The organism is Streptomyces sp. Edi2, assembly GCF_040253635.1.
Classification (GTDB): Bacteria; Actinomycetota; Actinomycetes; order Streptomycetales; family Streptomycetaceae; genus Streptomyces.
Genome location: NZ_JBEJGX010000003.1, coordinates 3264956 through 3319965 on the forward strand (window position 1 = coordinate 3264956; position 55010 = coordinate 3319965).

A 55010-nucleotide genomic window follows, 5' to 3' on the forward strand; every position below is an offset into this window, starting at 1 on the left:
CCCCGCGGGACCGCGATGCCAGTGCAGGAATTTGTCACAGCGCGATAAACCTTACGAAAGCCTGAACACGTTCGGAGATGCTTTTACACATCCGGATAACGGCCCTGCGTATCCGACCGGTTACAGAATGTTTAGTGTTACCGGGGGTCACCCGAACAAAAGCCCCGGGCAAATTACGCCCCCGGGAGATTTCATCGAAATTCGCATCCCGCACCCGCGCCCTGACACCGGGAGGTCCGATGTCCGCACCGCGTATGCAGAGCCGCCGCGCCGCACACCGAGCCCGGCCTTCGCCCCTCGTGCCTCGCCCCCGGCGTCCCCCGAACGAACCCGGGCCGCCGGCCCGCCGACCGGCCGGCGGCTTCGCCGGAACCGCCGTGCTCCGCCCGGCGCTTCCGGCCGCACTGCTGCTCTTCCTCGCCGTCATGCTGCGCTCCGGCGCGATGGACGGCCTGCTGAACTTCCTCGACTTCGGCGCCGGGGTGCTCGCGCTGGTCTCCCTGTCGGTCACCGTGCTGTGGGGCCTGGCCGCCACCGACCGGATGGTGCTGAACTCCGGCCACCGGCTGCTCGCCCAGGCCGTGCACCGCGGCACCGGCGTCGCCGGCCTCGGCTTCCTCGGCCTGCACATCTGGGTCAAGGTCACCGAGGGCCACACCGATGCGATGGCCGCCGCGGTGCCCTTCACCGATGGCGCCCGCCCCGGCCTCATCGGCCTCGGCACCCTCGCCGCCTACGTGTTCGTCGCCGTCGCGGTGACCGGCGCGGTGCGCGGCGCCTTCACGGGCATCACGGCCTCCCGGTGGTGGCGGGGGCTGCACATGAGCGCGTACGCCGCCTGGGGGCTGGCCCTGGTGCACGGCCTCAGGGCGGGCCGCCCCGCAGCCGGCTATGCCCTCGCCGGCTACGCCATCTGCCTTGTCGCGGTGGCCGTACGACTCGCGCTGCGGATGCGCGACTCACGCAGGAACACAGGAGAACTCCCATGACCGCCCCCGCCCCCACCCGCCCGCTCCCGGTCGTCCCCGGCCCCGCGGAGCCCGTGCCGACCCTGGCGTCCTTCGGCCCGCCCCGCCTGCTGGCGGGGCTCGACGAGATGCCGCGCATGGGCCGGGTGGCGCATCTGTCCCGGCACGGCGGCCTGCCCCAGCTCAGCTCCACGGAGCTGGTGGCGCTGGCCGAGGACATCGACCTGCGCGGCCGGGGAGGTGCGGGCTTCCCCTTCGCCCGCAAGCTCACCGCCGTCATGGACGGGATGCGCAAGGCCGACGGCAAGGGCGCGGTGGTCGTCAACGGCAGTGAGGGCGAGCCCAGTTGCCTCAAGGACACCGCGCTGCTGCTGCACGCCCCGCATCTGATGCTCGACGGCGCCCTGCTGGCCGCCGACGCGCTCGGCGCCCAGGAGGTCGCGATCGGCGTGACCCGCATGGACGTGCTGAAGTCCGTGCAGAGCGCCATCGACGAACGCGGCCCGGTGCGGCCGACGTTACGGGTCACCCTGCTGACCGAACGGTTCGTCACCGGCGAGGGCTCCGCGATGACGAACGGGCTGGGCGGCGGCGCCGGCCTGCCCTCGGGCCGCAAGATCCGCTCCAGCGAGCGGGGGCTGAACGGTGTGCCGACGCTGCTGTCGAACACCGAGACCTACGCCCAGCTCGCCGTGGCCGCCCGGCTCGGAGCGCTCGGCTACCGCACCACGGGCCTGCCCACGGAGCCCGGCACGCTGCTGCTGACGGTCGCCGGCAGCCGGGTGGTGGAGGTGCCCTACGGGGTCTCGCTGGCCCGGGTCCTGGCGCTGTGCGGCATGGACCAGGGGCAGGGCGTGCTGATCGGGGGCTACCACGGCACCTTCATCTCGCCCACCGACGCGCTGACCGCGTGTCTGTCGAAGGAGTCGCTGGCCGAGTACAACGCGGTGCTCGGTGCGGGAGCGGTGCTGCCGCTGCCCTACGACACCTGCCCGGCCGGCGAGACGGTACGCGTCGCGCAGTGGATGGGTGCCGAGTCGGCCGGCCAGTGCGGCCCCTGCGTGCTGGGGCTGCCCGCGCTCGCCGAGCAGCTCGACCGCGCCGTGCGGGGCGGCGGGGCCGCCGCCCTGGAAGCCGTCCAGGCGCGGATGCGGGCGGTCGAGAAGCGCGGCGCCTGCAGCCATCCGGACGGTACCGCGCGCTTTGTCGCCTCGGCTCTGGCCGCCTTCCCCGAGGAGTTCGAGCGGCATGCGCAGGGGTTCGGATGCGGCCGCCCGGTGACCGGTGCCCTGCCGGTCACCGGGAGCCGGCCGCTGCCGTCCACCGTCCCCCAGCCGGCCCCCGCCCCCTCCCGGGCGGTCGCGCCGCCGCAGGAGAGGCTGCTGGTCGACTGGACGCTGTGCCGCGGCCACGGCCTGTGCGCGGATGTGGTGCCCGGCATCATCAAGCTGGGCCCGGACGGCTATCCGGAGAAGGCCAGCATGCCGCTGCCGGCGCGGATGCGGCGCCGGGCGCAGCTCGCGGTGCGCCGCTGTCCGGCACTCGCCCTGCGGGTGCAGGGCGGCAGCTGAGGTGCGGGTGCGGGGCGCCAACCGGCGTGCCGGGCAAGGTTTTTGCCCGCGGAGAAAATTCTTCGGCCCCGTTGAACGCCCGGCACCCCCAGGCGCGTATTCCCCCGGCGACGGCACCCCGCCGGGGCCCCGGGCCGCAGCGCCGCCCGGGCCACCGTCCCAGCCCTCACCTCGGCAAGCGACACACTCACCAACCGACCAAGGAGACATCATGAGCACTCGACGTCGTGCGGGTCTCGCGGCCGCGGCGGTCGCCACCCTGGCCCTGACCGCCGCCTGCGGCAGCAGCGCCAACCAGAGCGCCGGCACCGCCACCACCGACAACGTCCAGCCCGCCGGGCAGGGCACCAGCGACTACGGCTACGGGTCCTCCGGCGGCGCGGGAGGCCAGGCGGGCGGCGACAGCGGCGGCAAGGCCCCGCAGGCCGCGCCCAGCGCCGGCGAGCTGGCCCTGCACCAGGACACCGAGCTCGGCCCGGTCGTCACCGACGCCAAGGGCATGACCCTCTACCGCTTCGACAAGGACACCGCGGACCCGTCCAAGTCCAACTGCTCCGGCTCCTGCGCCACGACCTGGCCGGTGGTCCCCGCCGACGGCGCCACCGCCCCGGCCGGTATCGACAAGAGCAAGCTGGGCTCGGTCACCCGCGCCGACGGCACCAAGCAGCTCACCATCGGCGGCTGGCCCGCCTACCGCTACGCCAAGGACACCAAGCCCGGCGACACCAAGGGCCAGGGCGTGGGCGGCACCTGGAACGCGCTGGCCGCCGACGGCAAGAAGGCCGGCGCCCAGAAGCCCGGCGACGTCTCGGTGTTCGACCACCCGCAGCTCGGCTCGATCCTCGTCGACAACATGGGCCGCACCCTCTACCGCTTCAACAAGGACAGCGCCTGGCCGATGAAGTTCGGCTGCAACGACGCCTGCCTGGACACCTGGAAGCCCGCCAAGCCGGCCGACCGCTCCAAGCTCAACGGCATCGCCCCCAAGCTCATCTCCACCGTCACCCGCCCCGACGGCACCCGCCAGCTGGCCGTCGACTGCTGGCCGGTCTACTGGTTCACCGGCGACAAGCAGCCCGGTGACATCAACGGCCAGGGCAAGATGGGCCTGTGGTTCGCGGTCTCCAAGGAGGGCAAGAAGATCACGACGACGCCGTAGGGCCGGCCGCCCCGTCCCGCGGCAGGGCACCGTCCCGGGGGAACTCGTCGTCCAGCGCCAAGACCTCGGCGTCCGGCCTGGCATCCGCATCGCGCGGCCCCAGCCAGGTGACCCCGAGCGCCACCGCCACATTCACGGCGAGCGCGACGATCCCCGCGTTCATCCCCCAGACCGGGTCGTGTCCCCCGAAGACCAGGACACAGACGAGAGCGAAGCCCGCCACCAGGCCGCTCACCGCGGCGCGAAGCGTCAGCCGCCGCCACACCAGCCCCAGCAGCAGCATCGGCACGAGCTGTGCCATGCCCTCGTACGAGATCAAGGACAGCCGGACGAGGGTGTCGGGGGCGGTGTAGGTCAGCAGCAGCGCCAGCGCCCCGGCCACCACCACGACCACCTGCGACCACAGCTTCTGCCGCCCGTCCGCCGTCCGCCGTCCGCCGTCTCCGGAAACCTCCCCGTCCCCGGCCCCGGCCCCGGTGTCACGGTTCGCGCGCGCCCCCAGCACGCTCCTCCCCCACATCGTGCCGATGACCAGCATGAAAACGGCCATCGGCACGATGGAGGAGAGGGCGGCGGCCACCCCGGTCAGCCCCACGGCCCAGGCCGGAAGGGAGTCCACCACCAGCTTGAACAGCGCGAGATTGGAGTCCGCGCCCACCAGCCCGGGCACCACGAACAGCGCCGCCATACCCAGCAGCATCGGCACGAACAACAGCACGTTGTAGAAGGGGAGATAGAGCGCGTTACGGCGCAGCACATCGGCGTTGCGGGCGCCCAGATAGCCCGCCACGGTCGTCGGGAAGATCACCACCGTCAGGGAGTTGACGACGGTGGTGGTGATGAACCAGACCGGGCCCAGTCCGCCCGACGCATGGCCCGGGAAGGTCAGCCACTGCGGCTTCTCGGCGACGATCCGGTCCAGGAACGGCCCGTAGCCGCCGAAGTAGTGCAGCGGCACATAGACCGCGAGGAAGCCGAGGGTGCCGATGACGAGGACATCCTTGAGCACCGACACCCAGGCGCTGCCGCGCAGACCGCTGATCACGACGAAGGCGGTGGTGACGGCGAAGGCTATGAAATAGGCCCAGTTGAGGCTGATGGCGCCGTAGGAAATGGTGGAGACGACCACGCCCATGCCGGTGATCTGCAGCTGGATGTACGGCAGCAGGCAGACGGTGGCCAGGACCGCGACGGCGGCGCCGAGCCAGGGCGCCCGGTAGCGGTGCGCGACCATGTCGGTGATGCCGACCAGCTGGTGGCGGCGGGCGTAGGCCCACAGCATCGGCCCGACCACGTACCCGAGCGCATAGCCGCAGGACATATAGGCCAGGACGTAGAGCACCGGGGCGCCGTAGTTGTAGCCCCAGCCGGCCGCGCCGAGGTAGCTGAAGCTCGTATAGCTCTCGCCCGCCATCAGCACCCAGATGAAGACGGTCCCCAGGCTCCGGCCGCCCACCGACCATTCGGCCAGTCCCCCGCCGGAGCCCCGCCCGCGCACCGCGAGCAGGCCGAGGGCGACGGTGAGCACCATGAAACCGCCGAAGACCGCGGTGGATACGGTGGCGTTCATCCCCGGCCCCGCTTGAGGTCGCCGCGCCGTGCCAGCCCCACCGCGAGCGGTGTCGCCAGCGTCGCCACCAGCATCCAGAAGAACAGGAACGGCAGGCCGAGCACCGTCGGCGTCACCCGGTTCACCAGCGGCAGCACCGCCAGGAACAGCACATACGGCAGCAGCAGCCACAGCAGCGCCGGGCGCCTTCTCGAACCCGGGGATCGCCCGCCGGAGGTCTCGTTTCGCACGGGGGGAGAGCCTAGGCCACCCACCGCCGCCCTCACCGTGACTGTGTCGACCGCAACACGCCCCAGACCACCAGCCGGTAGGTGGAGGTGTACTCCGGCGTACAGGTCGTCAGGGTCAGATAGGAGCCGGGCGCCGTGAAGCGGTAGGCGGGGTGCACGCTGCTGTACGGGAGCGCCGCGAGGACCGTGCCGTCGCCGGGGGTGGTCCGCGGCAGGGTGCGCCGGACCACGTAGGTGTAGCGGGCCCCGTCGGTGTCGAGAAGGACGGTGTCGCCGGCGCGCAGCCGGTCGAGACGGCGGAACGGCTCGCCGTGGGTATTGCGGTGGCCGGCCAGCGCGACATTGCCTCTCTCGCCGGGCTGGGCGCTGTGCGGATAGTGGCCGACATAGCCCTTGTTGAGGACCGCGGCCTTGCCGACGCCCTGGGCGACGGGGGCGGTCAGGCCGATCCGGGGGATGCGCAGGACGGCGTACGCGGCGTTGCGCGGCGGCGCCGGGGGCCGTCCTGCGGTGCGGCGGGCGGGAGTCCGGGGCGTCGGGCCGCCGTGCGCGGTCCGCGCCGCCGCCTCGTCGTCGTCACCGGGCGCCGGGGGCACGGCAGATGGCGGCCGGGTGTGCCACGTCCGCTCCAGCCGGTCCACCTGGTCGTGGGCCGCGTGCTGCGCCTGACGGTTCGTCCACCACAGCTGGTGGACGACGAGCAGCAGCAGTACGGCGCCGAGCGTCACGGCCAGCTCCGCACCCGTCCACAGCGCCCGCGCGGCACGGGAGCGACGGGTGCGCCGCCCCTGTACGACTACCGGTCTCCGCTCCCGCACGCGGGCACCGTAAGCCCTGCGGGCCGAAGCCACCAGAGGCGGCGCACGCCCCGGCCCCCGGGCGGGCGGTCAGCCGCCGAAGGCCTGCGAGACGGCGTAGATGGCGAGGCCGGCCAGTGCGCCGACGACGGTGCCGTTGATCCGGATGAACTGCAGGTCACGGCCGATGTGCGCCTCGATCTTCCGCGAGGTGTGCTCGGCGTCCCAGCCGGCGACGGTGTCGGTGATCAGGGAGGTGATCTCGCGCTGATACGTCGTCACCACATAGACGGCCGCGTTCTCCAGCCAGCCGTCCACCTTGTCCTGCAGCCGCTTCTCGTCCGCCAGCCGCCGGCCCAGGGACAGCAGCGCCGCCCGCACTCGCAGCCGCAGCTCGCTGCGCTCGTCCTCGGCCGCGGCGACGATCATGGCGCGCACCGAGCCCCAGGCCGAGGTGATCAGGTCCTGCACCTCGCCGCGCCCCAGCACCTCGGACTTCAGCCGCTCGACCTTGGCCCGGGTGTCCGGGTCGGACTGCAGATCGGCCGCGAAGTCCCGCAGGAAGCGGTCGATCGCCCCGCGCGCCGGATGCTCGGGCATGTCCCGCATCTCGGTGACGAAGCGCATCAGCTCCTTGTAGACCCGGTCGCCCACCCTGCGGTCGACGAACCGCGGGGTCCATCCGGGTGCGCCGCCGGAGACCGCGCTCATCACGGAGTCCCCGTGCTCGACCAGCCAGTCATGGGCGCGGGCGACGAGCAGGTCCACCACCCGCCGGTGGCCGCCCTCGGCGACGACCTTCTCCAGCATCGTGCCGATCCCGGGCGCGATCTCGTGGGCGTCGGCGCGGCGGGTGATCGCCTCGCCGACCACCGCCTGCACATCGGAGTCGCGCAGGACGGTCAGCGCGCCGCGCAGCGCGGTGGAGAGCTCGGCGGTCACCCGGTCGGCGTTCTGCGGCTCGGCGAGCCAGCCGCCGACCCGGCGGCCGATGCCGACGGAGCGCAGCCGGCGGCGGACGACCTCGCCGGAGAGGAAGTTCTCGCCGACGAAATCCCCCAGACTCTGACCCAATTGGTCCTTTTTGGTGGGAATGATGGCGGTGTGCGGGATCGGCAGCCCCATCGGCCGCTTGAACAGCGCGGTGACCGCGAACCAGTCGGCCAGCGCACCGACCATCCCGGCTTCCGCGGCCGCCGCGACATACCCGGTCCAGCCGCCCGCCCCGGAGGCCCCGGCCCACTTCGCCAGGACGTAGACCAGGGCGACGGCCAGCAGCAGGCCGGTGGCCGTCGCCTTCATCCGGCGTACGGCGCGCCGGCGCTCCTCGTCGGCGGCGCCGTACGCGAAGCCGCCGCCCGGTGCCCTCCGGCCCGCCGGCGCCGCTCCCGGCTCCGGCACCCGTTCCGCTCCCGGCGCCGTACCGGCATCTGTGCGTTCCATCCGTTCCACCGCTCCCACCGTGCCCCCCGCCATCCTCCGGACCGCCCCGCTGCGCACACACAACCGCCGCTACGGACCTATATCCCACTGTGACCTACTCCTGGAACGCACCACGAGTTCCCCGCGTCCATGCCAGGGAGGCATCGAGCGGGGCGACGGGCGGCACCCCGGAGGTCCGTGGGATCATGATGGACCGATCGGACCGCAACGGTGCCGCTGATCATCCGCTGCCCTTGCCCGCCCGGAGCGTGCTGCTCCGCTTTACCCAGGAGACCCCTCCCGCATGACGAAAAGTGTGGGTTACTCCCTGCTCGCCGGTCTGGCGGCAGTGGTGGTGCTGATCTCGACCGCCATATTCGTCGGCTTCGGCGGCGACGGCGGGGGGCTGGACGGTTCCTCGCACAAGCCGCGCGACCCGGCCGCGCCGGCGGTCTCCGGGCAATGGGTCGGCACCTGGTCGGCGGCCGCGGCGGCGGCCGAGCCCGGCACGCTCAACGGCTACGCGGGGATGTCGATACGCAACGTCGTGCACACCAGCGTCGGCGGGGCGGGCGTGCGCATCCAGCTCTCCAACCTCTACGGCACCCGCCCGCTGGTGGTGAGCCATGCCACCCTGGCGCTGGCCGCGGCCCCCAGCAACCCCACGGCCGCGAGCGGCACCATGCGGCGGCTCTCCTTCAACGGCAAGCCCGCGGTGACCATCCCGGCGGGCGGCGCGGTCACCAGCGACCCGACCCGGCTGAAGGTGCCGGGCGACGCGGACCTGCTGGTCACCACGTACTCCCCGTCCCCCTCGGGGCCCGCCACCTACCACCCGTACGCCCGGCAGACCTCCTACCTGGCGCGCGGCGACCGGGCCGAGGACGCCACCGGCGCGGCCTACACCGAGCAGAGCCCGTACTGGCGCTATCTGACCGGTGTGGACGTATGGAGCACCCAGGCCCGCGGCTCGGTCGTGGCGATCGGCGACTCGATCACCGACGGCATCACCTCCACCGCCGGCGCCAACCACCGCTGGACGGACTTCCTCGCGGCGAGGCTGCGCAACGAGCCGGGCGCGCCCCGCTACGGCGTCCTCAACCAGGGCATCAGCGGCAACCGCCTGCTGGTCAACGGCTCCCGGTTCTCCCCGAACAACGGGCCCAGCGTGCTGTCCCGCCTGGAACGCGATGGGCTGTCGCGGACCGGGGTGAAGGCGGTGATCGTCGAGATCGGGCTGAACGACCTGTTCAAGACCCCGCGCCAGCTCGACCCGCAGAAGGTCGTGGCGGGGATGCGGGAGATCGTCCGGCAGGCGCACGCCCGCGGGCTGCGCGTCACCGGCAGCACCCTTACCCCGTTCGGGGGGCACCGCGGTTACTCCAACCTGCTGAATTCGGTGCGCCAACAGGTCAACCGCATCATCCGCTCCGGCACCGTCTACGACGAGGTCGTGGACTTCGACAAGGCGCTGCGCGACCCGGCGGCCCCGGTGCGGCTGCGGCCCTCCTACGACTCCGGTGACCATCTCCACCCGAGCGACGAGGGCTTCCGGGCGATGGCGAACGCGGTGAACCTCGCTCACCTCAAGCTGGCCGCGCCCGCCGCGCTCTGACGCGAACGGAGCAGGGGCCGCCGACTCAGCCCAACTCCTTGCGCGGGTGACCGTCGAGGCGGCGCTCCTCCTTCATGCGCCGCTGCTCCTCCTTCAGACGGCGCTGCTCCTCCTTCATGCGCCGCCTCTCGGCCCTCGGCAGCTTGCGCTCGACGCCGACGCCGCCCATCATCGCCAGGCCCTTGATGATCACGCGGGGCGCACCGGGCTCACCCGGCACTCCGTCCTCGCGCGAGCCGAAGCCGCCCATGAGGCCCAGGCCGCGCATCTCGACCTCGACGCCCGGCGGCACCATGATGTTCACCCCGCCCATGAGCACCCAGCAGGAGATGACGATCTCGGGACCGGCGAAGCGCGCCTCGCGCAGATCGATCTCGCCGCCGCCCATGAGGCAGGCCGCCGTGAAGCGGCGCCCGATCGTCCACCGGCCCTTGCGCTGGAAGCCGCCCATGCAGGCCAGGCCGGCCGATGAGCCCTCCGTGCCGTCCACGATCCGCTCCGCCCACGGCGTGGGCGCCGTGCTCTCCTTGCGCAGCGACAGCGGGGCCGGGGCGGTCGCGGCCACCGGCAGATCGGCGGTGAGGCGTTCCAACTCCCCGTAGGTGCGGGCCTTGTAGGCCGCGTCCAGCCGCTCGTCGAACTCCTCCATCGCCAGCCGCCCTTCGGCGACGGCATCCCGCAGGATCTCCGAGACCCGTTCACGGTCGGCATCGGAAGCGCGCAATTCCGGGAGGTCTTCAGTCATACGGACACATTAGAGGGCGCGGCTCGCGTTGCCCTCGCTCTGCCCGGTTTCCGGTCGCTTCCGGCCGCTCGCGTACAACTCGGCGATCAAGGTCTCGATGTCCGGCTCCCGCACCGACAGATCCACCAGCGGATAGCGCGCGGCGACGGCGGCGACCAGCGGGGCCGCGCTCTGCGACGCCGGGAACGCCAGCCACTGCCGGGGCCCGTCCACCTTGACCGTACGGGCGCCCGGTACGCCCTCGATCGGGGGCAGTTGCCGCTCCAGGTCCACCACCAGCGTCCGCTCGCCCTCACCGGCCGCCCGCAGCCCGTCGAGGCCGCCGTCGTAGACCAGCCGGCCGTGGTCGATGACCATCACCCGGCGGCACAACTGCTCGATGTCGGTGAGGTCATGGGTGGTCAGCAGGACCGTGGTGCCCCGCTCGGCGTTCACCTCGCGCAGGAACCCGCGCACCTTCGCCTTGCTGACCACGTCGAGGCCGATGGTCGGCTCGTCGAGATACAGCACCTCGGGGTCGTGCAGCAGCGCGGCCGCGAGGTCGCCGCGCATCCGCTGTCCCAGCGACAGCTGCCGTACCGGTACGGCCAGCAGCGGGCCCAGGTCCAGCAGCTCGGTACAGCGGGCCAGGTTGGCGCGGTAGACGGCGTCCGGGACCCGGTACATCCGCCGCACCAGCTCGTAGGAGTCCTGCAGCGGCAGGTCCCACCACAGGGTGGTGCGCTGCCCGAAGACCACCCCGATCCGGCGGGCGAGCCGGGTCCGCCCGCGGTCGTGGCCCGCGCGCAGACCGGACCCCGGGGACGGGTCGATGCCCGCGATCCGCAGCCGGCCGCCGCTGGGCACCAGAATGCCCGTCAGCATCTTGATCGTGGTGGACTTCCCGGCGCCGTTCGGGCCGATGAAGCCGACCATCTCGCCGCGCGGCACCCCGAAGGAGATGCCGTCCACGGCCCGGACCTCCTGGCGCACCCGCCGCAGCCGGCCCGCCTTGCGCCGCACCGAGAAGACCTTCTCCAGGCCGTCCACCTCGATCAGCGGCGCCGCCCCGGCGGTTTCCCTCACCACGTGTCCTCCTCTGCCGTCCCGTTCCCGCACATGAGGCCCGGTCAGCTTCCCGTGCTCCGGTACGCCCGGAGCCCCAGCCGCCACGCCAGCCCGGCCCCCGTACACATCAGCGCCGCCACCACGGGCCCCATGAAGTCCACCCAGCCCGGCAACCCCAGCGGATCGGGGCGGCCCAGCAGCCGCAGCGCGGGCAGCCAGTTCACAAAGGCCAGCGGGACGAGGAAGGTGACCCCGCGCACCAGCTCCTTGGCGAACACCGTCGGCGGGTACTGCAGCATCGCGTGGCCGCCGTAGGTGAAGGAGTTCTGCACCTCGGCCGCGTCCTGCGCCCAGAACTGGAAGGCGGCACCCGCGGTGAAGACCGCCGCGAAGATGGCCGTTCCGCACACCGCCATCAGCGGCACCATCAGCACCCGGCCCACCGTCCACTCCACCGGCAGATGCGGCAGCGACCAGCCGAGCACCAGCAGCGCCTGGGTGAGCCGGCCCAGCCTGCGCAGCGCGAAACGGTCCGCCGCGACCTGCGCGAAGACCGGCGCGGGACGCAGCAGCAGGACGTCGAGGGTGCCGTCCCGCACCCGCCGCCCCAGCCCTTCGATGCTGCCCAGCAGCAGATCCGCCAGGCCCAGCGACACTCCGGACGTCCCGTACAGGAAGGCCACTTCGGGCAGCGAGAACCCGCCGAGGGCGTCGATCCGCGAGAACATCAGCATGATCGCGACAAAGTCCAGGGCGTTGGCCGCGAAGTTGCCGAACGCCATCATCAGGAACGAGGCCCGGTAGGCGAGGGCGGAGCGCATCCACATCCGCACGATCAGCCCGTACGCGAAGATCCCCTCGGCGACGCGTCCCCCGCCGCCGGCCCGCTCCCCCGGCCCGCCGCCAGGGGGTGTCTTTCTAGCCACCGTGCACCACCACCTTGCGGGTCGCCGCCGACTGCACCAGCCGTCCCAGCGCCAGCAGCGCCACGGCCCACCCGGCCTGGAACACCAGCCCCCGCAGCAGCGCGCCGCCGCTGCGCGCGCCCACCAGCGCATCGGCCGGCACCTGCAGGACCGCCGCCCAGGGCAGCAGCTGGGCGACCTCGCCCAGGGCGCCGGGGAAGACCCGCAGCGGAAGCACCATCCCTGAGAAGAACATGCAGGCCAGGCCGCTGATCAGGGCCAGTCCCGTGCCGTCGAGGAGCCAGAACGAGGCCAGTGCGACGAGATAGCGCAGGGTGAAGCTGACCAGCACCCCGAGCAGCACGGACAGCAGGAAACAGCCCCAGGTCAGCGCATCACCGGGCAGCGCGAGCGGAAAGGCCAGGGCGCCCACCGCCATCGGCACCACCCCGCGGGCAACCAGCTGCAGGGCGGCCCGCCCCAGATCCGCGGCGAGCCACCACAACTGCAGATCCGCGGGCCGGTAGAGGTCCACGGCGATATCGCCGGTGCGGATCCGCTCCTGCAGCTCCTCCAGACCGCCGCTGCCCATCAGGCCCGTGCAGGCCAGCAGCGCCTGCCCGGTCCACACGAAGGCCAGCGCCTGCGCCTGGTCGTAGCCGCCCAGATGCGGCCGCTCGTCCCACAGCGCGATATACGTGAAGGCGACGATGAAGCCGAAGACGGTGTTGGTGAACACGCCCGCCACGGTGGCGATGCGGTAGGTGGCGTACCGCCGGAAGCTGCCGGCTGCCACCGCGGCGTACCACACGACGCGTTCCCCCCAGCCCCGTAATCGTCGGACGGCCAAAGCACCGGAGCCTAGCCACCGTGCACGGCAACCCGCCATCGCTTTATCACCGCTTCGGGTGAGCCACGGGCGCCGTTCGGCCGGTCAGCTGGCGGACTCCGGTGCGCGCCACCCCGCCCGACCGGGGCACATGATGCGAGAGTTTCCCCACGGGCGGCAGGTGCTCCGGCGACCTCCCGCGCGCATCCCCCGACACGACACGACCGCCGCGGTACAACCTTCGGCGGCGGCCGAGGAGTCCTTACCCACATGAGCGGACAACGCACAGGCTGGCGCCGTGTCCTCCCCACCTGGCGCGCGGTGCTGGGCACCGTGCTGCTGTTCCTGCTGCTCATCATCGGCGGGCTGGTGGCCGGTTATCTGCTCGTCGGGATCCCGCCGGCCAACAGCGCCGCAAAGGCCCAGAGCACCGTCTACCTCTACTCCGACGGCTCCGAGCTGGCCCGCGACGGCGAGATCAACCGGCAGAACGTCACCCTCGGCCAGGTCCCGAAATCCGTCCAGCAGGCCGTACTCGCCGCCGAGGACCGCGACTTCTACTCCGAGTCCGCGGTCGATCCCGCCGCGATGCTCCGCGCCGCCTGGAACACCGTGACCGGCAAGGGCAAGCAGTCCGGCTCCACCATCACCCAGCAGTACGTGAAGAATTACTACCTCGGCCAGGAACAGACCGTCACCCGCAAGGCCAAGGAGTTCTTCATCGCCATCAAGCTGGACCGCGAGGTGAGCAAGGACCGGATCCTGGAGGGCTACCTCAACTCCAGCTACTACGGCCGCAACGCCTACGGCATCCAGGCCGCCGCCCAGTCCTACTACGGCCGCAACGCCGAGCAGCTGACCACCGCTCAGGGCGCCTACCTCGCCACCCTCCTCAACGCCCCCAGCGCCTACGACATCACCGCCCACCCCGGCAACCGTGCGCGGGTGCTGTCCCGCTGGAACTACGTCCTGGACGGCATGGTGAAGCAGAAGTGGCTCACCCCGGCCGACCGGGCCGCGCTGGAGTTCCCCCTGCCCAAGCCCGCCAAGCCCTCCGCGGGGCTGTCCGGCCAGCGCGGCTACCTCGTCGAAGCGGTCAAGAACTACCTCACCGACAACAAGATCCTCGACGAGGACACCCTGCGGACCGGCGGCTACCGCATCACCACCACCATCAGCAAGAAACGCCAGAACGCCTTCGTCAAGGCGGTCAACACCCGGGTGATGGACCGCCTCGACGACTCCCGGAAGATCGACCGCTCCGTCCGGGCCGGCGGCGCCTCCATCGACCCCGCGAGCGGCCGGGTCGTCGCCCTCTACGGCGGGATCGACTACGCCAAGCAGTTCGTCAACGGCGCCACCCGCAGCGACTACCAGGTCGGCTCCACTTTCAAGCCGATCGTCTTCGCCTCCGCCGTACAGAACAACTCCACCACCCAGGACGGCGAGCGGATCACCCCCAACACCGTCTACGACGGCACCAACAAGCGGATGACGGTCAGTCACGGCCGCTCCACCGGCTTCGCGCCCGCCAACGAGGACGACCGCTCCTACGGCCCGATCACCGTCAGCGAGGCCACCGACAAGTCCGTCAACGCCGTCTACGCGCAGATGGGCATCGACGTCGGCCCCGCCAAGGTCAAGGCCACCGCCGTCGACCTGGGCATCCCCGCGGGCACCCCCAGCCTCGCCTCGTCCGAAGGCGCGATCTCGCTGGGCACCGCCACGCCCAGCGTCCTGGACATGGCCCAGGTCTACGCCACCCTCGCCCACCACGGCAGCCACCGGCCGTACACCCTGGTCGACAAGATCACCAAGAGCGAGCAGGAGGAGGTCGAGCTGCCCGAGCGCGAGGAGACCACCGCCATCCCGCGCGCCGCGGCCGACACCACCACCTCGATCCTGCGCAGCGTCGTCGACGGCGGCACCGGCACCGCGGCCCAGGGCGCCGGGCGGCCCGCGGCCGGCAAGACCGGCACCGCGGAGGACGACAAGGCCGCGTGGTTCGCGGGCTACACACCCGATCTCGCCACCGTCGTCGCGGTGCTCGGCCAGAACCCGGAGAGCGCCGCCCAGGAACCCCTCTACGGCGCCGGAGGGCTGGCGCGGGTCAACGGCGGCGACTACCCCGCCCAGATCTGGGCCGACTACACCGCGGCCGCGCTGAACGGGCGCCCGGTCCGCGATTTCGACCTGCAGCTGGAGGAGGGCGCGGAGCCGGTGTCGCCCTCGCCGTCCGGCAGCGACTCGGCCTCCCCCGACGTCTCGGGCTCGCCGTCCGACGGCCCGAGCGGATCGACCGCCCCCACCCCGCCCACCGGCGCCCCCACCCGCCCGACCGGCGAACCTCCCACCCCCACCACCCCGGCCGAACCCACACCGACCGCCGAGCCCACCCACGACACCCCGACGTTCGAGCCCCAGAGCGACGACCTGGAGCAGCGGCTGCGGTGGCGGTGGGGCGAGGGCGGTTAGCGGCGGCCGGGGGCAGGAGCCACAGCGGGCAGGGGCGCGAGCGGGAGGCGCCACAGCGGGCAGACGCCACAGCGGCCGGGGGTGGCGCACCGGGCGGCGGCGTACGCCCCCTCAGTGCCCCGAGGTCACCCCCTCAGTGCCCCGAGGTCGCCTTGAGCCCGACCACCGCCACCAGCAGCAGGCAGATGAAGAAGATCCGGGCCGCCGTGGCCGGTTCGCCGAGCGTCATCATGCCGACCACCGCCGCACCGGCCGCCCCGATGCCGACCCACACGCCGTAGGCGGTACCGATCGGCAGGCTCCGGGCCGCGTACGAGAGCAGGGCCATGCTGGCGACGATGCCCGCGCCGGTGAACACACTGGGCCACAGCCGGGTGAAGCCGTCGGTGAACTTCATCCCGACCGACCAGCCGACCTCCAGCAGTCCGGCGATCACGAGCAGGATCCAGGCCATGACGGGCACCTCCGCGACAAGAGCTTCACCAGGGGTGCGTCGTCTTGTCGTGACCCGGTACGGCGCGTCTCGTCGGGTGCGTCCGAGGCTAGCAAAGGGCAGCGAAACGGGCGGTGACCTCGGTCACCGCCCGTGGGGTACGAAGGGGGGCTACAGCTACTGAAGGGGCGAGGCCTGCGGATCGGGCTACAGGTACAGCCCGGTCGCGTCCTCCGCGCCTTCCAGCCGCTCCGCGGCCACCGCATGCAGATCGCGCTCGCGCATCAGCACGTACGCGACGCCGCGCACCTCGACCTCGGCCCGGTCCTCCGGGTCGTACAGCACCCGGTCCCCCACCTCGACGGTCCGCACGTTCTGCCCGACCGCCACCACCTCGGCCCAGGCCAGGCGGCGGCCGACCGCAGCGGTCGCGGGAATGACGATGCCCCCCGACGAGCGGCGCTCGCCCTCGGGGATGTCCGTCCGGACCAGCACACGGTCGTGCAGCATCCGGATCGGCAGCTTGTCGTGGGTGTCCTTGGTGTTATTCGGGCTCACGGCATGACCGTACCTGCCCGGCGGCGTCCGGGAGGCACCACGGCCGCACCCGGGACAGCCCTCAGCGGCGCCGCCGGGCGCGCAGCGTCAGCAGACCGACCACGGCCACACCGACCATCGCCACCGGAACGATCCGTTCCAGCCGCGGCGCCCCGTCCTGCGACACCAACTGGGCCCGCACGTCCGAGACCGCACGATTGGCGGCCACGTATGCCCGCCCCGCCGTACGGTCCACGGCGGCCGCCGCTTTCGCCTTGGCGTCGTCCATGATCGTCTTCGGGTGCAGCCGCACACCGATCTCGTCGAGCGTGACGGCGAGCTCCTGCCGCCTGCGGACGATGTCCGCCTCGATCTGCGCCGGGGTCCTGGCTTCCGCCACCGCGCTGCCTCCGTCGTCTCGCGCCGATGCGTACGGGGGCCGGGCACGAGGCCCCGTACGGAACCGGCCACACAGCTGACTGCCGATTCGTGATGGACAGTCTGTCAGCTCACGCCCCCTTGCGCCCCACAGCACCCCCGTTTCGCACCCCCGAGGCGCCCCGGGACGCCCCCGGCGCCCCTCCGCGCCCCGGCTGGCTAATGTCGGGGGCGTACGGCCCCACGCCTCGGGACCCTACGGACCCACACCAAGGAGAGTCATGAGCGAGCGACTGCAGCCGGGCGACACCGCCCCCGCCTTCACCCTGCCCGACGCGGACGGCAAGCAGGTCTCGCTCGCCGACCACCGGGGCCGCAAGGTCATCGTCTACTTCTACCCGGCCGCCCTGACCCCCGGCTGCACCAAGCAGGCCTGCGACTTCACCGACAACCTCGGCTTCCTCGCCGGCCACGGCTACGACGTCATCGGCATCTCCCCCGACAAGCCGGAGAAGCTCGCCAAGTTCCGGGAGAAGGAGGACCTGAAGGTCACCCTCCTCGGCGACCCCGGCAAGGAGGTCCTGGAGGCCTACGGCGCCTTCGGCGAGAAGAAGCTCTACGGCAAGACCGTCACCGGCGTCATCCGCTCCACCGTCATCCTCGACGAGGAGGGCACGGTCGAGCGCGCCCTCTACAACGTCAAGGCCACCGGGCATGTCGCTAAGATCATCAAGGACCTGGGGCTGTAGGGCACGCCGGCCCCTCCCACTCCGGCAGTTCGAGCACCGCTTCGGCGCCGCCGTCCGCGGCAGCGCCGAAGTCCAGCCGCGCCCCCAGCACCCCCGCCTGCCCGGCCGCGATCGTCAGCCCCAGACCGTGCCCGGTCCCCCGCTCCGGCGCCGCCGTACGGAACCGCCGCGGCCCCTCCGCACACAGCTCCGCCGGATAGCCGGGGCCGTGATCGCGCACCACGATCCGCGCCCCCGCCACCACCACCTCGATCGGCGGCTTGCCGTGCTTGGCCGCGTTCGCCAGCAGGTTCACCAGCACCCGCTCCACCCGCCGCCGGTCCGTCTCCACGATCCGCGGCTCCCCCTCCACGGACACCGACACCTCGTCCACCCCGCGCTGGCGCGCCGCCCGCTGCACGATCCCGCGCACCAGCGACGGCAGCTCACAGGCGTCCAGATCCGCCCGCTCCACCCCCGCGTCCAGCCGCGAGACCTCCAGCAGGTCCTCCACCAGCCGCCGCATCGCCTGCGCCCGGTCCCGCACCAGCTCCACCGCCCGCGGCTGCGGCAACAGCTCGGCGGCCGCGACCAGACCGGCCACCGGCGTCCGCAGCTCATGCGCCACATCCGCGGTGAACTCGCGCTCCGCCTGCGCCTGGGCCGCCAGCGACGTCGCCATGTGATGCACGCTCCGGCCCAACTCGGCCACCTCGTCGCGGCCGTTGCTCGCCAGCGCATCCGCGTCCGGCGCCTCCCCCGCCGCGATCCGCCGCGCCGCCGCCGCACTCAGCCGCAGCCGCCGCGACAGCCGCTGCGCGACGAACCACGACACCACCGCCATCAGCACGACCGTGCCGCACCCCGCGATCAGCAGCGCCCGGTCCAGCGCCAGCTGCGACGGATCGTCGTGCGGGTAGGCCGCGGACACCGACAGCGTCCGCGTCGGCGCGCCCTCGCCGGAGCCCCCGACCCCGGTCGCCGCCCACACCCGGGGGTCCTCACCACCGCTGATGTACGTCCCCGACCGGTTCTTGAACACCGCGTCCCGCAACGGCGACGGCAGGGTCGCATCGTCCACCTGCGCCCCCAGCGCCCGCGTGCCGTCCCGCTCGTAGATCTGCAGCGCCGAACTCAGCCGGTCGTCCTGATACGCCCGCGCCGCCCGCTCCCGCTCGGCGTCCGCTATGTGGTGCACCGCAAAACCGAGCACCACCACGGCCAGCGCCGTCATACCTGAAATGGCCAGGGCGATCCGGCCTCGAATGCCCATCACGCGAGGTTGTACATCTCCGTCGTGTCACCGAGCGGCGTCGAGCCCTCGTACCGCACTTCGAGACCGGTGAACACCAGCCCCCCGTCGACCGCCTTCGGGGCGAACAGCCGGAAGGTCGCCGGGAAGCCGGAATCCGCACCGCCCCCCGTGGTCTTCTCCACCTGCACCACGCCGGCACCGAACGCCTCCCTGGCACCGTAGTACTTCCAGGAGATCCCGGTCGCCACCGTCCCCGCGTCCCGGCAGGCCAGCGTGATGACATGCGGTTTGGACACCGGGGTGCCGAAGCCGCAGTCCCGCACCCCCGGCAGGCCGGAGGGCGGCTTGCCGTCCTCCTTCACGTCCTGCACCGCCGCCGTCTTCGGCGCGGCGTCCACCGCCGACGCACGGTCCGACGCCTGGCCGAACCACACCCCGCCGGCCGCCAGCACCGTCACCGCGGCGAAGGCCGCCAGCACGGTACGCGCCGGGAGCCGGCGAGACCTCTCGCGGTCGGTCATCACGTTCTCCTCCCGGGGACCACGCCCCGTACCCCCACCCGGCACACAAGCATGCCGCGCCCGACGCTTCACTCTGCCGCCCCCCGGACACAGGCTGATTGCCCGAACGCTGCGGTGACCACTCGGCTGTGTACCAGTCCTGTAACAAGCCCTGCCGCACCCCTGGCGCGATCCCCGCCCCGCCCCGCCGCATCCCGCCTCCCGTGCGCCGGACGGGCCAGCCGCGCGTGACGAATATCGCTTCATCCCTTCAGAGTGGTTTGGATCGGCGCTCCGCTGCGCAGGCGCACCTGTCGTACCCCGCCCGCGCACCCACGCGCTGACCGACCGAGAGGACCGCCTCGTGCCGACCGGCAGCACCGAAGCCGACCCCGTGCCCGACCAGGACCGGGAAGCGCTCAAGCGTCACCGGGTGCTCTTCCGTGCCGTCGCCCGGCGCAAGAATCCCAAACTGCGGCGCACCGACATCACCGTCACCGACGAGCGCGTGGTCAAGCGTGCCGTGAAGGCCGCGGCGCTCGGCAACGCCATGGAATGGTTCGACTTCGGGATCTACAGCTATCTCGCGGTCATCATCGGCAACGTCTTCTTCCCCGGCGGCAGCGACACCACCAAGCTGCTGTCGTCGTTCGCGACCTTCGCGGTGGCGTTCCTCGTACGCCCCCTGGGCGGCGCCTACTTCGGCCCTCTCGGCGACCGTATCGGCCGCAAGAAGGTCCTCGCCTTCACCATGATCATGATGGCGCTGGGCACCTTCTGCATCGGCCTGATCCCGTCCTACGCCACCATCGGCTTCTGGTCCCCGGTCCTGCTCATCCTCTTCCGCCTCGTCCAGGGCTTCTCCACCGGTGGTGAGTACGGCGGTGCCTCCACCTTCATCGCCGAGTACGCCCCCGACAAGAAGCGCGGTTTCTACGGCAGCTTCCTGGAGATGGGCACCCTGATCGGGTACACCGGTGCCGCCGGCATTGTGCTGCTGCTCAACTCCACCGTGGGCGACGACGCGATGAACAGCTGGGGCTGGCGCCTGCCGTTCCTGATCGCCGGTCCCCTCGGCCTGGTGGGTCTCTACCTCCGGGTCAAGCTCGACGAGACCCCCGCCTTCCAGAAGTTCGAGGCCGCCCACACCCACAGCGCCACCGGCTCCGTCGTCGAGGCCGAGGCCGAGTTCTCGCACCTGTCCGAGAACGCCCCCAAGAAGAAGATCAGCGAGATCTTCGCCCAGCAGTGGCCCACCCTCATCCTGTGCATCGCCCTGGTCGGCGCGTACAACATCACCGACTACATGCTGCTGTCGTACATGCCGACCTACCTGACGGACACCCTCCACTACCAGGAGTCCCACGGCCTGCTGATCCTTCTCGGCACCATGGTCGCCCTGATGTGCGTCATCAGCACCGTCGGCAAACTGAACGACCGCTACGGCCGCAAGCCCCTGCTGATGGCCGGCATGCTCGGCTTCTTCCTCACCGCCATCCCGGCCTTCCTCCTGGTCAACCAGGGCAGCCTCGGCGCGGTCATCGGCGGTATGGCCCTCCTCGGCCTCTCCCTGGTCTGCCTGCTCGGCACCATGTCCGCCGCACTCCCCGCGCTCTTCCCCACCAACGTCCGCTACGGATCCCTCTCCATCGGCTACAACCTGGCCGTCTCCCTCTTCGGCGGCACCACGCCCCTGGTGATCACCGCCCTGATGGGCGCCTTCCACGGCAACGTCATGGTCCCCGCCTACTACACGATGGGCGCCGCCCTCGTCGGCGTCATCGCCGTGGCCTGCATGAAGGAAACCGCCCAGCAGCCCCTCGACGGCTCCCCGCCCTCCGTCGCCACCAAGAAGGAAGCCGTCGAACTCATCGAGTCCCAGACTCCGGAACCGCGGTTCTGAACCGCACTCCACAACGCGGAAGGGCCCCCGGGAACGCCCCCGGGGGCCTTCCGTCTTTCCTGCCCCGCCTTTTCCGTCCCCGCTTTCCCGCCCCTGCCGTAACCGGCTCCGCGTTCGATCGTTGTTCTGTTCGAGAGGATGCGCGGGGAGGGGCCTGCGCGCAGGACGGGGGAAAGCATGCCGGTCAAGTACACGCCCGAACGGCTCGCGGAGGCCGCGCGTGCGTCGTCCTCGTTCGACGGCGCCGTGCGATGGTTCGGCGGGACACCGACGCCGGGCAGCAGACGCTACCTGCGCGCAAGGATGCGGGAAGCAGGCGTCGACACCGCACACTTCGCCGTCCCCGGCGTACGGCACACCGAGGCCAGACTCCGCCACCTCGCGGCCTGCTCGCACAGCATTGCCGAGGTCGTACGCCGCCTCGGCATCAGCCCGGTCGGCGGAAATCACGCACACATCGGCCGACGCCTCGCCGAACTGGGCATCGACACCTCGCATTTCACCCCTCTGCCCCGGGAGCGCCCCGAGGTCACCAAGCGCGATCGTCTGGTACTGGGCTCGCCGGCGGGCGGCCGCACCGCGGGTGAACGTCTCCGCAAGGAATTACTGTGCAAGGGCGTTCCGGAGCGGTGTGTCATGTGCGGCACGGAGGCGCAGTGGAACGGCAAGCCGTTGCGCCTCGAAGTCGATCACCTCAACGGTGACTGGTGGGACAACCGCCCAGCCAACTTGCGCTTGCTGTGCCCCAATTGCCATGCGGTGACCGACACCTATCGCGGCCGCAAGCCGCGGCGGAAGTGAGCCCTGCCCATGGCCCGGCGCCTCATCTACACCCGCGACGTGCTGACCCGTACGGCCGCTGCCTCCACCAGCCTGGTCGACATGCTGCGCCGGCTCGGGGCGCCCCTGGGCAGCGGTCCGCGCAGATACCTACGCGACCGGCTGCAGCACCACGGCATCGACACCACGCATTTCGTCGATGAACCGCTCCCCCGCCGCCGACACCGTTCGTACACCGAGGCACTGCTCAAAGAAGCCGCCGCGCAGTCCCACAGCATCCGGGAAATGATGGCGTACATGGAGGTACCGCCGTACGACAGCGCGTACACCCACCTCCGCAGGAAGCTGGATCAATTCGGCATCGACACCTCCCACTTCACCCCTCGCGGGCTTGGCTCCTCACTGCTTCCACGCGACGATCTGGAAAAGGCCGTGGCGTCCTCACAGAGTCTCGCCGGAGTCCTCGCCCGCCTCGCCCTGACCGACAACGGCACATCGCGAAGAGCACTGAAACGCAGCATCGAGGCATACGGCCTGCCGACCGGGCACTTCACCGGTCAGGGCCACAGGCGTGGGCTCCCTTCCCCGGCACGCAAGTCCGCCGACGCCATCCTGCGGCGAAGCGAGCCTGGTTCCCGACGCGAGAAGACAACGTTCTTACGCCGCGCCCTCGATGAGAAGAACGTCTCCCGGCAGTGCGCGGAGTGCGGTCTCGGGGACACCTGGCAGGGCAAGCGGCTCGTCCTGGAGATCGACCACATCAACGGTGACCGGCTGGACAGTCGTCTGGAGAACCTTCGCTATCTGTGTCCCTCGTGCCACAGCCAGACGAGGACTTTTTCCTCCCGGTCGGCGCACTCGGCCATCCCCGCACAGCCGCGCGCCCGGGCACAGTAAAGTAGGCGCGCGGGCCCGTACCCCAGTTGGCCAGAGGGCGCCGGTTTAGGTCCGGTGTGTCGTGGGTTCGAGTCCCACCGGGCCCACCTGCGCATACGGCCTCCCCGCCATCGGACGGGGAGGCCGTTTTCGTGCCTTCGGGCCGGCTATCGCCTCAGCCCAGCAACTCCCGCACCACCGGTGCCAGCGCCCGGAACGCCTGGCCGCGGTGGCTGATGGCGTTCTTCTCGGCGGGGGGCAGTTCGGCGCAGGTACGAGTGTGGCCGAGGGGCTGGAGGATGGGGTCGTAGCCGAAGCCGCCGGTGCCGGAAGGGGTGTGGCGGAGGGTGCCTTCGAGCTTGCCCTCGACGACGCGCTCGGTGCCGTCGGGGAGGGCGAGGGCCGCGGCGCAGTAGAAGTGGGCGGCGCGGTGTTCCTCGGCGATGTCGGCCAGCTGGGCGAGGAGCAGGGCGAGGTTGGCCTGATCGTCGCCGTGGGTGCCCGACCAGCGCGCGGAGAAGATGCCGGGGGCGCCGCCGAGGACGTCCACGCAGAGGCCCGAGTCGTCGGCGACGGCGGGGTGGCCGGTGGCCTGGGCAAGGGCGTGGGCCTTGAGGAGGGCGTTCTCGGCGAAGGTGACGCCGGTTTCCTTGACGTCGGGGATCTCGGGATAGGCGTCGGCGCCGACAAGGTCCACATCGAGGTCGGCGGTCTCCAGGATGGCCCGGAGTTCGGTGACCTTGCCGGCGTTGCGGGTGGCGAGGATGAGGCGACGGGGGGCTGCGGAGTGTCCACCGGTGTGAGGCTGCATGGGCAGTGATTATCCCGGTGTGCAGATCCTCGTCATGTCCTGGGCCCCGTCGACGATCGGCTGTATGTCGGGGGCCTTGTTGCGGTCGAGGTCCTTGCGGGCGGCCTTGATGCCGTTGTTCGTCTTGTCGACGGCCTTGGACAGCTCGGGATCGTTCGCTTCCTTGCTCAGCTTCTGCAGGTTGGTGTCGATGTTGTCGAGGGCCTGCTCGGCCTTCTGCGGGTCGGTGAGGGAGTTGTCCGCGGCCTGCTGGAGCTTGTCGACGGCATTGACGACGGAGGTGGCGGTCTTGGCGCAGTCCATGGCCTTCTGGACCGCCCCGCAGCCGGAGAGCAGCGGTATCGCAAGGGTCGCGACGGCTAACGCGGCGCATGCGGTGGTGGCGGGGCGACGGTGCCGGCGGGTGCGCGGGGCCATGGTGCGGTTCCTTCCCTCGGGTCATGCTCGGGCAAAGGAAGAAACGCGGGACGGGGCCGTTTGGTTGCCCGTCCACCGGCGCCGGGGGCCGGGATCGGACACCGGGGTGTGGAGCGGGACGGGAGGCAGGTGCTGGGCGCGGTAGCCGGATGCGGGGGCTGGGCGCGGTAGCCGGATGCGGGGCCGGCGGCGAGGACCGGGCCGGGCGCGGGGACCGGACTCGACGGGAGCTGGACGCGGGGCCGGACGCGGGGGTCCTCCCGGCGGTCAGGCGCGGGAGCCGTCCCGGCGGTCAGGCGCGGGAGCCGTCCCGGCGGTCAGACGAGGCCGGTCTGGGTGAGCAGCATGGCGAGGACGACGACGAGGGTCCAGCCGAGGATGTGCTCCAGGAGCCGGGAGTCGTCCTGGGGCCCGCCGGTGCGGGCGCGGATGCGGGGCGCGGTCGCGGCAGTTGTGGGCATGGCTCCACCATGCGATGGCCACGGGGGCCTTTTCCAGAGAGGGACGTCCCATGAGAAAAGCCTCACAGGGGGAGGGTGCGGGGCCTCCCCCTGTGGCGCGGGGTTTCCGCGTGGTGGTTCGCGCAGTGGGCCGCCTCAGGCTGGCGAACCGCCTCAGACCGCGGGTCACCTCGGGCCCCGGGACACCTCAGGCGCCCCAGGCCGCCTCAGACCGGCGGGCCACCTCAGACCCCGAGCCACCTCAGGCCCCGGCCCGCCCGCGGACAGCCGGCCCGCCGCCCCGCCCCGCCCGCTCCGGCCATCGCTCCCCTCAGAGCGTGCGGGCCAGTGCCGCCCGCTGGGCCTCGTCGAGCTCGGCGCAGCCGGCGACGGCGAGGTCGAGGAGGGAGTTGAGTTCGTCGCGGGCGAAGGGCTCGGCCTCGGCGGTGCCCTGGACCTCGACGAAGCGGCCGTCGCCGGTGCAGACGACGTTCATGTCGGTGTCGGCGCGGACGTCTTCCTCGTAGCAGAGGTCGAGGAGGGGGGTGCCGCCGACGATGCCGACGCTGACGGCGGAGACGGTGCCGGTCAGCGGCTTGCGGCCGTGCTTGATGAGCTTCTTGCCCTGGGCCCAGGTGACCGCGTCGGCGAGGGCGACATAGGCGCCGGTGATGGCGGCGGTACGGGTGCCGCCGTCGGCCTGGAGGACGTCGCAGTCCAGGACGATGGTGTTCTCGCCGAGGGCCTTGTAGTCGATGACGGCGCGCAGCGAGCGGCCGATCAGGCGGCTGATTTCGTGGGTGCGGCCGCCGATCTTGCCACGGACGGATTCGCGGTCGCCGCGGGTGTTCGTGGAGCGAGGCAGCATCGAGTACTCGGCGGTGACCCAGCCTTCGCCGGTGCCCTTGCGCCAGCGCGGTACGCCCTCGGTGACGGATGCGGTGCAGAAGACTTTGGTGTCGCCGAAGGAGATGAGGACGGATCCTTCGGCGTGCTTGCTCCAGCCGCGTTCGATGGTGACCGGGCGGAGCTGTTCGGGGGTGCGGCCGTCGATGCGAGACATGGCGTAGACCCTATCGGGAATGACGAGGGCCCCACTCCGGGGCGGTGGACCGTCCGGGGCGGGGCCGTCTCGAGCGGCCTGGCGGCCGGCTCGTCAGCTCACATCATGTCTTCGATCTCGGCGGCGATGGGGTCGGCGTCGGTGCCGATGACGACCTGGATCGCGGTGCCCATCTTGACGACGCCGTGGGCGCCGGCGGCCTTGAGGGCGGCCTCGTCGACGAGGGAGGAGTCGACGACCTCGGTGCGGAGGCGGGTGATGCAGCCCTCGACCTCTTCGATGTTGTCGAGTCCGCCGAGCCCGGCGACGATCTTCTCAGCCTTGCTGGCCATGTCCACTCCTGCTTGTCTCGGCCGCCGGCGGTTCAGCCGTGCGGTTTTCACACCGTAACGCACGTTCAGCCCAACAATATGGGCGTTTGTCCGCGCTCTCGCGAAGGATGGCGATCACCGGAGTGCGCACCGGAACGTCCGGCCGCACCACGAGTGGTCTACACCACCAGTATGCGCCAAGCACGAGGCCGGTTGCCGACGGGCCGACTGCCGGGAGGACACGGATGAGTTCGGACGCAGCGGCGGCGCCGGGCAGGAACTGGACGTCGAATCTCTTCCAGGGTCTGCAGAAGATGGGGCGCAGTCTGCAGTTGCCGATTGCCGTCCTGCCCGCTGCGGGAATTCTCAACCGTCTCGGCCAGCCGGATGTGTTCGGCGCGGACGGGCTGGGCTGGGACGCCGTCGGCAAGGTGTTCGCGGCCGCGGGCGGCGCGCTGCTGGATTCGGGGCTCGGGCTGCCGCTGCTGTTCTGTATCGGTGTGGCGATCGGTATGGCCAAGAAGGCGGACGGCTCGACGGCGCTGGCCGCGGTGGTCGGGTTCCTCGTCTACTTCTCGGTCATGCATGCGTTTCCGGCGGGCTGCGCCGCGGGCCAGACGTACACCCAGGCGGGCCTGTGGAGCGGGGTGTGCGTGGACCGGAAGCTGACGGTGACGCAGGCCTCGTTCCAGAACCCTGGAGTGTTCGGCGGCATCGTCATGGGGTTTCTGTCCGCCTGGCTCTGGCAGCGCTTTCACCGGGTGAAGCTGGTGGACTGGCTGGGGTTCTTCAACGGCCGCCGGCTGGTCCCGATCATCATGGCCTTCGTCGGCCTGGTGTTCGCGGTGCTGTGCCTGTTCGTCTGGCAGCCGATCGGCGATGCGCTGACGAGCTTCAGTGAATGGCTGTCGGGGCTGGGGGCGTGGGGTGCGGGGATCTTCGGTGTCGCCAACCGTGCCCTGCTGGTGATCGGCCTGCATCAGTTCCTGAACACCTTTGTCTGGTTCCAGTTCGGCAGTTTCACCAAGCCGGACGGCACGGTCGTCCACGGTGACATCAACCGGTTCCTGGCGGGCGATCCGGACGCGGGGCAGTTCACCACCGGGTTCTTCCCGATCATGATGTTTGCGCTGCCGGCCGCGGCGCTGGCGATCGCGCACTGCGCCAAGCCGCACCGCCGCAAGGAGATCACCGGCATGATGCTGTCGGTCGGCCTGACCTCGTTCGTGACGGGCGTGACCGAGCCGATCGAGTATTCGTTCCTCTTCATCGCGCCGGTGCTGTACGCGATCCATGCCGTGCTGACCGGGGTGTCGATGGGGGTGTGCTGGGCGCTGGGGGTGCACGACAGCTTCAGCTTCTCGGCGGGCCTGATCGACTACGTCATCAACTGGGGTCTGGCGACCAAACCCTGGCTGATCATCCCCATCGGCCTGTGCTTCGCGGTGGTGTACTACGCCCTCTTCCGTTTCGTCATCACGAAATTCCATCTGCCGACGCCCGGCCGGGAGCCGGACGAGGTGGGGGACGCGATGGAACGGGAGAACGTGAAGTAGGAGGACGCGCCGCGCCGCCGGCCCCCGGGTTCCACTGCCCGGGGGCCGGTTGTCGTGTGGTCCACACCACTTGGAAGAATGGATTCCTTTATGTCAGGTCTACGTGCTAAGAATGGTCTAAACCACTAGTGGTGTAGACCAAGGTGTAGACCAAACGCGGGCCGTCCCCCCTTTTGAGTGCCCGCCTCACCAGGAGGAATCCGATGAGTTCGGCCACCGCCACCAAGGCGGCCCCCGCGAAGAAGCGGGGATCCGGCCTGTTCCAGGGCCTGCAGAAGATCGGCCGCAGCCTCCAGCTCCCGATCGCCGTCCTTCCCGCCGCGGGCATCCTCAACCGCCTCGGCCAGCCGGACGTCTTCGGCGAGAAGGGCCTCGGCTGGGTCGACGTCAGCAAGGTCTTCGCCGCCGCCGGCGGGGCGGTCTTCGACAACCTGCCCATGCTGTTCTGCATAGGCGTCGCCATCGGCTTCGCGAAGAAGTCCGATGGCTCCACGGCGCTCGCCGCTCTGGTCGGCTTCCTGGTCTACAGCAATGTCCTCAAGGCGTTCCCGGTCACGGAAGGCCATATCGAGAAGGGCAAGTGGGTCGAGCCGGTCCTCAACAACCCCGGCGTCCTCGGCGGCATCATCATGGGCCTGCTCGCCGCGACCCTGTGGCAGCGCTACCACCGCAAGAAGCTGGTGGACTGGCTGGGCTTCTTCAACGGCCGCCGGCTCGTCCCGATCATCATGGCCTTCGTGGGCACCGCCGTCGGCGTGCTCTTCCTGCTGATCTGGGAGCCCATCGGCAGCGCCATCTCCGGCTTCGGCGAGTGGATGACCGGCCTGGGTGCGGCAGGGTCCGGGCTGTTCGGCCTGATCAACCGCGCGCTGCTGCCGATCGGCATGCACCAGTTCGTCAACACCGTCTCCTGGTTCCAGCTCGGCGACTTCACCGACGCCGCGGGCAAGGTCGCGCACGGCGACATCGGCCGCTTCTTCGCCGGTGACCCGTCCGCCGGGCAGTTCATGTCCGGCTTCTTCCCGATCATGATGTTCGGTCTGCCGGCCGCTGCCCTCGCCATCGCGCACTGTGCCCGCCCCGAGCGCCGCAAGGCCGTCCTGGGCATGATGATCTCGCTCGCGCTGACCTCCTTCGTCTGCGGTATCACCGAGCCGATCGAGTTCTCGTTCCTGTTCATCGCCCCGGTGCTGTACGCGATCCACGCCGTGCTGACCGCCATCTCCATGGCTCTGACCTGGGCGCTCGGTGTGCACGACGGCTTCACCTTCTCCGCCGGCTTCATCGACTACGCGCTGAACTGGAACCTGGCCACCGAGCCCTGGATGATCATCCCGATCGGCCTGGTCTTCGCCGCCGTCTACTACCTGCTGTTCCGCTTCGCGATCACCAAGTTCAACCTCACCACCCCGGGCCGGGAGCCCGAGGAGGAGATCGAGGATCTGACGAAGGCGTAAGCCGCGCAGCCCACACCATGACGAAGGGCCCCGGAACCGTCGGACGGTTCCGGGGCCCTTCGTCATGGCGCGCGGCGACCCGCCCGGACCTGGCCCCCGCTCGGACCTGGCAGGTGCTCAGATCTCGTAGACCGCACCCGCCTTGGCGACCTCGACCGGCCCGTCATAGGCCTTCTGGGCGTCACGGATGCCGATGGCCGGGTCGGTCCACGGCGGGATGTGGGTCAGCACCAGCCGGCCCGCGCCGGCCCGCTGGGCGATCTCGCCGGCCTCCCGGCCGTTGAGGTGCAGATCCGGGATGTCTTCCTTGCCGTAGGTGAAGGATGCCTCGCACAGGAAGAAGTCGGCGCCCGCGGCAAGGCGCTCCAGCGCCTCGCAGGGGCCGGTGTCCCCGGAGTACGTCAGGGACCGGCCGCCGTGCTCGATCCGGAAGGCGAAGGACTCCACCGGGTGGCTGACCCGCTCCGTGCGGATCGTGAACGGCCCGAGGGTGAAGGTGCCCGGCGTCAGGTTGCGGAACCCGAAGACCTCGCTCATGGCGCCGTCGTACGGCAGATCGGCGTGCGCGACGGTCAGCCGGCGCTCGGTGCCGGCCGGGCCGTAGACCGGCATCGGCGCGCAACGTCCGCCGTCCGGGCGGTAGTAGCGCACCACGAAGTAGCCGCACAGGTCGATGCAGTGATCGGCATGCAGATGCGACAGGAGTACGGCATCCAGGTCGTAGAGGCCGATGTGGCGCTGCAGTTCGCCCAGGGCGCCGTTGCCCATGTCGAGGAGCAACCTGAAGCCGTCGGCCTCGAGGAGGTAGCTCGAACAGGCCGATTCCACGGAAGGGAACGACCCCGAGCATCCGACGACGGTGAGCTTCATAGCGGGCGTGAACCTCCGTGGGCGGGGGCGGCGGTATAGCGGTCTTCCCTGCTCGCACACCGGAGCGCTCGGGGAAGGGTCCATGCCGGGATTCCCGGCGGGTCCTTGCCGGGTGGTGCCGGGTCCTCGGCGGTCGGTGCGGTGCCCCCGAGCGTAAGGCGCAAAGGGGCCGGTAGCTCCTCCGGCGGGGCGAGCTGTGGGCGGAATCACCAGTCTGGGCTGTCGCCCCGTACGTCCGTACGCCCGTGCGCCCCGGCCGGTACGGCCTGGTGTGCCGCCGGGCCCCCGGTCGCGGGGGCCGCTCACCGAAACGAGGTGAATGTGCACCGAGGGGCGCCCGGCATCCGCCTACGCGCCCCCGGACGGCCATGCGACGCGCCCCCGAAAGGTCATACCGGCGCGCCCCGGAGAGTCCTGCCCCGCGCCCCCGGGAGAAAGCCCCGCCGCCGCGGCAGGGCACCACGACGGCGGCTGCGTACCGGACACGGGCCGCACGGCCGCTCTTCCGACCCTTCCGGCTCCTCCGTCCGACCCTTCCGGCTCGTCCGTCCGGCCCTTCCGGCTCCTCCGTCCGACCCTTCCGGATCTGCCCGCTCCGCCGGCTCTCCCCGCTCCGCCGGCCGGACCGCCGGCCGGCAGCTACGCCCAGAGCTGGCCGTGCAGCGTCGCGATCGCCGCTTCCGTGGACTCGGCGGTGTACACCCCGGTGGAGAGGTACTTCCAGCCGCCGTCGGCGACGACGAAGACGATGTCGGCGCTCTCCCCCGCCTTGACGGCCTTCGTGCCCACGCCGATCGCCGCGTGCAGCGCCGCGCCGGTGGAGATGCCCGCGAAGATGCCCTCCTCGGAAAGGAGTTCACGGGTGCGGCGGACCGCGTCGTGGGAGCCCACCGAGAAGCGGGTGGTGAGCACGGACTCGTCGTAGAGCTCGGGGATGAAGCCCTCGTCGAGGTTGCGCAGCCCGTAGACCACGTCGTCGTAGCGCGGCTCGGCGGCGACGATCCGGACGCCGGGAACGTGCTCGCGCAGATAGCGGCCGACGCCCATGAGCGTGCCGGTGGTGCCCAGACCGGCCACGAAATGGGTCACGGAGGGGAGGTCGGCAAGGATCTCGGGGCCGGTGGTGGCGTAGTGCGCACCGGCGTTGTCGGGATTCCCGTACTGGTAGAGCATCACCCAGTCGGGGTGCTCGGCGGACAGCTCCTTGGCCACCCGGACGGCCGTGTTGGAGCCGCCCGCCGCGGGTGAGGAGATGATCTCGGCGCCCCACATGGCCAGCAGCTCGCGCCGCTCGGAGGAGGTGTTCTCCGGCATGACGCACACGATGCGGTAGCCCTTGAGCTTGGCCGCCATGGCGAGCGAGATGCCGGTGTTGCCGCTGGTGGGCTCGAGGATGGTGCAGCCGGGGGTGAGCCGGCCGTCCTTCTCGGCCTGTTCGATCATGTGCAGCGCGGGGCGGTCCTTGACCGAGCCCGTGGGGTTGCGGTCCTCCAGCTTCGCCCAGATGCGGACGTCCTCGGAGGGTGACAGGCGCGGGAGGCGGACGAGAGGGGTGTTCCCGACCGCCGCCAGCGGGGAGTCGTACCGCATCAGCGCATGCCTCCCGCCCGCCACCCGACCGCCACCCCTGCCGGACGGGGCTGCGCCCCGGCACCTCCCGCCACCGCCGGGAGGATCGTCACGCTGTCGCCGTCGGCGAGCTTGGTGGAGATGCCTTCCAGGAAGCGGACGTCCTCGTCGTTGAGGTAGACGTTCACGAAGCGGCGCAGCTGCTCGCCGTCGACCAGGCGCTCGCGGATGCCGGTGTGCCGGCTCTCCAGGTCGGTGAAGAGGTCGGCAAGAGTGTCTCCGCTGCCCTCGACGGCCTTCTCGCCGTCGGTGTAGGTGCGCAGGATGGTGGGGATTCGGACCTCGATGGCCATGGGAGTGCTCCTGTCCAGATGCGATGGCGGGGCGGTGGGTCCCGGGTGCACGGCGTTACGGCGTGCCGGGAGGGCGTCGGGTGACGCCGGAGGTGCGGGGCTGTGGGCGGCGCGCGCCGCGCGCCCTGACGGGCCGGCTCAGGCGGCGGCGCAGCGCGGACAGATGGCGCTGGAAAGGCGGCACAGATCCACGTGCAGCCGTGCGGCTCCGCAGCCGAATGCGCCCAGCAGTGCGGATGCGGAGCGACGTATGGCGAGCGGAGCGAGCAGCAGCATGCCCGGCCTCTTCTCGCTCACGTCGTGGTCAACCATGCGGTCATCGTATCGATTCCCGGTCCGGGCATTGGAACCTCGTCCCACCATGCGGACGATTGGCGTACACCAGGTGGGACGGCCTCAGGAGTAGGCCGCCACGACCTCGACTTCTTCCTCGGTGACCTCGCCGTCCACGATCCGGTACGAGCGGAACTGGAAGGGTCCGGCGTCATCGGTGTCGGCGGTGGAGACCAGGACATAGTGGGCGCCGGGCTCGTTCGCGTAGGAGATGTCGGTGCGCGAGGGGTAGGCCTCGGTGGCGGTGTGCGAGTGGTAGACGATCACCGGCTCCTCATCCCGGTCGTCCATCTCGCGGTAGAGCTTGAGCAGGTCGGCGGAGTCGAATTCGTAGAACGTGGGCGACCGCGCGGCGTTCAGCATCGGGATGAACCGCTCGGGGCGGCCGCTGCCCGCCGGGCCGGCGACCACGCCGCAGGCCTCGTCGGGGTGGTCCTGGCGGGAGTGCTCGACGATCTGGTCGAAGAGCGCCTTGGTAAGGGTCAGCATGGCGCCAAGAATAAACAGCGGGCCCGCGCGTACCGAAGAGTGGTACGAGCGGGCCCGCATGCTGGACGCCGAGGGGAGGCGCCCGGTTCGTCCGGGTGGTGCCTCAGCCCTTGGGGCCCTTGGTGCCCTGCGGCGCCGCGCCGGCCGTCAGGCCGTTCGCCGCGTCCCGCCGCTTGATGCAGAGGTAGCCCACGCCCAGGATGAGCGCCCACACGGGAGCCGCGTAGAGCGAGATCCTGGCGTCCGGGTCGACACCCATCATCACGATCACCATGGCGATGAAGGCCAGCGCGAAGACCGAGGTGTAGGGGCTGCCGGGAGCCTTGAACTCGGACTGCGGCAGCTCGCCGCGGTTCGCCTTGGCGCGGTAGCGCAGCTGCGAGGCCAGGATGACGATCCACGCCCACATACCGGAGATGGTGGCGAAGGAGACGACGTAGTTGAACGCCTCGCCGGGCCACTGGTAGTTGATGTAGACGCCGAACAGCATCATCGCGACCGAGACGCCGGTGCCCCAGGTGGGCAGGCCGTTCTTGCTGAGCTTGGTGAAGAACTTCGGGCCCTGGCCGTTGAGCGCGAGGTCGCGCAGCATCCGGCCGGTGGAGTACATGCCGGAGTTGGCCGAGGAGAGCGCGGCGGTCAGCACGACGAAGTTGACGATGCCGGCACCGGCCGGCAGACCGATCTGCTGGAAGGCGGCGACGAAGGGGCTCACGCCCGGCTTGAAGACCGTCCAGCTGACGACGGACAGGATGATGATCAGCGCGCCGATGTAGAAGAGGCCGATCCGCCACGGCACGGTGTTGATCGCCTTGGGCAGGACCTTCTTCGGGTTGGTCGCCTCGCCCGCGGTCACGCCGACGAGCTCGACGGCGAGGAAGGCGAACATCACGATCTGCAGCGTCATCAGCGTGCCGCCGATGCCCTTGGGGAAGAAGCCGCCGTGGGACCACAGGTTGGTGAAGGAGGCGGTGTCACCGGCGTCGGAGAAGCCGAGGGTGATCACGCCGAGGCCGATCAGGATCATGCCGATGATCGCGGTGACCTTGACCATCGAGAACCAGAATTCCAGCTCACCGAAGATCTTCACGGAGATCAGGTTGATGCCGAAGAGCGCACAGGTGAAGACCAGGGCCGCAGCCCATTGCGGTATGCCCTTGTTCCAGTACTGCACATACGTGGCCGCGGCGGTCACTTCCGTGATGCCGGTGACGACCCAGAACAGCCAGTACGTCCAGCCGGTCACAAAGCCGATGAACGGGCCGAGGAATTCGCGGCCGTACTCCGAGAAGGATCCGGAGACGGGCCGGTACATCAGCAGCTCGCCCAGGGCCCGCATGATGAAGAAGATGACCAGACCGACGATGGCGTAGGCGAGGATGATGCTCGGCCCCGCCATCGAGATCGCCTTGCCGGCTCCGAGGAAAAGTCCGGTACCGATGGCGCCGCCAATGGCGATCATCTGGATCTGACGGTTTCCCAGACCTCGCTGGTAGCCCTCTTCGGGGGCCGTCCCAGCTGCGTCGCTGCCGTCGTGCTGCTTGTCGACCTGCGCAGAGGTCATGTGTGGTGCGCCTTTCTCCATTCCGACCCGGTCTGTCCGGATCGGGTCCCGATCCCCCCGGATGGAGTTCCTGCACGCCGACGGTCGGCCGGCACAGCGCTCCCGCGGCGACAGGGGTGGCGTCGCTCACGGCAGGTCGTGAACATGTATCACGGCGTCTCTCGGACCGCCTAGGGATGGCGTGAATCAAACCACGAGAGAAAGCGGACAAGGACCCTGAAGTGCCGCAATTCACATGGCCGAGGTGATGCGATCGTTATCCGGATTTGAGCATCCGCTGAGCGAACACAGCGGTAATAACAGGGGTGGAACGCCCTGTTTTCAGCCCATCAGGGATTCGACAAGGGTCTCCTGGAGCCCGCCGAGCCAGAGATAAGCCATCACCATCGGCTTGCGCGGATCGCTGTCCGGGAGCCGCAGCAGTTCTCCGCCATCTTCTTCATCGGTCACTTCAAGCCGGGTTCCGATGGCCAGCCTGAGGTCGTTGAGGGCTCCCAGCCACTGCCGGCACTCGCCGGGGTCGAGGCGGAGCAGCGCGCTGTCACCGGCGGGCGCCAGGCCGTCCAGCGCCCGGATCAGCGCCAGGGTGTCCTCACGCTTGCGCGCACGCAGATCGTTCTCGGTGTAGCGGCGGAATTCGGCGGAGGCGGCGCGCACATCGTCGTCGGGGACGAGATCGGGTCCGCCGTAGGCATCGGGGAAGAAGCGGGCCAGCACCGGGTCGGCGGGCGGCTCGCTGGGGCCGTCGTTGAAGATCGACGCCAGCAGGTCGTCGCTCTCGCTCTCCCCGGCCTCCTCGCCCGGGCCGATCAGCTCCATCAGCTGGACGGCGAGGCTGCGCAGGATGGAGATCTCGACCTCGTCGAGGGGGACGGCGGCGCCGCCCCCGGGCAGCGGCTCGAAGTGCCCGGTCATCGGCGGTCCTGCTGGAGGGTCGCCCACAGGCCGTAGCCGTGCATGGCCTGCACGTCGCGCTCCATTTCCTCGCGGCTGCCGCTGGAGACCACCGCGCGGCCCTTGTGATGGACGTCGAGCATCAACTGATGGGCCTTGTCCTTGGAGTAGCCGAAGTACGACTGGAAGACGTACGAGACGTAGCTCATGAGGTTCACCGGATCGTTGTGGACGATCGTGACCCACGGGACGTCGGGTTCGGGGACCTCGAAGGGTGCCTCGCTCGACTGGGGGCGCTCGGTCTCGACCGGGACACTGAGGGTGCAGCGATGCGGCCGGAGCATGATCGTGGGTGACGGGTGGGCGCTCACAGGCCCCATGCTGCCACCCGGGGGCGGGCGACGCACAAATGCCCCTCGCGCGGGCCGCGTCGGCGGGCCGGACCCGGCGCCCGCGGGCGGTCTTTTGTCGCTCCCGGAGCACTATCGTCAAAGTGACGAGTATTGGGGGTAGCATCTTCCCCATGAACACAGCAGACCTGGGGCTGCCGGTGGCCGTGCCGTCGACTGCGCTCTTCACCGACCAGTACGAACTCACCATGCTGCAGGCCGCGTTGCGGTCCGGCACCGCGGACCGGCACTCGGTCTTCGAGGTCTTCACCCGCCGGCTTCCCGAGGGCCGCCGCTACGGCGTGGTGGGCGGCACCGGCCGGGTGCTGGACGCGGTGGAGAACTTCCGCTTCGACGAGACGATCCTCGGCTTCCTGCGCGAGCGCGCCATCCTCGACGAGCCGACGCTGGCGTGGCTGGCGGACTTCCGCTTCCGCGGCGACATCTGGGGCTACCCGGAGGGGGAGGTCTACTTCCCGGGCTCCCCGATCATGCGGGTCGAGGGCACCTTCGCCGAGGCGGTCCTCCTGGAGACGGTGATCCTCTCGATCCTCAACCACGACTCCGCGGTGGCCGCGGCCGCCTCCCGGATGTCAGTGGCGGCGGGCGCGCGCCCGCTGATGGAGATGGGCGCCCGGCGCACCCATGAGCTCGGCGCGGTGGCCGCGTCCCGTGCCGCCTACGTCGGCGGCTTCCACACCACCTCCGACCTGGCGGCCGGCTTCCGCTACGGCATCCCCACCGTCGGCACCAGCGCGCATGCCTTCACCCTGCTCCACGACACCGAGCGGGACGCCTTCACCGCGCAGGTCGACAGCCTGGGCGGCGGGACGACCCTGCTGGTGGACACCTTCGATGTCGAGGAGGCGGTACGCACCGCGGTGGAGGTGGCAGGACCCGGTCTCGGCGCCGTCCGGATCGACTCCGGCGATCTGCTGCTGATCGCCCACCGGGTGCGCCAGCAGCTCGACGAGCTGGGCGCCACCAAGACCAAGATCGTGGTCACCAGCGACCTGGACGAGTACGCCATCGCCTCGCTGGCCGCCGCGCCGGTGGACGCGTACGGCGTCGGCACCCAATTGGTGACCGGCAGCGGGCACCCGACCTGCTCGATGGTCTACAAGCTGGTCGCCCGCGCCGACAGCGAGGCGCCCGGCGCCCCGCTGCGGCCGGTCGCGAAGAAGTCGATGGGCGCCAAGAGCTCGCTCGGCGGCCGCAAATGGGCCGCGCGCCGGCTCGACGAGGACGGTGTGGCCACCGCCGAGGTCATCGGCACCGGGCCGGTCCCGGCGGAGCTGGCCGACCGGCAGCTGCTGGTGCCGCTGGTGAGCGGCGGCACGGTGGTGGCCCGCGAGCCGCTGGACGCCGCCCGCGCCCGGCATATCGCCGCCCGCGACCGGCTGCCGCTGTCGGCTACCCAGCTCTCCCGCGGCGAGCCCGTGCTGGCGACCGAGTACGTCTGACGGCTACGGGTGCCGGGCGGCGGGCTCCGGGCTCCGGACGCCGGGCGCCCCCCGGCCACCGACCGGCATCCGCCGCACCGCCCGGCTCCGCACCACTCCCGCAATCCCCCTCCAGTGGCTACCCTCGGTCACACCACCGCTCCGCGCCCCTCCCCCGATTCCAGCCGGAAGGCACGCACCATGCACCGGGCATTGATCGTCGTTGATGTGCAGAACGACTTCTGCGAGGGCGGCAGCCTCGCGGTGGCGGGAGGTGCGGATGTGGCGGCGGCGATCACCGATCTGATCGGCCAGACGGCCGGCGGCTGCTACCGCCATGTCGTGGCCACCCGGGACCACCACATCGATCCCGGCGGCCACTTCTCCGCCACCCCCGACTACGAGACCACCTGGCCGGTGCACTGCGTGGCCGGCACGGAAGGCAGCGGCTTCCACCCCAATTTCGCCCCGGCGCTCGCCTCCGGCGCCATCGACGCGGTCTTCGACAAGGGGGCCCACGCCGGCGCCTACAGCGGTTTCGAGGGCGCGGACGAGAACGGCACCCCGCTCGCGGACTGGCTGCACGCGCACCGCGTCAGCGAGGTCGATGTGGTCGGCATCGCCACCGATCACTGTGTCCGGGCCACCGCGCTGGACGCGATCCGCGCCGGGCTGCGCACCCATGTCCTGCTGGACCTGACCGCCGGGGTGGCCGCGCACACCACCGAGCGGGCGCTGGAGGAGCTGCGGGCGGCCGGCGCCGAGCTGACCGGCAAGCCGGTGGTCCTCGGCGGCTAGGGGGTCGTGGGGAGCCACCCGGGCTGATCCGCACGACGCGCCCTTCAGCCGCCCGCGGGGCCCGTCAGGCGGCCGAGGCCGGGCGGTCGTCATCCGGTCCCTCCTCCCGCAGCGCGCGGGCCGGGTTCCGCAGCAGCGCCCGTATCGGGTGCCACGACTCGGTGTCGTCCTCCGGGGCCTCGCGCCAGACCAGGCCGTCCGGATGGTGCAGGACAGCCGTGATCTCGTCGGGTGTGGGCGGCTCGGTGTTGCCGCGCAGGTAGACGGCCCGCAGCCCGAGGTTGCGCAGCCTGGTCAGGGCGCGCTGGCGGTTCACGGCATGGACCAGGACCCGCACCCGGCAATCGCAGTCGTACAGACCGCCCCGGGCCCCGTGGGGCGGCCTGGGCAGCGACAGGGCGACCACCACGCTTCCGCCGGGAAGCCTGGTGAAACCGCCACCGGACATCGTCATATCTCCCCCCGTGAGACTTCGCGTCAACAAGGAACTGTAGAACGCATCTAAACGCGAATCGGCCGCCGCCCGCTAGGGGGCGGCGGCCGCACAGCTCTTGACCTGCGGTTTTACCTTTTACTTACCGGCAGGGCCGACCTGAAGCGTCACCGAGGAGCCGTCCCGGGCCTCCTTGGCGATCTTGATCCGGGTGTTGGTGTCAGGGACGATCACACCACCGGTCGGGTTCGCCTTGTCGTAGTAGACGCCGTGCCGGTCGTCGAAGAGCGTCACGCCCGGCTTCGAGGTGACCTTGACCTGCTTGCCGTCCTTGTGGAGGGTCAGGGCGTCGGTCCGGTAACGCGTGAAGGTCGAGTCGTAGGACTGGAAGCGGTTGCGCATCAGCTTGCCGTCGGCCCAGCGCTCGGCCTTGGGGTGCGCGTCGACCGGCAGGATCTGGCCGTAGCCGGGGTGCTGGCCGACGTTGTTGTCCGGCTGCGAGGTGTCCCACAGCCAGATCAGCACGCCGTTCTGGTACGGGAAGTGCTCCACCCAGCCCGGCTTGGCGGTGGTCCAGCCGAAGTTGTACGGGCCGACCTTGAGGGTCTTGTCGTACGACACGTACTGGCGGTTCTCGGCGAGGTAGTACTGCGCGTAGTCCTTGGTGAAGGACGCGCCGATGCGCGAGAAGCCCTTGCTGGTCCAGCCGTTGTCGCCGCTCTCGGCGTTGTCGCTGAAGAGCGCCTTGCCGTCGGCGGTGACGCCGATGCTGTCGGCCGCGAAGCCCTTCTGCGCCGTGCCGCCGTCGGTCTGGTAGCGGAAGCGCAGGTCGATCTTCTTGCCCGCGTAGGCGTCCAGCGGGTAGGCGAGGTCCTGGTAGGCGGCGACGGTGCCGGTCAGGGCGGGCTTGTCGCTGCCGTCGCGCGGGATGGCCTTGCCGTTCGCGGTGCCGTCCAGCGCCGTCCAGTTGCTGCCGCCGTCGGTGGAGACCTCGGCGTAGAGGTAGTCGTAGTCCTTCTCGATGTCCCACCAGCCCTTGAGCGTCAGCGCCGCCTTGGACTTGCCGGTGAGGTCCACCGGCCGGGTCATGGTGTTCTTGAGGTCGTTGCCCATGTCGCTCCACCACTGGTGGGAGCCCTCGGCGGGCGCGACGATGTCGGTCTTGACCTTCTTGGCGGGCAGTTCGACGACCACCGCCTGCTTGTTCTTGGTGTTGTACTCGGCGACGCCCAGCTTGTGGGTGGACTTCTTGGCGGCCTTCGCCTTGCCGTAGTTGAGCCAGCCCAGCTGCAGCTTGTCCCAGGCGCTCATGTCGCCGGGCAGGTTGCCGATGTTGTCCTTGCCGGTGCCGAGCCAGGAGCCGCCCGACATCAGCGACCAGAAGTCCACCGAGGACTCGCCGGTGCCCGTGGTGTCGTACTCGTCCGGCAGGCCCAGGTCATGGCCGTACTCATGGGCGAAGACGCCGAGTCCGCCGTTCTCCGGCTGCATGGTGTAGTCGCCGACCCAGATCCCGGTGTCGCCGATCTGGGTGCCGCCCGCCTTGTTGGCGCCCGGACCGGTCTTGCCGGCGTCGGTGCCGTAGGCGTACCAGCGGTGCGCCCAGATCGCGTTGGTCTTCTGGACGCCGCCGCCCGCGGACTCGTCCTCGCCGGCGTGCACGATCTGGAAGTGGTCGATGTACCCGTCGGGCTCGTTGAAGTTGCCGTCGCCGTCGTGGTCGTAGCGGTCCCACTGGTCGTACTTGGACAGGTCGGCCTTGATCTGGGCGTCGGTGCGGCCCTTGGCCTTCTGGTCCTTGGCCCACTGGTTGACGCCGTCGCGGATCAGGTCCCAGGCGCTGGCGCAGTTGGTCTGGCCGCAGTAGTTGGAGCCGTAGCGGGCCTCGTTCGCGTCGACCTTGACCCAGTCGGAGACCTCGCCGTTGACCGAGTAGCGGCCCGAGGACTGCTTCTCGTAGTACTTGGCCAGCGACTCCTTCTTCTTGTCGTGCGAGAAGTAGAGGTCCTGGAAGTGCTTCTGGTTGAAGTCCTTCTGCCAGGCCGTGCTGTTGTCCGTGGCACGGTCCGGCTTGGCTATCTTGTTGTGCGCCGGGCCGGGGTCGCCGCCGTACTTCTTCACCGGCGGCTTGGGGCCGTCGCCGTCCGGGTCGTACATCGTGGTGTCGTCGACCTTGTCACCGAAGTCCACGAGGATGGTGAAGATCTTGTCGGTCTTCTGCCGGGCGAGCTCGACGTACTTGCTCTTGCCGAGCTTGACGACCTTGGAACCGCCCCGCACGGTCGCCTTGGCGTCACCGGAGATGACCTGCTGGAGCGCTTCCTTGCGCTCGGCCGCCTGCCGGTCGCTGAAGGGCCCCTTGAGATCGTGGTCCACGGTCCGCTCGGGGGCCGGGTCATGGCGCCTGGCCACGGGCGACGGTCCCTGCGCGTCGGCCGCGGCCACCCCCGAAGACAAAGCGGCCGCCCCGATCGCGGCGATTGCCGTGGCCAGGGCGGCCGATCTGAACACCGTTCTGTTGTCTCTCACTTGGCGCTGTCCTCCCCTTCGAACCGGTCACTGTTCGACGGCATTCGACCGGAAGTACGGGGAAAAAGACAGATCTTGACTTGGGCACGTCAGCGAAGTACGTTACTCGGCTCGCCAGTTACGGCTATCGGACACCGCGCGGCAGCATCGCCGCGGGTGCCCACTCGCCCGGCAGAGACCCGGTGTATATGCCCGCCGGACATGCGCCCCCGCCCCCAACAGCCATGACGGCAGCGGACATTGGCCCGGGCGCCGGCGTTGTGCGCCCCCTGTGCACCGGGACCGTGGGTTAGGTCACGCTTACTTGGCGTTCCGCTCGGGAAGTAAGGACCGTAGGCTCGTTTGATGGCGCGCCCCTGACCCACACCCCCCTGCCGACCCTCCGAGGACGGATCCCGCCATGCCTCGTCCGACCCCCGCACAGCTCGCCTACGGTTCGGCCACCGTCTTTCTCTCCACCCTCGCGATGCTGCTGCTCTCGCAGACGCAGACCGGGATCGGGGTCGCGGTCATCGCCATCGCCGGGCTCGGGCTCGGACTGCTGGTCGCCATGACGGTCCCGATGCCCGGGGTGCCGCGGGTGGTCCGCCGGCGTCTCGTACGGGACGAGGCGCCCGCCGCGCCCGCCCCGTTGAAGGCCGTACCGACGCCGCCCGAGCACCACAGGCCCATGGCGGCATCGTCCTCCCCCGCCCCCTGGGGCCCCTTCGCCGAACCGGCCACCGCCGCCACGGACACCCGGATCGGCGAGCATTCACGCTGAGGCGGGCCGTCACGCTGAGGCGTTGAGGCGGCCGGTTACGCCGGGGCGGGCACTCACGCCGAGGCGGGTGGTCACGCCAGGACGAGCACGCACACCGCAGCGGGCGCTCACGCCGAGCGGGCTTCAGCCGTCTATGCCTGTGTCTGGGCCTGTGTCTGGGCCTGGGCCTGGGCCTGGGTGGACACCACCACGGTCTTCGCCGCCTTGTCGTGCAGACACTGGTGATACGGCTGGTCCCAGGTACACCACAGGACGTTGACCAGCCAGAAGATAAAGCCGCAGCACGGCACGATCTCCGGCAGCGTATAGACCGCGGCCCGGGTCCAGCCCGCCTGCGCGGTGGGGATCGAGCCGTTCGAGAGCATCGCCACCCGGATCTTCATCGCCATCTTGCCGAGGGTCTGGCCGCGGCTGGAGAGCATCAGCCCTTCGTAGATGAGATACGCCAGCATGGTGACGCCCGATACCGTCGACTGCCTGCCCGCCTCCACGCTGTCGGTACTGAAGTAGTCCACCCCGCCGACGATCAGCGTCATGATCACGGATACCGGTACCCCGATGATGATCGCGTCGATGATGCGCGCCACGAGCCGGCGCCCGCGGTTCGCCAACGGCGGCATACCGGCCAGCGGGTCGGCCGGGCCGGGCTGCCCGCCGTAGGGGTCACCGGCATACGGGCCGCTGCCGTACGGGGCGCCCGCGTAGGGCGGCGGGGTGCCACCCGGAGGCGGGGTGCCACCCGGAGGCGGGGTGCCACCGGGGGGCGGGGTACCTCCCGGCGGCGGAGTCCCGCCCGGAGGCGGCTGGCCTCCCGGAGGCGGCGTGCCGCCTGCACCGGCGCCCGTGCCGTTGCCGCCCGTACCGTTGCCGCGCGGCGCGTGGTTGCGAGGGGTGCCGTTCTCACGGGGCGCGCTGTTACGGGGAGCGCCGCCCGCCGGGGGCTCCTGCGGCTTCTTCAGGAACGGGTCGTCCTCCGGCGGCTCACCGGAACCGGGCCGGGGCTGGTCGGTACTCATGGCCCGAGTCGACCCCTTGTCGCGGCCCGCCGCATCCGGCGAAGTCCGTTCGGGGGACGGCCACCGGCCGGGCGGCCGGCCCGGCAAACCGGCCAGGCGGGCGGCCCGGTCAGGAGCCTCAGCCGGCGGCGACGAACGTCCGCGCGACCTTGTCGTGCCAGCACTGGCGCCACGGCCGGTCGAACAGGCACCAGAGCACGTTCAGCACGCCGACGACGAGCACGCCGAGCACGCTGTAGACGAACCAGCGCCGCAGCGCCGCGCCGAGGGCCGGGGTGTCATGGCTCTCGATGTCGAGGACCCGTACGCCGCACAGCTTCTTGCCCAGGGTGCGGCCCCACTTGAGGGTCGGCAGCGCCTCGTAGAGCGCACCGCCGAGCAGCAGGACGGCCAGGATCGTGGCGAAGACCGGGAGGGTGGTGCCGTCGACCAGATAGACCGTCATCTGGCGGCCGGACTGCTTGGCCGCCTCGACCTTGGCGTCGATGTGGTCCGTGACGGTGCCCCACAGGGGAACGGCCACCGCGGCGGTGAGCGCCCCCAGCACCAGCGTGTCGATCAGCCGGGCCGCCAGCCTGCGGCCGAGGCCGGCCGGGTGGCCCTGCGCGGCCTGGGCCAGAGCCGAGAAGGGATCGGCGGCGGCCGGCGGCTTCCAGGGGATGACGCCGTCGGCGTCGGCGCCCTGTGCGCCGGATCCGGCCGGTGCGGCACCGCCCTGCGCCGGGAAGCCGGCCGAGGGGGCGGAAGCCTGCGCGCCGGGGGTCTGCTGCGCCGGGCTCTGCGGGGCGGGACGCGGCGCGGGGCTCGGCGCAGGGGTCGGGGAAGCCTGGTGCTGCGGGGTCTGTGAAGCCTGCGGGGCGGCCTGGTTCCGCGGGGCAGGACTCGGGGTCTGCTGCGGCGCCGGGCTGCCCTGCTGCCGGTCGCCGACGGACGGCAGCGACTGCGGGGAAGCGTCACCGGGCGCGGCGGACGGGGTGCGGCCGCCGTCCGCGACCCGGATCGCCATGGTCTCGCCGCCCTTGGGGGGCTGCGCGGCGCCGGGCCGTACCGCACGGATCGCGGTGGTGCCCTGGTCCGCGGAGTTGCTGCCGCGGCGCGCGGCCGGGTTCACGGCCCGGATGGCGACCGTCCCGTCGGACGGGCCCTCGGAGCGCGCGGGCGCGGTCGCACCGGGCGCCTCGCCGGCCGGGGCCTCGGCGCCGCCCTTTTCGCGCTGCGGCGGCACCCCGCCCCAGGGAGCGGCGCCCGACGGAGTGCCGGCGGGCGCCTGGTCCGGTGAGCCCCAGGAGATCCGGCGGTCGGTCTCGGCGCCGTAGCCGGCCTGCCGGGAGGCGTCGGCCTGCCAGGAGGCGGCCGGTTCGGGGCCGGTGCCGTGCAGCCGGGCCGGGTCGTCCCAGCCGGTGGCGGGACGGGTCTCGACCTCGCCGCTCTGGCGTACGGCCGGCACCGCGGAGCCGCCGGCCGCCCCCTCCTCGTCGAAGAAGACCGGTCCGGTCTCCTCGATGGCAGGGGAAGAGGGCGGGGCCACGCCGGGCGGCGGTGCGGGCATCGCCTCGCCCTCGGCGGGGGCGGGCCGGCTGGTGCCCGGCACCCATGCGGCACCGTTCCAGTACCGGATGTAGCCGGGGATGGACGGGTCCGGGTAGAAGCCTGGCGTAGGGCTACCGCCGGCGGATCCTGAGGTAGGGGCGCTCATGTCCGAAGTCCCGTATCTGTACTCGGCCTGGTGGGTGTGGGGTGCAGTCTGCCGCAACGCGGCGTCCACATCTATCAGACCCCGGTTGTCCTCGTACCCATGCCCGCCCACGACCACCTGGAAGAGGCGAGGGAAAAAAGTTGTACGAAGTCGCGTAATGGTCCGGCGCCTTGCGCCTCTCCCCCTACGCGGGCCCGGTACGGGTGCCCGCGGGCGCGAAGAGAGGCGGACGTCATGCACACCGTGGTGGAGCGAGAGCTGGAGCTGGGCCTGGTTGTGTCACCGGAGCGGAGTGTTCCGGTCCCGGCCCGGCTGACGTACCGGACGGACGACCCGTACGCCGTCCATGTCACGTTTCATATCGGTTCCCACTCCCCGGTCCGGTGGACCTTCGCCCGCGAACTGCTCGTCGAGGGCGTGTTCCGGCCGTGCGGCGACGGCGATGTACGGGTGTGGCCGACCAAGCTCGACGGGCGCAGCCTGGTCTGCATCGAGCTGGACTCGCCCGACGGCCGGGCCCTGCTGGAGACGCCGGCCCCCGCGGTCTCCGCATGGCTGGAGCGCACGTTGCGGGTGGTGCCGCCGGGATCCGAGCAGGGGCATCTGAACCTCGACAAAGGACTGAGCGATCTCCTCGCCATGGCGCCGACGGAGGCGACGGAGGATCCGCGGCTGGGCGGCTCGCTGCCCTCGGACGAGGCGCCCGAGCCCGGGGCGTGAGGGCGGCGGGCCTGGTCTTCGGGGGACGGTCGGGGGTGAGGGGGCCGGCGCCGCACCGCGCCGCCCTGAGAGGCGGAATGTTCCCGCGGGCCGCGCTGTTGGGCGCGGTATGAGCGAGAACCACCGCGCACGGACGGGTCAGGGCACCGGCTCCACGGCGTACGGCAGCGGTGTCGCGGCGTACGGCAGCGGTCCGGCGGCGTACGACGCGTCCCGGGACGCGGCCCGGGACGCGGCCTATTACGAGCACGGGACCGCCGCCGACCGCTGGGCGCGGGCCCAGTTGTTCTTCGAGGCGAAGGACTTCACGGCCGCGGCCCGGATCCTGCGCGGCCTGGTGGACGAGGACCCGCAGCCGGTCGCCCCGCGGCTGCTGCTCGCCCGTGCCTACTACCACTCCGCCCGACTGGGGCGCGCCGAGGCCGAGTTGCGGGCCGTCCTGGACCGCGATCCGGTCGAGTCGTACGCCCGGCTGATGCTCGGCCGCACCCTGGAGCGCCAGGGGCGCGCCGACGAGGGCGCCGGGCAGCTGCGGATCGCGGCGGCGCTGGGCGCGGACGGCGCCTGAGCGGCCCGGCGTCCGAGCGGCCCGGCGCCGACAGCGCTTGACCGGCCGGCGCGGACAGCCTCAGCCGCGGTACGCCTCCAGCAGCCGCAGCCACACCTCACTGATCGTCGGGTAGGAGGGCACCGCGTGCCACAGCCGCTCCAGGGGGACCTCGCCGGCCACCGCGACCGTCGCGGAGTGCAGCAGCTCCGCGATCCCGGCGCCGACGAAGGTGGCGCCGAGCAGCACCTCGCGGTCCAGGTCGACGACCATCCGGGCCCGGCCGCGGTAGCCGTCCGCGTACAGGTAGGCCCCGGCGACGGCGGCGACGTCCTGGTCGATCACCCGGGTGCGGTACCCGGCCTGCTCCGCCGCGGCGGCGGTCAGGCCCACGGAGGCGGCTTCGGGGTCGGTGAAGACGACCTGCGGGACGGCGAGGCGGTCCGCGGTGGCGGCATGCGCGCCCCAGCGGTCGGACTCCAGGATCGGGACGCCCCGGGCGCGCGCGGAGATGGCGGCGCCGGCGATTCTGGCCTGGTATTTGCCCTGGTGGGTCAGGAGGGCTCGGTGGTTGACGTCGCCGACGCCGTAGAGCCAGCCGCCGGTCACGCCCGTCACCCGGAGACTGTCGTCGACGTCCAGCCAGGAGCCGGGGGTCAGGCCGACCGAGTCCAGGCCGATGTCCTCGGTGCGCGGCGTCCGGCCCGTGGCGATCAGCAGCTCGTCGGCGACGATCTCGTCGCCGCAATCCAGCAGGACGGTGACCGGGCCGCCCGGGGCTTCCCGGCGTACCTCGCGGACCTCGACGCCGGTCCGCAGGAAGACCCCGGCCTCGGCGAGCGATTCGGCGACCAGGTGGCCGGCGAACGGCTCCATACGGGGCAGCAGCCCGTCGCCGCGTACCAGCAGCGTCACGGAGGAGCCCAGTGCCCGCCAGGCGGTGGCCATCTCGACGCCGACCACGCCGCCGCCGACCACCACGAGGCGGCCCGGCACGGCCTTGGCGCTGGTGGCCTCGCGGCTGGTCCAGGGCCTGGCCTCGGCGAGCCCGGGGACGGGGGGCAGCACCGCGCGGCTTCCGGTGCACACCGCGACCGCGTGCCGGGCGGTGAGCACCCGTCCGCCGTCGACGACCACCCGCCGGGGCCCGGCCAGCCGGCCGTGGCCGCGCACCAGGTCGATGCCGACAGAGTCCAGCCAGCGGAGCTGTCCGTCGTCCTTCCAGTAGGAGGCGACCTCGTCACGGTGGGCGAGCACCGCCGGCGCGTCCAGGGGCACGTCCGCGGCGTCCATGAGGCCGGGGACCCGGCGCGCGTCGGCACGGGCGGTGACCGGGCGCAGCAGGCCCTTGCTGGGCATGCACGCCCAGTAGGAGCATTCGCCGCCGACCAGTTCGCTCTCCACGACCACCGCGCTCAGCCCGGCGGCATGCGCCCGGTCGGCGACGTTCTCGCCGGTCGGCCCCGCCCCCAGCACGATGACGTCATACGCCTCATCAGCGGCTTGGGTCGCTTCCGTCGCTGCCATCGGCTCTCGCTTCCTGCGTGGGCGTGAGGGGGCCCGTGGACGTGAGAGCCCGGTGGGCCCGGCGGGTCCTTCCGGCCATCCTCTGCCCAACGGGCCGTCAGCGCATCCGGCGTTCGACCGCTTCCTTGGCCTCGACGAGTCCTGAACCGGTCACCTCGCGGTGCACCTTGATCGCCTGGATCTTCTTGCCCTGGGCCAGCAGGGCGTCCAGCTCGGCCATCCTGGGGTCCTCCGGCTCGGAGATACCGGCGTGCGCGAGCAGCAGGTCCACCTTGCGCTCCAGCCGCCGGAGCCTCAGGTCCTGCCGCTTGGCCCGGAGGTCACTCGCCCTGGCGAAGCCGGAGCCACCGATGAGGAGGAACACTGCTGCTATGAGGGGTGCGTAATCCATGCCGGAACTTTACGAGGCGGCGGCACGTGCCATGAACACGGCAGTCGCCGCGGGGCCGTGCACACTGCCCCGGACGGCCGGTGCGCCGTCCGTCAGGATCTCGCATTCGGCGTAGGCGTCCGGCCCCTCGAGGGTGAGGGTGAGCATCGGCATCGCGCCCACGCCCCGGGCGTCGGTCACCACGAACCACGGCAACTCGGGCCGGGCCACCTGCTGTTCGCCCCCGGAGTCGCCCGGCGCCTGGACGGCGTAGGTGAGGTCGTCGACGCCCTTCCCGGTTACCCGGAAGGTGACCATGCCCTCACCCGACCTGTGCGGATCGTTGATCGTCATGGGTGAAGTCAACCGCCCTTCCCCCTGCCCCGCACATCCGGGTCCCGGCCGGGCCGGCGGGACGCGGGTGCTTCAGAAGAGCTTTCCGGGGTTGAGAATGCCCAGCGGGTCGAAGACGCCCTTGATGCCGCGCTGCAACTCCAGCCCCACCGGCCCCAGTTCGCGCGCCAGCCACTCCTTCTTCAGGACCCCGACGCCGTGCTCACCGGTGATGGTGCCGCCCAGTTGCAGGCCGAGCGCCATGATGGCGTCGAAGGACTCCCTGGCCCGCCGGGACTCATCGGGGTCCGCGGCGTCGAAGCAGACCGTGGGGTGGGTGTTGCCGTCCCCCGCGTGCGCGCAGACACCGATGGTCAGGTCGTACTTCTCGGCGATGGCGGCGGTGCCGTCGAGCAGTTCGGCGAGCCGGGAGCGCGGTACGCACACATCGTCGATCATCGTGGCGGATTTGACCCGCTCCAGCGCGGTCAGGGTCAGCCGGCGGGCCTGCAGCAGCAGGTCGGACTCGGCGGCGGTCTCGGCCGGAACCACCTCGGTGGCGCCCGCGGCGGTGCACAGCGCACCGACGGCGGCGAGGTCGGCGGCCGGATCGGGGGTGTCGAAGGCGGCCAGCAGCAGCGCCTCGGTGCTGGCCGGGAGACCCATCTGCGCCATGGCGTTGACCGCGCGGATGCTCGTACGGTCCATCAGCTCCAGCAGCGACGGGGCGTGTCCGCGGGCCATGATCTCGCAGACCGCCTCGCAGGCAGCCGCGGTGGAGGGGAACTCGGCGGCCAGCGCCAGTTGCGCGGGCGGCTCCGGCTTGAGCGCGAGAACGGCGCGTACGACGATGCCCAGGCTGCCCTCGGAGCCGACGAACAGCCGGGTGAGGTCATAGCCGGCGACGCCCTTGGCGGTGCGCCGGCCGGTCGTCAGCAGCCGCCCGTCGGCAAGGACGACGTCCAGGCCGAGGACGTACTCGGCGGTGACCCCGTATTTGACGCAGCACAGGCCGCCGGAGGCGGTGCCGATGTTCCCGCCGATCGAGCACTGCTCCCAACTGGAGGGGTCGGGCGGGTAGTAGAGGCCGTGCTCGTTCACCGCCCGGGACAGCACGGCGTTGATGACACCGGGCTCGACCACCGCGATCCGGTCGACGGGATTGATCTCGATGATCCGGTCCATCTTGACCAGCGAGAGCACGAGGCAGCCGTCGGAGGCGTTGGCGGCTCCCGACAGCCCTGTACGCGCCCCCTGCGGGACGACCGGCACCCGGAGCTCGGTGGCCGTCCGCATGACGTGCTGGACCTGCTCGACGGTGCGCGGCAGCACGACCACGGCGGGCGTCCCGGCCTCGCAGAAGCTCGCCATGTCGTTGGCGTAGGAGCCGGTCACATCGGGGTCGGTGAGGATCGCTTCCCCCGGGAGCCCGGCGCGCAGTCGTGCGATGAGGTCCATACCCTCAGCCTCGCATCCATGGGCCGTACACGGAAGATCACCACCCACCCGGAACGGCACCCACCGGCCGGCAGCACCGAGGGGACACCCGGACGAGACGGACAGCCGCCGGCCGACGGAAGGGTGCGGGCCGAAGGGCCCGGGTGCGGGGACGTCAAGCGAAGCAGTCCCCGCACCCGGGCCCGGAGGCCCGCACCCGTCACCCACCACCCGCCGTGGGCGCACCGCCCCGCCCCGCCCCGCCGCCAGGCTCAGGCACACCGCCCCGCCGCCAGGCTCAGAGGTTGCCGCGCCGCTCCTGCTCCCGCTCGATCGCCTCGAAGAGCGCCTTGAAGTTGCCCTTGCCGAAGCCCATGGAACCGTGCCGCTCGATCATCTCGAAGAACACGGTCGGCCGGTCCTGGACCGGCTTGGTGAAGATCTGCAGCAGATAGCCGTCCTCGTCGCGGTCGACCAGGATCTTCAGCTCGCGGAGCGTCTCCACGGGCACCCGGGTCTCGCCGGCCCACTCGCCGAGGGTGTCGTAGTAGGAGTCGGGAGTGTTGAGGAATTCGACGCCGGCGGCCCGCATCGCCCGGACACTGGCGACGATGTCATTGGTGGCCAGCGCGATGTGCTGGACGCCGGGGCCGCCGTAGAACTCCAGGTACTCGTCGATCTGCGACTTCTTCTTCGCGATCGCGGGCTCGTTGATCGGGAACTTGACCTTGAGCGTGCCGTCCGCGACGACCTTCGACATCAGCGCGCTGTACTCGGTGGCGATGTCGTCGCCCACGAACTCCTTCATGTTGGTGAAGCCCATGACGTTGTTGTAGAAGGCCACCCACTCGTTCATCTTGCCGAGTTCGACGTTGCCGACGCAGTGGTCGATGGCCTGGAAGCGCCGCGGGCCGGTCTCCACCAGGGGCTCGGCAGCGACGAATCCCGGCAGGTAGGGGCCGTCGTAGCCGGAACGCTCGACGAGGGTGTGCCGGGTCTTGCCGTAGGTGGCGATGGCCGCCAGGACGACGGTGCCGTGCTCGTCGTGGACCTCGTGGGGCTTCTCCAGGCCGGTGGCGCCCTGGGCGACGGCGTGCTCGTAGGCGGCGCGGGCGTCCGGGACCTCGATGGCGAGGTCGATGACGCCGTCGCCGTGCGCCGCGACATGGTCGGCGAGGAAGCGGCCCCACTCGGTCGTGGGCTTGATGACGGAGGTGAACACGAACCGGGCGCCGCCGGATTCGAGCACATAACTCGCGGTCTCGCGGCTGCCGTTCTCCGGGCCCGAGTAGGCGACGCGCCGCATCCCGAAGGCGGTCGAGTAGTAGTGCGCGGCCTGCTTGGCGTTCCCGACGGCGAAGACGACCGCGTCCATCCCCTTGACCGGGAAGGGGTCCGCCTGCCGGGCCGTGTCGGGGGCGAGGGGCTGCGTGTGCATCGTGGTGTCTGCCATGCCCGCAGAGTCCCCCCGATCCACAAGGTGCGCAATAGTTCGCGAATCTTCTGGGCACTATGTATAGCGAAAGGGCGAAGTCGCCCGGCTATCTGTACATGATGACCATCACCAAGGGCGGTACGAACGATGGCGATCGATCATTTGGACGGGGCGCTGCTGGAACTGCTCGCCGAGGAGCCGCGGATCGGGGTGCTGGAGGCGTCCCGGCGGCTGGGGGTGGCCCGCGGGACGGTCCAGGCCAGGCTCGACCGGCTTCAGTCGAATGGAGTGATCCGGGGCTTCGGACCGGATGTGGACCCGGCGGCCCTCGGATATCCGGTGACCGCATTTGCGACGCTGGAGATCAAACAAGGGCAAGGAAACGACGTACGTGCCCACTTGACGACCGTTCCCGAGGTGCTGGAGCTGCATACAACGACCGGACATGGGGACATGCTCTGCAGGCTTGTCGCCCGGTCCAACGCCGATCTGCAGCGGGTGATCGACCGGGTTGTGGGCTTTGATGGCATCGTGCGGGCATCGACGGCAATCGTGATGGAAAATCCGGTTCCGTTGCGAATCGTCCCGCTGGTGAAACAGGCATCGGCAGACTGACCGAGGAGACCGAGTGAGCTTCTGGGAGTACGTCGGCACCCGGCACGCCCAGCTGCTGACGGACACATATCAGCACGCCAGTGCCGTCTTCCAGTGCATGGTGCTCGCCACCCTGCTGGGCGTCTTCATCGCGGTGGTGACCTACCGCAGCGAATGGGCGGGCAACCTCGCCACCACCTCGACCGCCACCATCCTGACCATCCCGTCCCTGGCCCTGATCGGTCTGCTGATCCCGATCGTCGGCCTGGGCGTCCCCCCGACGGTGATCGCGCTGACCCTGTACGGACTGCTGCCGGTGGTCCGCAACGCCATCGTCGGGCTGCGCGGGGTGGACCCGGACCTGATCGACGCGGCCAACGGCATCGGGATGTCCCGCGCCGCCCGGCTCTTCCGCGTCGAACTGCCGCTGGCCTGGCCGCCCATCCTCACCGGCATCCGGGTCGCCACCCAGATGCTGATGGGCATCGCGGCGATCGCCGCGTTCGCCTCCGGCCCCGGCCTGGGCAACGAGATCTTCCGCGGGATCGCCTCGCTGGGTAGTGCCAACTCCCTCAACCAGGTGCTCTCCGGCACCCTCGGGATCGCCATCCTCGCTCTTCTCTTCGACGCCGCCTACGTCCTGATCGGACGCCTGACCATCTCCAGGGGGATCCGTGCCTGAGACGCCCGAGACCGCTGCCGCCTCCGGCGCGAGCATCCAGCTGGAGAACCTGACGAAGATCTATCCGGGGAACCCCGTCCCCGCGGTGGACAACGTCAACATGGAGATCAAGGCCGGCGAGATCGTGATCCTGGTGGGGCCCTCGGGCTGCGGCAAGTCCACCACCCTGAAGATGATCAACCGGCTGATCGAGCCGAGCTCGGGGCGGATCCGGATCGGCGACGAGGACGTCACCGACATGGACCCGGTCAAGCTGCGCCGCAAGATCGGCTACGCCATCCAGGCGTCCGGCCTCTTCCCGCACATGACCGTCGCCCAGAACATCGCCCTGGTCCCGAAGATGATCGGCTGGTCCCAGTCGAAGACCAGGAACCGGGTCGAGGAGATGCTCGACCTGGTCGGCCTGGACCCGCGCGAGTTCCACGGCCGCTATCCGCGCCAGCTCTCCGGCGGCCAGCAGCAGCGCGTCGGGGTGGCCCGCGCCCTCGCCGCCGACCCGCCCGTCCTGCTGATGGACGAGCCGTTCGGCGCCGTCGACCCGATCACCCGCGACCACCTCCAGGACGAGCTGATCCGGCTCCAGCACGAGCTGCACAAGACCATCTGCTTCGTCACCCACGACTTCGACGAGGCCATCAAGATCGGCGACCGGATCGCGGTGCTCCGCGAGCGCTCGCACATCGCCCAGTTCGACACCCCCGAAGCCATCCTCACCAACCCGTCCGACGACTTCGTCTCCGGCTTCGTGGGCGCCGGGGCGGCGCTCAAGCGGCTGAACCTGACCCGGGTACGGGACGTGGGCGTGGTCGACTTCCCCACCGCCAGGACCGATGACCCGCTGGAGTCCATCTTCGACCGGGTCCGCGCCGGCTCCCACAACGAACTGCTGCTGCTGGACCCCAACCACCGCCCGTACAAATGGCTGCGCCGCGGCGATCTGGCCCTGGCCAAGGAGTCGCTGGCCCGGGCCGGGACGCCGGTACAGCACACCGTGACCCGGGATGCGACGCTGCGCGACGCGCTGGAGGCGGTGCTCACCGACAGCGCGGGCCGGGTCGCGGTCACCGGGCGGCGCGGCGAGTACATCGGCGTGGTCGACATGGAGACGCTGATGAACAACGTCCAGGAACTGCTGGAGGCGGACCGGATGGAGGCCCTGGAGCACCAGCACCAGCTCCAGGAGCTGCGCGCCCGCCAGACGCAGCTGGAACAGGAAGGCATGGAGGCATGAGCCCCCACGACGGGAGCAGCCCGCACCACGGCGAGCGCCCGACGGGCGACCACGAGGCCTTCGCCCTGCGCGACGACGCCGAGATGCAGGAGCGGGAGGGGGCGGCCGGTGAGGCGCCGGTCCCGTCCGCCGCCAAGGGCCGGCGCCGGATCAGCTGGCAGAAGTGGACCTTCATGCCGGTCTTCCTGGTCCTCGCACTGCTCGCCACCTGGCTGTGGTTCCGCGGCGCCCGCCTGGACTCCATCGCCCACCAGGCGGTCGACAACGGGAAGGTATGGCTGGCGCTGCAGCAGCACATCGAGCTCACCGCGATCTCCACCTTCTTCGTGCTGATCATCGCGATCCCGCTGGGGATCGCGCTGACCCGGTCCAAACTGCGCCGGGCCACCCCGGTCGCCATGGCCTTCGCCAACCTCGGGCAGGCCGTCCCGGCGCTGGGTCTGCTGATCCTGCTGGTGATCTGGCTGGGCATCGGGGCCCGCTCGGCGATCGTCGGCATGGTCATCTACGCCGTGCTGCCGGTCCTCGCCAACACCATCGCCGGGCTGCGCGGCATCGATCCGACGCTGACCGAGGCCGCCCGCGGCATCGGGATGTCCCCCACGGGTGTGCTGACCAAGGTCGAACTCCCCCTGGCCGTACCGCTGATCCTGGCCGGTGTCCGCACCGCGCTGGTGCTGAACGTCGGCACCGCGACGCTGGCCACCTTCGGCGGGGGCGGCGGCCTCGGTGACCTGATCTCGGCAGGCATCGTCACCCAGCGCATGCCCGTACTGATCCTCGGTTCGGTGCTCACCGTGGCGCTGGCCCTGCTGGTCGAATGGCTGGCGTCGCTGGCCGAACTGCTGCTGCGGCCACGCGGACTGGAGGCGACGGTATGAGGATCCACCCGCGTCCGGCCGCGCACGGCCGCCCCGGAAGGCGCCGGGGCGCCCGCTTCCTCGTCGTCCTGCTCGCCACCGTGCTCAGCGCATGCGGCCTGGTCAGCGGCAGTGCGATGAGCGACACCGTGCTGCCGGGGGCGAAGGCCGGCTACCCGGGCCGCCCGCTCACCGGAGCGCAGCTGACCGTGACCTCGAAGGAGTTCACCGAGCAGATCATCCTCGGCCAGATGATGGGCATCGTCTTCGAGGCGGCCGGGGCCAAGGTCATCGACAAGACCAGCATCCAGGGCTCGATCGGCGCCCGGGAGGCCGTCAAGTCCGGCACGGCGGACGCCGCGTACGAGTACACCGGCACCGGCTGGATCACCTACCTCGGCCACACCAAGCCGATCGTCAACCCGCAGCAGCAGTGGAAGGCGGTCCGCGACGAGGACCGGAAGAACGGCATCGTCTGGCTCCCGGCCTCGACGCTGAACAACACCTACGCGCTGGCGCTGAACACCGCCAACCAGAAGAAGCTGGGCGTGCACAACCTCTCGCAGGTCGCGGCGCTGTCGCACAAGAACCCCGGCGCCGTCACGATGTGCGTGGAGAACGAGTTCGCCACCCGCAACGACGGCCTGCCGGGCATGGCGCGGGCGTACGGCATGAACGTGCCCTCCGGCAACATCCGCAAGATGACCGGCGGCGTCGTCTACACCGAGACGCAGAAGGGCACCTGCGCGTTCGGCGAGGTCTTCACCACCGACGGCCGGATCAAGGCGATGCATCTGCACGTCCTCGCCGACGACAAGCACTTCTTCCCCAACTACAACGTCGCTCCCGAGATCAACGCCGAGGCCCTGAAGAAGTACCCGGCGATGGCCGAGGTCCTGGCCCCGGTCACCAAGGCGCTCAACAACACCGTCGCCCAGGAGCTCAACCGCAAGGTCGATGTGAACGGCGAGGACCCGCACGAGGTCGCAAAGGACTGGCTGATCCGGGAGGGGTTCATCAAGGAGGGGTGAGACGCGGGCGGCGTGACACGGGAGGCGTGACGCGGACGGCCCGGGGCGGGGCGGTGGGGCGGCTCAGCAGGTGGGCAGCTTACCCCCGGTCCGGCGCAGCAGGTCGGCAGCTTGCCCCCGGTCCGGCTCAGCAGGTCGGCAGCTTGCCCCCGGTCCGCAGGGCCTTCAGGGCGTCCACCGCGCCGTCGAGCGTCGTGACCGGGATCAGCCGCATCCCCTTCGGCAGCTCCGCCCGCGCATCGGTGCACTCCTTGCGCGGGACCAGGAAGACCGAGGCGCCGTCCCGGTGTGCGGCCTGCGTCTTCAGCGGGACCCCGCCCACCGCGC

At 71.0% G+C, this 55010-nt stretch carries 57 protein-coding genes, 1 tRNA gene and 1 riboswitch (1 of these 59 cut by a window edge); of the genes, 22 read left to right on the top strand and 36 right to left on the bottom strand.

The genetic code is table 11. The features are described from left to right. The first annotated feature begins 377 nt into the window (after window positions 1-377). From ABR737_RS17685 to ABR737_RS17695, 3 genes are all read left to right on the top strand, one after another. The gene (locus tag ABR737_RS17685; protein WP_350251127.1) at window positions 378-989 is read left to right on the top strand and encodes a hypothetical protein; all 612 of its coding nucleotides are present in this window, start codon (window positions 378-380) and stop codon (window positions 987-989) included. Beyond that, entirely contained in the window at window positions 986-2539 is a 1554-nt protein-coding gene (locus tag ABR737_RS17690) for an NADH-ubiquinone oxidoreductase-F iron-sulfur binding region domain-containing protein (RefSeq protein ID WP_350251128.1), read from the top strand. The genes ABR737_RS17685 and ABR737_RS17690 overlap by 4 nt, the downstream gene beginning before the upstream one ends. A 211-nt stretch (window positions 2540-2750) precedes the next feature. Next, the gene (locus ABR737_RS17695; protein ID WP_350251129.1) at window positions 2751-3698 is read left to right on the top strand and encodes an SCO0930 family lipoprotein; all 948 of its coding nucleotides are present in this window, start codon (window positions 2751-2753) and stop codon (window positions 3696-3698) included. Here ABR737_RS17695 and ABR737_RS17700 read toward each other — a convergent pair. The 4 genes from ABR737_RS17700 to ABR737_RS17715 all read right to left on the bottom strand — a co-directional run bounded on the left by ABR737_RS17700 (window position 3682) and on the right by ABR737_RS17715 (window position 7738). Beyond that, window positions 3682-5268, bottom strand: coding sequence for a sodium:solute symporter family protein (locus ABR737_RS17700; protein WP_350251130.1), 1587 nt, complete (start codon window positions 5266-5268; stop codon window positions 3682-3684). The two genes, ABR737_RS17695 and ABR737_RS17700, sit on opposite strands and share 17 nt — an antisense overlap. Continuing rightward, window positions 5265-5498: a DUF3311 domain-containing protein gene (locus ABR737_RS17705; protein ID WP_350251131.1), complete on the bottom strand. Its 234-nt coding sequence runs from the start codon at window positions 5496-5498 to the stop codon at window positions 5265-5267. The genes ABR737_RS17700 and ABR737_RS17705 overlap by 4 nt, the downstream gene beginning before the upstream one ends. A gap of 32 nt (window positions 5499-5530) precedes the next feature. Continuing rightward, on the bottom strand, window positions 5531-6316 hold the full coding sequence (locus tag ABR737_RS17710; protein WP_350251132.1) for a class E sortase: 786 nt from the start codon (window positions 6314-6316) through the stop codon (window positions 5531-5533). Between the two features lie 69 nt (window positions 6317-6385). Next, the gene (locus tag ABR737_RS17715) at window positions 6386-7738 is read right to left on the bottom strand and encodes a DUF445 domain-containing protein (protein WP_350251133.1); all 1353 of its coding nucleotides are present in this window, start codon (window positions 7736-7738) and stop codon (window positions 6386-6388) included. A 283-nt stretch (window positions 7739-8021) separates the two neighbouring features. On the opposite strand from ABR737_RS17715, the gene ABR737_RS17720 reads away from it, so the two are divergent. Then, complete coding sequence (locus ABR737_RS17720) at window positions 8022-9332, top strand: SGNH/GDSL hydrolase family protein (protein WP_350251134.1); 1311 nt, start codon at window positions 8022-8024, stop codon at window positions 9330-9332. 25 nt (window positions 9333-9357) lie between these two features. Here ABR737_RS17720 and ABR737_RS17725 read toward each other — a convergent pair whose 3' ends face one another. The 4 genes from ABR737_RS17725 to ABR737_RS17740 form a co-directional block, all read right to left on the bottom strand. Beyond that, window positions 9358-10077, bottom strand: a complete 720-nt coding sequence (locus ABR737_RS17725; RefSeq protein ID WP_350251135.1) for a DUF1707 SHOCT-like domain-containing protein — start codon at window positions 10075-10077, stop codon at window positions 9358-9360. A gap of 9 nt (window positions 10078-10086) precedes the next feature. Next, the gene (locus ABR737_RS17730; protein WP_350256822.1) at window positions 10087-11115 is read right to left on the bottom strand and encodes an ABC transporter ATP-binding protein; all 1029 of its coding nucleotides are present in this window, start codon (window positions 11113-11115) and stop codon (window positions 10087-10089) included. 71 nt (window positions 11116-11186) lie between these two features. After that, on the bottom strand, window positions 11187-11951 hold the full coding sequence (locus ABR737_RS17735) for an ABC transporter permease (RefSeq protein WP_350256823.1): 765 nt from the start codon (window positions 11949-11951) through the stop codon (window positions 11187-11189). A gap of 91 nt (window positions 11952-12042) precedes the next feature. Next, window positions 12043-12840, bottom strand: coding sequence for an ABC transporter permease (locus tag ABR737_RS17740; protein ID WP_350251136.1), 798 nt, complete (start codon window positions 12838-12840; stop codon window positions 12043-12045). 288 nt (window positions 12841-13128) lie between these two features. On the opposite strand from ABR737_RS17740, the gene ABR737_RS17745 reads away from it, so the two are divergent. Continuing rightward, window positions 13129-15333 carry a transglycosylase domain-containing protein gene (locus ABR737_RS17745; protein ID WP_350251137.1) on the top strand — a complete coding sequence of 735 codons (2205 nt, stop codon included), beginning with the start codon at window positions 13129-13131 and terminating at the stop codon, window positions 15331-15333. 133 nt (window positions 15334-15466) lie between these two features. Here the strand turns inward: ABR737_RS17745 and ABR737_RS17750 are convergent, their stop codons facing one another. The 3 genes from ABR737_RS17750 to ABR737_RS17760 all read right to left on the bottom strand — a co-directional run bounded on the left by ABR737_RS17750 (window position 15467) and on the right by ABR737_RS17760 (window position 16703). Beyond that, window positions 15467-15787, bottom strand: a complete 321-nt coding sequence (locus ABR737_RS17750; protein WP_350251138.1) for a DMT family transporter — start codon at window positions 15785-15787, stop codon at window positions 15467-15469. 33 nt (window positions 15788-15820) lie between these two features. After that, a riboswitch (guanidine-III (ykkC-III) riboswitch) is annotated at window positions 15821-15881 on the bottom strand. Window positions 15882-15973: 92 nt separating this feature from the next. Beyond that, window positions 15974-16276 carry a GroES family chaperonin gene (locus ABR737_RS17755; RefSeq protein ID WP_048828920.1) on the bottom strand — a complete coding sequence of 101 codons (303 nt, stop codon included), beginning with the start codon at window positions 16274-16276 and terminating at the stop codon, window positions 15974-15976. Between the two features lie 109 nt (window positions 16277-16385). After that, on the bottom strand, window positions 16386-16703 hold the full coding sequence (locus tag ABR737_RS17760) for a DUF3618 domain-containing protein (protein WP_350251139.1): 318 nt from the start codon (window positions 16701-16703) through the stop codon (window positions 16386-16388). Between the two features lie 259 nt (window positions 16704-16962). Between ABR737_RS17760 and bcp the strand changes: the two genes are divergently transcribed. Beyond that, entirely contained in the window at window positions 16963-17430 is a 468-nt protein-coding gene (bcp, locus tag ABR737_RS17765) for a thioredoxin-dependent thiol peroxidase (protein ID WP_350251140.1), read from the top strand. Here bcp and ABR737_RS17770 read toward each other — a convergent pair. Next, a complete protein-coding gene (locus ABR737_RS17770; RefSeq protein ID WP_350251141.1) occupies window positions 17411-18682 on the bottom strand; it encodes a sensor histidine kinase in 1272 nt (423 codons plus the stop codon). The two genes, bcp and ABR737_RS17770, sit on opposite strands and share 20 nt — an antisense overlap. Next, the gene (locus ABR737_RS17775; RefSeq protein ID WP_350251142.1) at window positions 18682-19185 is read right to left on the bottom strand and encodes a hypothetical protein; all 504 of its coding nucleotides are present in this window, start codon (window positions 19183-19185) and stop codon (window positions 18682-18684) included. Before ABR737_RS17775 ends, ABR737_RS17770 begins: the two co-directional genes overlap by 1 nt. 343 nt (window positions 19186-19528) lie before the next feature. On the opposite strand from ABR737_RS17775, the gene ABR737_RS17780 reads away from it, so the two are divergent. The 4 genes from ABR737_RS17780 to ABR737_RS17795 all read left to right on the top strand — a co-directional run bounded on the left by ABR737_RS17780 (window position 19529) and on the right by ABR737_RS17795 (window position 22830). Further along, the gene (locus ABR737_RS17780) at window positions 19529-21067 is read left to right on the top strand and encodes an MFS transporter (protein ID WP_350251143.1); all 1539 of its coding nucleotides are present in this window, start codon (window positions 19529-19531) and stop codon (window positions 21065-21067) included. 177 nt (window positions 21068-21244) lie between these two features. Continuing rightward, a complete protein-coding gene (locus ABR737_RS17785) occupies window positions 21245-21868 on the top strand; it encodes an HNH endonuclease (protein WP_350251145.1) in 624 nt (207 codons plus the stop codon). A 9-nt stretch (window positions 21869-21877) separates the two neighbouring features. Continuing rightward, window positions 21878-22744: an HNH endonuclease gene (locus tag ABR737_RS17790; protein ID WP_350251146.1), complete on the top strand. Its 867-nt coding sequence runs from the start codon at window positions 21878-21880 to the stop codon at window positions 22742-22744. 11 nt (window positions 22745-22755) lie between these two features. After that, window positions 22756-22830: transfer RNA gene (locus ABR737_RS17795), tRNA-Leu, on the top strand. 68 nt (window positions 22831-22898) lie between these two features. On the opposite strand, the gene rdgB is transcribed toward ABR737_RS17795, so the two are convergent. The 5 genes from rdgB to ABR737_RS17820 all read right to left on the bottom strand — a co-directional run bounded on the left by rdgB (window position 22899) and on the right by ABR737_RS17820 (window position 25786). Continuing rightward, a complete protein-coding gene (gene rdgB, locus ABR737_RS17800; protein ID WP_350251147.1) occupies window positions 22899-23534 on the bottom strand; it encodes an RdgB/HAM1 family non-canonical purine NTP pyrophosphatase in 636 nt (211 codons plus the stop codon). Window positions 23535-23543: 9 nt separating this feature from the next. After that, entirely contained in the window at window positions 23544-23951 is a 408-nt protein-coding gene (locus ABR737_RS17805; RefSeq protein WP_350251148.1) for a hypothetical protein, read from the bottom strand. Between the two features lie 317 nt (window positions 23952-24268). Next, on the bottom strand, window positions 24269-24412 hold the full coding sequence (locus ABR737_RS17810; protein WP_350251149.1) for an SCO1431 family membrane protein: 144 nt from the start codon (window positions 24410-24412) through the stop codon (window positions 24269-24271). Between the two features lie 310 nt (window positions 24413-24722). Then, a complete protein-coding gene (gene rph / locus ABR737_RS17815) occupies window positions 24723-25454 on the bottom strand; it encodes a ribonuclease PH (RefSeq protein WP_350251150.1) in 732 nt (243 codons plus the stop codon). Window positions 25455-25552: 98 nt separating this feature from the next. Beyond that, a complete protein-coding gene (locus tag ABR737_RS17820; RefSeq protein ID WP_018091307.1) occupies window positions 25553-25786 on the bottom strand; it encodes a PTS sugar transporter subunit IIB in 234 nt (77 codons plus the stop codon). A 224-nt stretch (window positions 25787-26010) separates the two neighbouring features. Here ABR737_RS17820 and ABR737_RS17825 point away from each other — a divergent pair, with 224 nt between their 5' ends. Both ABR737_RS17825 and ABR737_RS17830 read left to right on the top strand, forming a co-directional pair. Continuing rightward, on the top strand, window positions 26011-27321 hold the full coding sequence (locus tag ABR737_RS17825; RefSeq protein ID WP_350251151.1) for a PTS transporter subunit EIIC: 1311 nt from the start codon (window positions 26011-26013) through the stop codon (window positions 27319-27321). Between the two features lie 203 nt (window positions 27322-27524). Then, entirely contained in the window at window positions 27525-28778 is a 1254-nt protein-coding gene (locus tag ABR737_RS17830) for a PTS transporter subunit EIIC (RefSeq protein WP_350251152.1), read from the top strand. 117 nt (window positions 28779-28895) lie between these two features. On the opposite strand, the gene ABR737_RS17835 is transcribed toward ABR737_RS17830, so the two are convergent. The 8 genes from ABR737_RS17835 to clpS form a co-directional block, all read right to left on the bottom strand. Continuing rightward, complete coding sequence (locus tag ABR737_RS17835; RefSeq protein ID WP_350251153.1) at window positions 28896-29648, bottom strand: MBL fold metallo-hydrolase; 753 nt, start codon at window positions 29646-29648, stop codon at window positions 28896-28898. A gap of 639 nt (window positions 29649-30287) precedes the next feature. Beyond that, the gene (locus ABR737_RS17840; RefSeq protein WP_350251154.1) at window positions 30288-31238 is read right to left on the bottom strand and encodes a PLP-dependent cysteine synthase family protein; all 951 of its coding nucleotides are present in this window, start codon (window positions 31236-31238) and stop codon (window positions 30288-30290) included. Continuing rightward, the gene (locus tag ABR737_RS17845; protein WP_350251155.1) at window positions 31238-31570 is read right to left on the bottom strand and encodes a MoaD/ThiS family protein; all 333 of its coding nucleotides are present in this window, start codon (window positions 31568-31570) and stop codon (window positions 31238-31240) included. Before ABR737_RS17845 ends, ABR737_RS17840 begins: the two co-directional genes overlap by 1 nt. Window positions 31571-31708: 138 nt before the next feature. Continuing rightward, window positions 31709-31882: a putative leader peptide gene (locus ABR737_RS17850; RefSeq protein ID WP_311626986.1), complete on the bottom strand. Its 174-nt coding sequence runs from the start codon at window positions 31880-31882 to the stop codon at window positions 31709-31711. 84 nt (window positions 31883-31966) lie between these two features. After that, a complete protein-coding gene (locus ABR737_RS17855) occupies window positions 31967-32392 on the bottom strand; it encodes a M67 family metallopeptidase (protein WP_350251156.1) in 426 nt (141 codons plus the stop codon). Window positions 32393-32495: 103 nt separating this feature from the next. After that, window positions 32496-33956: an amino acid permease gene (locus ABR737_RS17860; RefSeq protein WP_350251157.1), complete on the bottom strand. Its 1461-nt coding sequence runs from the start codon at window positions 33954-33956 to the stop codon at window positions 32496-32498. A 321-nt stretch (window positions 33957-34277) separates the two neighbouring features. Beyond that, window positions 34278-34871 (bottom strand): DUF2017 domain-containing protein, encoded by a 594-nt coding sequence (locus tag ABR737_RS17865; protein WP_350251158.1) that lies wholly within the window; start codon window positions 34869-34871, stop codon window positions 34278-34280. Next, window positions 34868-35194 (bottom strand): ATP-dependent Clp protease adapter ClpS, encoded by a 327-nt coding sequence (gene clpS / locus ABR737_RS17870; protein ID WP_350256824.1) that lies wholly within the window; start codon window positions 35192-35194, stop codon window positions 34868-34870. Before clpS ends, ABR737_RS17865 begins: the two co-directional genes overlap by 4 nt. 179 nt (window positions 35195-35373) lie before the next feature. Here clpS and ABR737_RS17875 point away from each other — a divergent pair, with 179 nt between their 5' ends. Further along, complete coding sequence (locus tag ABR737_RS17875) at window positions 35374-36702, top strand: nicotinate phosphoribosyltransferase (RefSeq protein ID WP_350251159.1); 1329 nt, start codon at window positions 35374-35376, stop codon at window positions 36700-36702. 180 nt (window positions 36703-36882) lie between these two features. Beyond that, the gene (locus tag ABR737_RS17880) at window positions 36883-37479 is read left to right on the top strand and encodes an isochorismatase family protein (RefSeq protein ID WP_350251160.1); all 597 of its coding nucleotides are present in this window, start codon (window positions 36883-36885) and stop codon (window positions 37477-37479) included. Between the two features lie 64 nt (window positions 37480-37543). Here the strand turns inward: ABR737_RS17880 and ABR737_RS17885 are convergent, their stop codons facing one another. Further along, entirely contained in the window at window positions 37544-37927 is a 384-nt protein-coding gene (locus ABR737_RS17885) for a hypothetical protein (protein WP_350256825.1), read from the bottom strand. 123 nt (window positions 37928-38050) lie between these two features. After that, window positions 38051-40441 carry an immune inhibitor A domain-containing protein gene (locus ABR737_RS17890; protein ID WP_350251161.1) on the bottom strand — a complete coding sequence of 797 codons (2391 nt, stop codon included), beginning with the start codon at window positions 40439-40441 and terminating at the stop codon, window positions 38051-38053. 400 nt (window positions 40442-40841) lie between these two features. Here ABR737_RS17890 and ABR737_RS17895 point away from each other — a divergent pair, with 400 nt between their 5' ends. Then, window positions 40842-41204, top strand: a complete 363-nt coding sequence (locus ABR737_RS17895; RefSeq protein WP_350251162.1) for a hypothetical protein — start codon at window positions 40842-40844, stop codon at window positions 41202-41204. 131 nt (window positions 41205-41335) lie between these two features. Here the strand turns inward: ABR737_RS17895 and ABR737_RS17900 are convergent, their stop codons facing one another. Together ABR737_RS17900 and ABR737_RS17905 are read right to left on the bottom strand one after the other, a co-directional pair. Continuing rightward, window positions 41336-42220, bottom strand: coding sequence for an RDD family protein (locus tag ABR737_RS17900; protein WP_350251163.1), 885 nt, complete (start codon window positions 42218-42220; stop codon window positions 41336-41338). Window positions 42221-42338: 118 nt separating this feature from the next. Beyond that, a complete protein-coding gene (locus ABR737_RS17905; RefSeq protein ID WP_350251164.1) occupies window positions 42339-43916 on the bottom strand; it encodes an RDD family protein in 1578 nt (525 codons plus the stop codon). Window positions 43917-44150: 234 nt separating this feature from the next. Here ABR737_RS17905 and ABR737_RS17910 point away from each other — a divergent pair, with 234 nt between their 5' ends. Beyond that, window positions 44151-44636, top strand: coding sequence for an SsgA family sporulation/cell division regulator (locus tag ABR737_RS17910; protein WP_350251165.1), 486 nt, complete (start codon window positions 44151-44153; stop codon window positions 44634-44636). A 283-nt stretch (window positions 44637-44919) separates the two neighbouring features. After that, a complete protein-coding gene (locus ABR737_RS17915; protein WP_350256826.1) occupies window positions 44920-45204 on the top strand; it encodes a tetratricopeptide repeat protein in 285 nt (94 codons plus the stop codon). Window positions 45205-45264: 60 nt separating this feature from the next. Here ABR737_RS17915 and ABR737_RS17920 read toward each other — a convergent pair whose 3' ends face one another. The 5 genes from ABR737_RS17920 to hppD form a co-directional block, all read right to left on the bottom strand. Continuing rightward, window positions 45265-46710, bottom strand: coding sequence for a dihydrolipoyl dehydrogenase family protein (locus tag ABR737_RS17920; protein WP_350251166.1), 1446 nt, complete (start codon window positions 46708-46710; stop codon window positions 45265-45267). Between the two features lie 97 nt (window positions 46711-46807). Beyond that, the gene (locus ABR737_RS17925) at window positions 46808-47101 is read right to left on the bottom strand and encodes a ribosomal protein L7/L12 (RefSeq protein WP_350251167.1); all 294 of its coding nucleotides are present in this window, start codon (window positions 47099-47101) and stop codon (window positions 46808-46810) included. Between the two features lie 9 nt (window positions 47102-47110). Continuing rightward, window positions 47111-47434: a hypothetical protein gene (locus tag ABR737_RS17930; protein WP_350251168.1), complete on the bottom strand. Its 324-nt coding sequence runs from the start codon at window positions 47432-47434 to the stop codon at window positions 47111-47113. Between the two features lie 72 nt (window positions 47435-47506). After that, complete coding sequence (locus tag ABR737_RS17935) at window positions 47507-48871, bottom strand: FAD-binding oxidoreductase (protein WP_350251169.1); 1365 nt, start codon at window positions 48869-48871, stop codon at window positions 47507-47509. A 277-nt stretch (window positions 48872-49148) separates the two neighbouring features. After that, window positions 49149-50303: a 4-hydroxyphenylpyruvate dioxygenase gene (gene hppD / locus ABR737_RS17940; protein ID WP_350251170.1), complete on the bottom strand. Its 1155-nt coding sequence runs from the start codon at window positions 50301-50303 to the stop codon at window positions 49149-49151. A 129-nt stretch (window positions 50304-50432) separates the two neighbouring features. On the opposite strand from hppD, the gene ABR737_RS17945 reads away from it, so the two are divergent. The 5 genes from ABR737_RS17945 to ABR737_RS17965 are packed head-to-tail and all read left to right on the top strand — an operon-like array spanning window position 50433 to window position 54683. Further along, complete coding sequence (locus ABR737_RS17945; RefSeq protein WP_086715635.1) at window positions 50433-50900, top strand: Lrp/AsnC family transcriptional regulator; 468 nt, start codon at window positions 50433-50435, stop codon at window positions 50898-50900. A gap of 13 nt (window positions 50901-50913) precedes the next feature. Further along, window positions 50914-51561 (top strand): ABC transporter permease, encoded by a 648-nt coding sequence (locus ABR737_RS17950; protein ID WP_350251171.1) that lies wholly within the window; start codon window positions 50914-50916, stop codon window positions 51559-51561. Then, window positions 51554-52792: an ABC transporter ATP-binding protein gene (locus tag ABR737_RS17955; RefSeq protein WP_350251172.1), complete on the top strand. Its 1239-nt coding sequence runs from the start codon at window positions 51554-51556 to the stop codon at window positions 52790-52792. The genes ABR737_RS17950 and ABR737_RS17955 overlap by 8 nt, the downstream gene beginning before the upstream one ends. Beyond that, window positions 52789-53673 (top strand): ABC transporter permease, encoded by an 885-nt coding sequence (locus ABR737_RS17960; protein WP_350251173.1) that lies wholly within the window; start codon window positions 52789-52791, stop codon window positions 53671-53673. The genes ABR737_RS17955 and ABR737_RS17960 overlap by 4 nt, the downstream gene beginning before the upstream one ends. Next, window positions 53670-54683 carry a glycine betaine ABC transporter substrate-binding protein gene (locus ABR737_RS17965; RefSeq protein ID WP_502964336.1) on the top strand — a complete coding sequence of 338 codons (1014 nt, stop codon included), beginning with the start codon at window positions 53670-53672 and terminating at the stop codon, window positions 54681-54683. The genes ABR737_RS17960 and ABR737_RS17965 overlap by 4 nt, the downstream gene beginning before the upstream one ends. Before the next feature lie 127 nt (window positions 54684-54810). Here the strand turns inward: ABR737_RS17965 and ABR737_RS17970 are convergent, their stop codons facing one another. Then, on the bottom strand, window positions 54811-55010 hold the 3' portion of the coding sequence (locus ABR737_RS17970; protein ID WP_350251174.1) for a S16 family serine protease. The gene runs 580 nt beyond the window's last position; 200 of the gene's 780 nt are visible here — the last part of the coding sequence; its start codon lies off the right edge, out of view; it ends in the stop codon at window positions 54811-54813.

Coding starts and splice junctions, on each gene's coding strand:
- ABR737_RS17930 (WP_350251168.1), bottom strand. CDS start 47,434: ATGACGATCAACGATCCGCACAGGTCGGGTGAGGGCATGGTCACCTTC.
- ABR737_RS17850 (WP_311626986.1), bottom strand. CDS start 31,882: ATGGTTGACCACGACGTGAGCGAGAAGAGGCCGGGCATGCTGCTGCTC.
- ABR737_RS17735 (WP_350256823.1), bottom strand. CDS start 11,951: ATGTGGATGCGCTCCGCCCTCGCCTACCGGGCCTCGTTCCTGATGATG.
- ABR737_RS17830 (WP_350251152.1), top strand. CDS start 27,525: ATGAGTTCGGCCACCGCCACCAAGGCGGCCCCCGCGAAGAAGCGGGGA.
- ABR737_RS17960 (WP_350251173.1), top strand. CDS start 52,789: ATGAGCCCCCACGACGGGAGCAGCCCGCACCACGGCGAGCGCCCGACG.
- ABR737_RS17860 (WP_350251157.1), bottom strand. CDS start 33,956: ATGACCTCTGCGCAGGTCGACAAGCAGCACGACGGCAGCGACGCAGCT.
- ABR737_RS17700 (WP_350251130.1), bottom strand. CDS start 5,268: ATGAACGCCACCGTATCCACCGCGGTCTTCGGCGGTTTCATGGTGCTC.
- ABR737_RS17690 (WP_350251128.1), top strand. CDS start 986: ATGACCGCCCCCGCCCCCACCCGCCCGCTCCCGGTCGTCCCCGGCCCC.
- ABR737_RS17785 (WP_350251145.1), top strand. CDS start 21,245: ATGCCGGTCAAGTACACGCCCGAACGGCTCGCGGAGGCCGCGCGTGCG.
- ABR737_RS17695 (WP_350251129.1), top strand. CDS start 2,751: ATGAGCACTCGACGTCGTGCGGGTCTCGCGGCCGCGGCGGTCGCCACC.
- ABR737_RS17835 (WP_350251153.1), bottom strand. CDS start 29,648: ATGAAGCTCACCGTCGTCGGATGCTCGGGGTCGTTCCCTTCCGTGGAA.
- ABR737_RS17895 (WP_350251162.1), top strand. CDS start 40,842: ATGCCTCGTCCGACCCCCGCACAGCTCGCCTACGGTTCGGCCACCGTC.
- hppD (WP_350251170.1), bottom strand. CDS start 50,303: ATGGCAGACACCACGATGCACACGCAGCCCCTCGCCCCCGACACGGCC.
- bcp (WP_350251140.1), top strand. CDS start 16,963: ATGAGCGAGCGACTGCAGCCGGGCGACACCGCCCCCGCCTTCACCCTG.
- ABR737_RS17965 (WP_502964336.1), top strand. CDS start 53,670: ATGAGGATCCACCCGCGTCCGGCCGCGCACGGCCGCCCCGGAAGGCGC.
- ABR737_RS17920 (WP_350251166.1), bottom strand. CDS start 46,710: ATGGCAGCGACGGAAGCGACCCAAGCCGCTGATGAGGCGTATGACGTC.
- ABR737_RS17865 (WP_350251158.1), bottom strand. CDS start 34,871: ATGACCGGGCACTTCGAGCCGCTGCCCGGGGGCGGCGCCGCCGTCCCC.
- rdgB (WP_350251147.1), bottom strand. CDS start 23,534: ATGCAGCCTCACACCGGTGGACACTCCGCAGCCCCCCGTCGCCTCATC.
- rph (WP_350251150.1), bottom strand. CDS start 25,454: ATGTCTCGCATCGACGGCCGCACCCCCGAACAGCTCCGCCCGGTCACC.
- ABR737_RS17770 (WP_350251141.1), bottom strand. CDS start 18,682: ATGGGCATTCGAGGCCGGATCGCCCTGGCCATTTCAGGTATGACGGCG.
- ABR737_RS17880 (WP_350251160.1), top strand. CDS start 36,883: ATGCACCGGGCATTGATCGTCGTTGATGTGCAGAACGACTTCTGCGAG.
- ABR737_RS17925 (WP_350251167.1), bottom strand. CDS start 47,101: ATGGATTACGCACCCCTCATAGCAGCAGTGTTCCTCCTCATCGGTGGC.
- ABR737_RS17855 (WP_350251156.1), bottom strand. CDS start 32,392: ATGCTGACCCTTACCAAGGCGCTCTTCGACCAGATCGTCGAGCACTCC.
- ABR737_RS17715 (WP_350251133.1), bottom strand. CDS start 7,738: ATGGAACGCACAGATGCCGGTACGGCGCCGGGAGCGGAACGGGTGCCG.
- ABR737_RS17745 (WP_350251137.1), top strand. CDS start 13,129: ATGAGCGGACAACGCACAGGCTGGCGCCGTGTCCTCCCCACCTGGCGC.
- clpS (WP_350256824.1), bottom strand. CDS start 35,194: ATGCTCCGGCCGCATCGCTGCACCCTCAGTGTCCCGGTCGAGACCGAG.
- ABR737_RS17900 (WP_350251163.1), bottom strand. CDS start 42,220: ATGAGTACCGACCAGCCCCGGCCCGGTTCCGGTGAGCCGCCGGAGGAC.
- ABR737_RS17935 (WP_350251169.1), bottom strand. CDS start 48,871: ATGGACCTCATCGCACGACTGCGCGCCGGGCTCCCGGGGGAAGCGATC.
- ABR737_RS17825 (WP_350251151.1), top strand. CDS start 26,011: ATGAGTTCGGACGCAGCGGCGGCGCCGGGCAGGAACTGGACGTCGAAT.
- ABR737_RS17905 (WP_350251164.1), bottom strand. CDS start 43,916: ATGAGCGCCCCTACCTCAGGATCCGCCGGCGGTAGCCCTACGCCAGGC.
- ABR737_RS17910 (WP_350251165.1), top strand. CDS start 44,151: ATGCACACCGTGGTGGAGCGAGAGCTGGAGCTGGGCCTGGTTGTGTCA.
- ABR737_RS17885 (WP_350256825.1), bottom strand. CDS start 37,927: ATGTCCGGTGGCGGTTTCACCAGGCTTCCCGGCGGAAGCGTGGTGGTC.
- ABR737_RS17790 (WP_350251146.1), top strand. CDS start 21,878: ATGGCCCGGCGCCTCATCTACACCCGCGACGTGCTGACCCGTACGGCC.
- ABR737_RS17820 (WP_018091307.1), bottom strand. CDS start 25,786: ATGGCCAGCAAGGCTGAGAAGATCGTCGCCGGGCTCGGCGGACTCGAC.
- ABR737_RS17775 (WP_350251142.1), bottom strand. CDS start 19,185: ATGACCGACCGCGAGAGGTCTCGCCGGCTCCCGGCGCGTACCGTGCTG.
- ABR737_RS17750 (WP_350251138.1), bottom strand. CDS start 15,787: ATGGCCTGGATCCTGCTCGTGATCGCCGGACTGCTGGAGGTCGGCTGG.
- ABR737_RS17875 (WP_350251159.1), top strand. CDS start 35,374: ATGAACACAGCAGACCTGGGGCTGCCGGTGGCCGTGCCGTCGACTGCG.
- ABR737_RS17810 (WP_350251149.1), bottom strand. CDS start 24,412: ATGCCCACAACTGCCGCGACCGCGCCCCGCATCCGCGCCCGCACCGGC.
- ABR737_RS17840 (WP_350251154.1), bottom strand. CDS start 31,238: ATGCGGTACGACTCCCCGCTGGCGGCGGTCGGGAACACCCCTCTCGTC.
- ABR737_RS17755 (WP_048828920.1), bottom strand. CDS start 16,276: ATGCTGCACGACCGTGTGCTGGTCCGGACGGACATCCCCGAGGGCGAG.
- ABR737_RS17845 (WP_350251155.1), bottom strand. CDS start 31,570: ATGGCCATCGAGGTCCGAATCCCCACCATCCTGCGCACCTACACCGAC.
- ABR737_RS17720 (WP_350251134.1), top strand. CDS start 8,022: ATGACGAAAAGTGTGGGTTACTCCCTGCTCGCCGGTCTGGCGGCAGTG.
- ABR737_RS17945 (WP_086715635.1), top strand. CDS start 50,433: ATGGCGATCGATCATTTGGACGGGGCGCTGCTGGAACTGCTCGCCGAG.
- ABR737_RS17805 (WP_350251148.1), bottom strand. CDS start 23,951: ATGGCCCCGCGCACCCGCCGGCACCGTCGCCCCGCCACCACCGCATGC.
- ABR737_RS17725 (WP_350251135.1), bottom strand. CDS start 10,077: ATGACTGAAGACCTCCCGGAATTGCGCGCTTCCGATGCCGACCGTGAA.